Annotated in this window: 51 protein-coding genes and 1 pseudogene (1 of these 52 cut by a window edge); 30 read left to right on the top strand and 22 right to left on the bottom strand. The window is 64.8% G+C overall.

Annotated features, from left to right (window positions below; genetic code table 11):
* A protein-coding gene (locus tag ACFFWD_RS19740) for a rhomboid family intramembrane serine protease (protein WP_376968159.1) crosses the window boundary here: on the bottom strand, positions 1-295 show its start. Its footprint begins 800 nt before the window's first position; only the first 295 of its 1095 coding nucleotides appear in the window; it begins with the start codon at positions 293-295; its stop codon lies off the left edge, out of view.
* 131 nt (positions 296-426) lie between these two features.
* Between ACFFWD_RS19740 and ACFFWD_RS19735 the strand changes: the two genes are divergently transcribed.
* Positions 427-891 (top strand): oxidoreductase, encoded by a 465-nt coding sequence (locus tag ACFFWD_RS19735; protein WP_376968158.1) that lies wholly within the window; start codon positions 427-429, stop codon positions 889-891.
* Positions 892-907: 16 nt separating this feature from the next.
* A complete protein-coding gene (locus ACFFWD_RS19730) occupies positions 908-2263 on the top strand; it encodes a S41 family peptidase (protein WP_376968157.1) in 1356 nt (451 codons plus the stop codon).
* 146 nt (positions 2264-2409) lie between these two features.
* Here ACFFWD_RS19730 and ACFFWD_RS19725 read toward each other — a convergent pair whose 3' ends face one another.
* The gene (locus tag ACFFWD_RS19725) at positions 2410-3204 is read right to left on the bottom strand and encodes a DUF8737 domain-containing protein (protein WP_376968156.1); all 795 of its coding nucleotides are present in this window, start codon (positions 3202-3204) and stop codon (positions 2410-2412) included.
* Between the two features lie 88 nt (positions 3205-3292).
* The gene (locus ACFFWD_RS19720; protein WP_376968155.1) at positions 3293-3745 is read right to left on the bottom strand and encodes a hypothetical protein; all 453 of its coding nucleotides are present in this window, start codon (positions 3743-3745) and stop codon (positions 3293-3295) included.
* Between the two features lie 104 nt (positions 3746-3849).
* Here ACFFWD_RS19720 and ACFFWD_RS19715 point away from each other — a divergent pair, with 104 nt between their 5' ends.
* Complete coding sequence (locus ACFFWD_RS19715; RefSeq protein ID WP_376968154.1) at positions 3850-4791, top strand: LysR family transcriptional regulator; 942 nt, start codon at positions 3850-3852, stop codon at positions 4789-4791.
* 132 nt (positions 4792-4923) lie between these two features.
* On the opposite strand, the gene ACFFWD_RS19710 is transcribed toward ACFFWD_RS19715, so the two are convergent.
* Positions 4924-6507 (bottom strand): winged helix-turn-helix domain-containing tetratricopeptide repeat protein, encoded by a 1584-nt coding sequence (locus tag ACFFWD_RS19710; protein WP_376968153.1) that lies wholly within the window; start codon positions 6505-6507, stop codon positions 4924-4926.
* A gap of 126 nt (positions 6508-6633) precedes the next feature.
* Between ACFFWD_RS19710 and ACFFWD_RS19705 the strand changes: the two genes are divergently transcribed.
* Positions 6634-7845 (top strand): acyl-CoA dehydrogenase family protein, encoded by a 1212-nt coding sequence (locus ACFFWD_RS19705; RefSeq protein WP_376968152.1) that lies wholly within the window; start codon positions 6634-6636, stop codon positions 7843-7845.
* Positions 7846-7874: 29 nt separating this feature from the next.
* Positions 7875-9266, top strand: coding sequence for an FAD-binding oxidoreductase (locus ACFFWD_RS19700; RefSeq protein WP_376968151.1), 1392 nt, complete (start codon positions 7875-7877; stop codon positions 9264-9266).
* Between the two features lie 112 nt (positions 9267-9378).
* Here ACFFWD_RS19700 and ACFFWD_RS19695 read toward each other — a convergent pair.
* A pseudogene (locus tag ACFFWD_RS19695) lies at positions 9379-9500 on the bottom strand (IS5/IS1182 family transposase); the annotation flags it as partial.
* A 167-nt stretch (positions 9501-9667) separates the two neighbouring features.
* Between ACFFWD_RS19695 and ACFFWD_RS19690 the strand changes: the two are divergent.
* On the top strand, positions 9668-10999 hold the full coding sequence (locus ACFFWD_RS19690) for an adenylate/guanylate cyclase domain-containing protein (RefSeq protein WP_376968150.1): 1332 nt from the start codon (positions 9668-9670) through the stop codon (positions 10997-10999).
* Positions 11000-11212: 213 nt separating this feature from the next.
* A complete protein-coding gene (locus tag ACFFWD_RS19685; RefSeq protein WP_376968149.1) occupies positions 11213-11833 on the top strand; it encodes a maleate cis-trans isomerase family protein in 621 nt (206 codons plus the stop codon).
* Positions 11834-11908: 75 nt separating this feature from the next.
* On the opposite strand, the gene ACFFWD_RS19680 is transcribed toward ACFFWD_RS19685, so the two are convergent.
* The 5 genes from ACFFWD_RS19680 to ACFFWD_RS19660 form a co-directional block, all read right to left on the bottom strand.
* A complete protein-coding gene (locus tag ACFFWD_RS19680; protein ID WP_376968148.1) occupies positions 11909-14644 on the bottom strand; it encodes a bifunctional diguanylate cyclase/phosphodiesterase in 2736 nt (911 codons plus the stop codon).
* A gap of 159 nt (positions 14645-14803) precedes the next feature.
* Positions 14804-15322, bottom strand: a complete 519-nt coding sequence (gene moaC, locus ACFFWD_RS19675; RefSeq protein ID WP_376968147.1) for a cyclic pyranopterin monophosphate synthase MoaC — start codon at positions 15320-15322, stop codon at positions 14804-14806.
* A gap of 4 nt (positions 15323-15326) precedes the next feature.
* Entirely contained in the window at positions 15327-16148 is an 822-nt protein-coding gene (gene trpC, locus ACFFWD_RS19670; RefSeq protein ID WP_376968146.1) for an indole-3-glycerol phosphate synthase TrpC, read from the bottom strand.
* Positions 16149-16212: 64 nt separating this feature from the next.
* Complete coding sequence (trpD, locus tag ACFFWD_RS19665) at positions 16213-17226, bottom strand: anthranilate phosphoribosyltransferase (protein ID WP_376968145.1); 1014 nt, start codon at positions 17224-17226, stop codon at positions 16213-16215.
* Positions 17227-17296: 70 nt separating this feature from the next.
* Complete coding sequence (locus ACFFWD_RS19660; RefSeq protein ID WP_376968144.1) at positions 17297-19201, bottom strand: peptidylprolyl isomerase; 1905 nt, start codon at positions 19199-19201, stop codon at positions 17297-17299.
* A gap of 252 nt (positions 19202-19453) precedes the next feature.
* Between ACFFWD_RS19660 and tpiA the strand changes: the two genes are divergently transcribed.
* Positions 19454-20206 (top strand): triose-phosphate isomerase, encoded by a 753-nt coding sequence (gene tpiA, locus ACFFWD_RS19655; protein ID WP_376968143.1) that lies wholly within the window; start codon positions 19454-19456, stop codon positions 20204-20206.
* A 330-nt stretch (positions 20207-20536) separates the two neighbouring features.
* On the opposite strand, the gene ACFFWD_RS19650 is transcribed toward tpiA, so the two are convergent.
* Both ACFFWD_RS19650 and ACFFWD_RS19645 read right to left on the bottom strand, forming a co-directional pair.
* The gene (locus tag ACFFWD_RS19650) at positions 20537-21076 is read right to left on the bottom strand and encodes a GNAT family N-acetyltransferase (RefSeq protein ID WP_376968142.1); all 540 of its coding nucleotides are present in this window, start codon (positions 21074-21076) and stop codon (positions 20537-20539) included.
* 2 nt (positions 21077-21078) lie between these two features.
* Positions 21079-21645 (bottom strand): helix-turn-helix domain-containing protein, encoded by a 567-nt coding sequence (locus ACFFWD_RS19645; protein WP_376968140.1) that lies wholly within the window; start codon positions 21643-21645, stop codon positions 21079-21081.
* 215 nt (positions 21646-21860) lie between these two features.
* Here ACFFWD_RS19645 and secG point away from each other — a divergent pair, with 215 nt between their 5' ends.
* Positions 21861-22244 (top strand): preprotein translocase subunit SecG, encoded by a 384-nt coding sequence (secG, locus tag ACFFWD_RS19640; RefSeq protein WP_376968138.1) that lies wholly within the window; start codon positions 21861-21863, stop codon positions 22242-22244.
* A gap of 167 nt (positions 22245-22411) precedes the next feature.
* Positions 22412-24043: a CTP synthase gene (pyrG, locus tag ACFFWD_RS19635; RefSeq protein ID WP_376968136.1), complete on the top strand. Its 1632-nt coding sequence runs from the start codon at positions 22412-22414 to the stop codon at positions 24041-24043.
* Here the strand turns inward: pyrG and ACFFWD_RS19630 are convergent.
* The 3 genes from ACFFWD_RS19630 to ACFFWD_RS19620 form a co-directional block, all read right to left on the bottom strand.
* Positions 24010-24678 (bottom strand): class I SAM-dependent methyltransferase, encoded by a 669-nt coding sequence (locus ACFFWD_RS19630; RefSeq protein ID WP_376968134.1) that lies wholly within the window; start codon positions 24676-24678, stop codon positions 24010-24012. The two genes, pyrG and ACFFWD_RS19630, sit on opposite strands and share 34 nt — an antisense overlap.
* A 105-nt stretch (positions 24679-24783) precedes the next feature.
* Positions 24784-26163, bottom strand: coding sequence for a sensor histidine kinase (locus ACFFWD_RS19625; protein WP_376968132.1), 1380 nt, complete (start codon positions 26161-26163; stop codon positions 24784-24786).
* Positions 26160-26834 (bottom strand): response regulator, encoded by a 675-nt coding sequence (locus ACFFWD_RS19620; protein ID WP_376968130.1) that lies wholly within the window; start codon positions 26832-26834, stop codon positions 26160-26162. The genes ACFFWD_RS19625 and ACFFWD_RS19620 overlap by 4 nt, the downstream gene beginning before the upstream one ends.
* 170 nt (positions 26835-27004) lie before the next feature.
* Between ACFFWD_RS19620 and ACFFWD_RS19615 the strand changes: the two genes are divergently transcribed.
* Genes ACFFWD_RS19615 through ACFFWD_RS19600 form a run of 4 tightly spaced genes read left to right on the top strand, consistent with a single transcriptional unit; the run spans position 27005 to position 30335 of the window.
* On the top strand, positions 27005-27331 hold the full coding sequence (locus ACFFWD_RS19615; protein WP_376968128.1) for an NIPSNAP family protein: 327 nt from the start codon (positions 27005-27007) through the stop codon (positions 27329-27331).
* A 9-nt stretch (positions 27332-27340) separates the two neighbouring features.
* Complete coding sequence (locus tag ACFFWD_RS19610) at positions 27341-28216, top strand: VOC family protein (RefSeq protein WP_376968126.1); 876 nt, start codon at positions 27341-27343, stop codon at positions 28214-28216.
* 51 nt (positions 28217-28267) lie between these two features.
* On the top strand, positions 28268-29110 hold the full coding sequence (gene kdsA, locus ACFFWD_RS19605) for a 3-deoxy-8-phosphooctulonate synthase (RefSeq protein ID WP_376968124.1): 843 nt from the start codon (positions 28268-28270) through the stop codon (positions 29108-29110).
* 34 nt (positions 29111-29144) lie between these two features.
* Positions 29145-30335 (top strand): MFS transporter, encoded by a 1191-nt coding sequence (locus ACFFWD_RS19600; RefSeq protein ID WP_376968169.1) that lies wholly within the window; start codon positions 29145-29147, stop codon positions 30333-30335.
* A gap of 18 nt (positions 30336-30353) precedes the next feature.
* Here ACFFWD_RS19600 and queF read toward each other — a convergent pair whose 3' ends face one another.
* The 3 genes from queF to ACFFWD_RS19585 all read right to left on the bottom strand — a co-directional run bounded on the left by queF (position 30354) and on the right by ACFFWD_RS19585 (position 34235).
* Entirely contained in the window at positions 30354-30815 is a 462-nt protein-coding gene (gene queF, locus ACFFWD_RS19595) for a preQ(1) synthase (RefSeq protein ID WP_376968122.1), read from the bottom strand.
* 63 nt (positions 30816-30878) lie between these two features.
* Positions 30879-31871, bottom strand: a complete 993-nt coding sequence (locus ACFFWD_RS19590; protein WP_376968120.1) for a Vgb family protein — start codon at positions 31869-31871, stop codon at positions 30879-30881.
* 183 nt (positions 31872-32054) lie between these two features.
* Positions 32055-34235, bottom strand: coding sequence for a multicopper oxidase domain-containing protein (locus ACFFWD_RS19585; RefSeq protein WP_376968118.1), 2181 nt, complete (start codon positions 34233-34235; stop codon positions 32055-32057).
* A 230-nt stretch (positions 34236-34465) separates the two neighbouring features.
* On the opposite strand from ACFFWD_RS19585, the gene ACFFWD_RS19580 reads away from it, so the two are divergent.
* Positions 34466-34762 (top strand): hypothetical protein, encoded by a 297-nt coding sequence (locus ACFFWD_RS19580; RefSeq protein ID WP_376968116.1) that lies wholly within the window; start codon positions 34466-34468, stop codon positions 34760-34762.
* A gap of 198 nt (positions 34763-34960) precedes the next feature.
* Positions 34961-36244 carry a phosphopyruvate hydratase gene (eno, locus tag ACFFWD_RS19575; protein WP_376968114.1) on the top strand — a complete coding sequence of 428 codons (1284 nt, stop codon included), beginning with the start codon at positions 34961-34963 and terminating at the stop codon, positions 36242-36244.
* Positions 36245-36248: 4 nt separating this feature from the next.
* Here eno and ACFFWD_RS19570 read toward each other — a convergent pair whose 3' ends face one another.
* The gene (locus ACFFWD_RS19570) at positions 36249-37793 is read right to left on the bottom strand and encodes a glycosyltransferase family 39 protein (protein ID WP_376968112.1); all 1545 of its coding nucleotides are present in this window, start codon (positions 37791-37793) and stop codon (positions 36249-36251) included.
* Positions 37794-37975: 182 nt separating this feature from the next.
* Between ACFFWD_RS19570 and ACFFWD_RS19565 the strand changes: the two genes are divergently transcribed.
* From ACFFWD_RS19565 to ACFFWD_RS19515, 11 genes are all read left to right on the top strand, one after another.
* A complete protein-coding gene (locus tag ACFFWD_RS19565; protein WP_376968110.1) occupies positions 37976-39115 on the top strand; it encodes a zinc-binding dehydrogenase in 1140 nt (379 codons plus the stop codon).
* Positions 39116-39288: 173 nt separating this feature from the next.
* A complete protein-coding gene (locus ACFFWD_RS19560) occupies positions 39289-39840 on the top strand; it encodes an NADPH-dependent FMN reductase (protein ID WP_376968108.1) in 552 nt (183 codons plus the stop codon).
* 56 nt (positions 39841-39896) lie between these two features.
* A complete protein-coding gene (locus ACFFWD_RS19555) occupies positions 39897-40214 on the top strand; it encodes an FtsB family cell division protein (RefSeq protein WP_376968106.1) in 318 nt (105 codons plus the stop codon).
* 207 nt (positions 40215-40421) lie between these two features.
* Positions 40422-41441, top strand: coding sequence for a pyruvate dehydrogenase (acetyl-transferring) E1 component subunit alpha (pdhA, locus tag ACFFWD_RS19550; protein ID WP_376968104.1), 1020 nt, complete (start codon positions 40422-40424; stop codon positions 41439-41441).
* 48 nt (positions 41442-41489) lie between these two features.
* Positions 41490-42875: a pyruvate dehydrogenase complex E1 component subunit beta gene (locus ACFFWD_RS19545; protein ID WP_376968102.1), complete on the top strand. Its 1386-nt coding sequence runs from the start codon at positions 41490-41492 to the stop codon at positions 42873-42875.
* A gap of 4 nt (positions 42876-42879) precedes the next feature.
* Positions 42880-43185 carry a DUF5076 domain-containing protein gene (locus ACFFWD_RS19540; protein WP_376968100.1) on the top strand — a complete coding sequence of 102 codons (306 nt, stop codon included), beginning with the start codon at positions 42880-42882 and terminating at the stop codon, positions 43183-43185.
* 2 nt (positions 43186-43187) lie between these two features.
* Complete coding sequence (locus ACFFWD_RS19535) at positions 43188-44537, top strand: pyruvate dehydrogenase complex dihydrolipoamide acetyltransferase (protein ID WP_376968098.1); 1350 nt, start codon at positions 43188-43190, stop codon at positions 44535-44537.
* 27 nt (positions 44538-44564) lie between these two features.
* On the top strand, positions 44565-44795 hold the full coding sequence (locus ACFFWD_RS19530; RefSeq protein WP_376968096.1) for a hypothetical protein: 231 nt from the start codon (positions 44565-44567) through the stop codon (positions 44793-44795).
* A gap of 17 nt (positions 44796-44812) precedes the next feature.
* Complete coding sequence (gene lpdA / locus ACFFWD_RS19525) at positions 44813-46234, top strand: dihydrolipoyl dehydrogenase (RefSeq protein WP_376968094.1); 1422 nt, start codon at positions 44813-44815, stop codon at positions 46232-46234.
* Between the two features lie 125 nt (positions 46235-46359).
* Positions 46360-47601 (top strand): threonine synthase, encoded by a 1242-nt coding sequence (locus ACFFWD_RS19520; protein ID WP_376968092.1) that lies wholly within the window; start codon positions 46360-46362, stop codon positions 47599-47601.
* 152 nt (positions 47602-47753) lie between these two features.
* Positions 47754-48725 (top strand): tripartite tricarboxylate transporter substrate binding protein BugD, encoded by a 972-nt coding sequence (locus tag ACFFWD_RS19515; RefSeq protein WP_376968090.1) that lies wholly within the window; start codon positions 47754-47756, stop codon positions 48723-48725.
* Positions 48726-49022: 297 nt separating this feature from the next.
* Here the strand turns inward: ACFFWD_RS19515 and ACFFWD_RS19510 are convergent, their stop codons facing one another.
* Positions 49023-51248: a lytic transglycosylase domain-containing protein gene (locus tag ACFFWD_RS19510; protein ID WP_376968087.1), complete on the bottom strand. Its 2226-nt coding sequence runs from the start codon at positions 51246-51248 to the stop codon at positions 49023-49025.
* A gap of 229 nt (positions 51249-51477) precedes the next feature.
* Between ACFFWD_RS19510 and ACFFWD_RS19505 the strand changes: the two genes are divergently transcribed.
* Positions 51478-52386 (top strand): SDR family oxidoreductase, encoded by a 909-nt coding sequence (locus ACFFWD_RS19505; RefSeq protein WP_376968084.1) that lies wholly within the window; start codon positions 51478-51480, stop codon positions 52384-52386.
* Here the strand turns inward: ACFFWD_RS19505 and ACFFWD_RS19500 are convergent.
* On the bottom strand, positions 52383-53690 hold the full coding sequence (locus tag ACFFWD_RS19500) for a cation:dicarboxylate symporter family transporter (RefSeq protein ID WP_376968081.1): 1308 nt from the start codon (positions 53688-53690) through the stop codon (positions 52383-52385). The two genes, ACFFWD_RS19505 and ACFFWD_RS19500, sit on opposite strands and share 4 nt — an antisense overlap.
* Before the next feature lie 83 nt (positions 53691-53773).
* The gene (gene pcaB / locus ACFFWD_RS19495) at positions 53774-55138 is read right to left on the bottom strand and encodes a 3-carboxy-cis,cis-muconate cycloisomerase (protein ID WP_376968078.1); all 1365 of its coding nucleotides are present in this window, start codon (positions 55136-55138) and stop codon (positions 53774-53776) included.
* A 124-nt stretch (positions 55139-55262) separates the two neighbouring features.
* Between pcaB and ACFFWD_RS19490 the strand changes: the two genes are divergently transcribed.
* Positions 55263-56006 carry a GntR family transcriptional regulator gene (locus ACFFWD_RS19490; RefSeq protein WP_376968075.1) on the top strand — a complete coding sequence of 248 codons (744 nt, stop codon included), beginning with the start codon at positions 55263-55265 and terminating at the stop codon, positions 56004-56006.
* Between the two features lie 22 nt (positions 56007-56028).
* Positions 56029-56880 carry an SMP-30/gluconolactonase/LRE family protein gene (locus ACFFWD_RS19485; protein WP_376968072.1) on the top strand — a complete coding sequence of 284 codons (852 nt, stop codon included), beginning with the start codon at positions 56029-56031 and terminating at the stop codon, positions 56878-56880.
* Positions 56881-57058 lie beyond the last annotated feature (178 nt).

Below are 57058 nucleotides of genomic sequence, written 5' to 3'. Positions count from 1 at the left end.
CCGGCCCGACCCGGTTCTCGAGATGTCCGCCCCAGAGCACGAGACACAGCATGTTGGTCGCCAAATGCAGGAAGCTGACATGCAGGAAGCCATAGGCGAACAGCCGCCAATATTCGTGCCGGGCCAGCGCGGTCGAATACATCCCGCCGTAGCGAAACAGCAGCTCCGACGGCGCCTGCGAACCGCCGGCCTGGATGAAGCAAAGCCCCGAGACAAGGACGGTTGCCGTCATCACGGCGTAGACCGCGGCGTGCGGGACCTCGAAGAAGCCGGGGCTGGCGCGGTACGTGGCCATGATCGGTCGCACAAGGATTGGGGGCGGGAGTTTTAGCGTAGCGGAGCCGCCAGAGGATTGCCACTTCCAGTGCGGCCACATCGGCCCGATCACAACCCGTTGTTCGTTGCTCCTCCGGCGGCATCACCGAGATGGCGCCGATCCCGGGCAAGGAAATCAAATCCAGCGACCAGGTGCCGCCCTCGGAATATGTCCGGCGGCACGCCGATATCATAACCATGGCGGTCGGCCTGATCATCCATGGGGATCAGGCCGACCAGATCCTGCGTAATAAACAGGCAGATTTGATCGCCGTCGGCCGGGAAATCCTCAACAATCCCAACTGGCCGATGGACGCGCGCTCAAACTCGGCGTGGAGGGCCGGTTTCGTGATGTTCCACCGCAGGTCGGCTAGCGGCTCGGCACCCCTGCCAAGCGCGGCTTCGGGACCAGGCCGCCGACCTGGCAGAACGGGCTTCACGAATCCGACAAGTCATGATGACCGGACCGTAATGGACCGGTGGGCGGGCGGCCTTGATCCGACCAAAAAGCCGTTGTGTGGTGCCCCGGTCGGGATGAGGCGGCCGATTGTTGCGAAACATTACCGGCGGCCATAGCGAAAAGGGATCGCGGATGCGCAAGAACATGGGCTTTTTCCTCGGCACGGTTGCGGGCGCCTGTCTCACCCTTCTCGTGACCTCGCCGCAGGGCGGAGCGCATCTCGTCGCGATGGCCAAGGCCGCGACCCGCGCCGACAACACCTATTCCCAGCTCAATCTGTTCGGCGAGGTGTTCGAGCGGATCAGGACCGACTATGTCGAGAAGCCCGACGATTCCAAGCTCGTCGAGGGCGCGATCAACGGCATGATCTCCTCGCTCGATCCGCATTCCCGTTACATGAACGAGAAGGGCTGGGCCGACATGCAGGAGACCACGCATGGCGAGTTCGGCGGGCTCGGCATCGAGGTCACGATGGAGGACGGCCTCATCAAGGTGGTGGCGCCGATCGACGATACGCCGGCCGCGCGGGCAGGGATCATGTCCGGCGACGTCATCACCGCGATCGATGACGAGCAGATCCAGGGGCTGACGCTCGACCAGGCCGTCAACAAGATGAAGGGCGCGCCGAACAGCGCGATCCGGCTGAAGATCATCCGCAAGGACGCCGACAAGCCGCTCGAGCTTGCGATCACCCGCGAGATCATCCGAGTCCGCCCGGTGCGCTATCACACCGAAGGCGGCGACATCGGCTATATCAGGATCACCTCGTTCAACGAGCAGACCACCGAGGGCCTGCGCAAGGCGATATCAGAGATCTCCAGGCAGATCCCGCAGGACAAGCTCGCGGGCTATGTCATCGACCTCCGTAACAATCCGGGCGGCCTGCTCGACCAGGCGGTCTCGGTCACCTCGGCGCTGATGCAGCGCGGCGAGGTGGTTTCGACCCGCGGCCGCACGCCCGACGAAACCCAGCGATTCACCGCGCGCGGCGGCGACATGACCAAGGGCAAGCCGCTCGTGGTGCTGATCAACGGCGGGTCGGCCTCGGCCTCCGAGATCGTGGCCGGCGCGCTGCATGACCACAAGCGCGCAACCTTGATCGGCACCCGCTCGTTCGGCAAGGGCTCGGTGCAGACCATCATTCCGCTCGGCGGCCACAATGGAGCGCTGGCGCTGACCACGGCGCGCTATTTCACCCCGTCAGGCCATTCGATCCAGGCGCTCGGCGTCAGCCCCGACATCGAGGTGCTGCAGGACGTGCCGGACGAGCTCAAGACCCGCGCTGAGATCATCAGCGAGGCCAAGATGCGCGGACATCTGGCGGCCGAAGGCGCCGAGCAGACCGGCTCGCAGTCCTATGTCCCGCCGGACGAGAAGAACGACAAGGCGCTGATCGCGGCGTTCAACCAGCTCCGCGGTGTCAGCGTCAATGCCGACGCCAAGAACGCCGATGCCAAGACGGGCGCGAAGCGGCCGGTGCCGAACTAGACGTTTCACAGCATTGCTCTGTCATCGGGCGTTCATGGCGAGGAGCGCCACCGGTCGCGCGAATGCGAGCCGGATGACAGGCTCCGCGCGTCTCTGGACGATGCTTCGCATCGCCAGGCGAGCCATGAGGCCTGTCCGTGAGCCAATCAAGCAAGGATCTTCAGGCCGCGCCGGCGGCGCAGCTGGCGCAGCGACAGAATGTGCAGCAGGATTGAGCCTGGCACGACGAGAGCAGGGGTGAGCACACCCGGATAATCGCCAGCGCCGATGCTCTGCACGTCCGGAACGATCAGCTGAAAGGGGCCGGGCGAAGTGATCATGCCCATGGTGATCGCGACAGCGAAGTCGGCAAGGCCGAAGATGTTCCAGAGAGTTGCCGCGCTCCGGCCTTCGGCTGTGCCGGTCGCCACTGCGATTGCTACCGGCAACGCGAACAGTCCGGTCAGCACGTCGCCGATGCCAGCCGGCAATGCGAACACGCCGGGCAGCGCCCCGCGCATCCAGGCCGCCAGAGCCCAGCTGCCGAATATGCGGTAAAGCTGAAGCGCGACGAGCCAGCTCTCTGGCGTCGCATCGAGCACCTGCCCGATCCGCTTCGAAAACAGCAATAGCGGCGCGCCGACGATCACCGGCAGGACGATCGCTGATGGCAACACCGGCAGAGGCGTGGTGCCCAGGCGGAAGACGCCGTTGATCGCGGCACTCCAGGCGACGGCGAACCACAGCGTGTCCGGGATCATAATCGCCAACCAGGTCGCGCGGCGTTGACCTGGCGTCAGGTCTGCCTGCTCGAGGCCGAGCCACAGTCCCAGCGCGATGAGCCCGTGGGCTGCGAGCTGGTGGGTCGTGGTCGGAACGCCGCTGGCCTGGATCGCCGGCCAACTGTAGATCAACAGCATCCACAGCGCCGTGAGCGGAACCAACCAGAACAGGTTGCGCAAGGCGTCACGCGACGGAACGATAGCAGGGGACAAAGCTTCGGTCGTCATCGGTGGTCCTCCATGTGAGCCTTGTGCATTGCGCTTGCGCTCAGGGATTGGCCATGAGCAGGCGGAGCGGCAAAAGAGGACCGAGTGCGATGTACTCGTGGTCCATGAGATTTTGTCGGGCCAACGGTAGGCCCTCCATGATGGCCTGCGCCTCGGCGACATCCTTGCTATCCAGCAAGAGGACAACTCCGCGCCCATCGCCGCGCGAATACCATTCGCGAATCCGCCCATTGAGATAGAGCTGAACGGTCTGCCGGATTTCAGTCGGCATGACGGCCATGACTTGTTCGCGTGTGACGCCTGCTTTCACGGTAAGGATGACCATCACCCCAGTGGTTGTGGGCGAGGTGGCTTGTGCTTGAGCAACGGATGGATGCGTCATTGAAGTAGCGCCTATCAGAGTGAGGGTGAGTGCCAAGGCAACGTTACGGATCGCTCCGATCGCTGTCGTTTTTCCAATCACGGGGTCACCTTTGTTCGTTGAGATGGCCACGATGTCGCGAATGTTGGGGCTCGAAATCCGCGGTGTTCCTCATTGGCCAGTCACGTATAAGGTCCCTTACCGCGAGCGACTATTCGCGATAATATTGACGGGCTATGAAGCAGAACTTCACAGTCAGGCAGGGTGCGCTCGACGGCGTGGAAGCGTTTCTAAGCGTCGCCCGGCACCATAATTTTCGCCGAGCGGCTGCCGAGCTCGGGGTGACGCCATCGGCGATCAGTCAGGCGATACGCGCACTCGAGTCGCGTATCGGCGCGGTACTTTTCCTCCGTACGACGCGCAGCGTCGGCCTCACCGAAGCCGGCGAACGATTTCTTTCGCGCGCGAGGCCCGCCTTCGAGGAGCTCATCGCAGCAAGCGGAGCCGCGCGAGAGATCGGGCAGCGTCCGGCTGGGCTGTTGCGCCTCACGGTGCCGCGCGCAGTGGTGCCGATCCTGCTGGAGCCGCTTGTCGCGTCCTTTTGTCGGGCGTATCCCGAGGTCGAGGTGGAGATTGCCGCAAGCGAGGATCTGGTCGACCTCGCGGTCGGAGGCTTCGACGCCGGAATACGGATGGGCCAGTTCATTGCCGCCGACATGGTCACTGTGCGGCTGACGAAGCCGCTTCCGCTCGTCATGGTCGGTAGTCCGGCGTACCTCTCCCGCAACGGCCGGCCTGAGCGTCCGGATGATTTGCGCCGCCACGCATGCATCCGATTGCGACGATCCAACGGCGCACTCGCTCCGTGGTCGATCAGCGACAACGGCCGCGCGATCGAGATCGCGGTATCAGGCCCTTTCATCGCCAACGACTTTCCCACGATGCTTGGCGCCGCCGTCGAAGGCGTGGGGCTCGCACAAGTGCCTGCCCCGCTCGCCACCGGTGCCGTGACGGCGGGAAGACTCGTCCGCGTGCTGGAGCAATTCGCGCCGATGACGCCAGGTGTGTTCCTCTACTATCCCGGCCATCGACAGATCATGCCGAAGCTGCGAGCCTTCATCGATCACGTGAAAGGCCATTCGGGCGTGGGCCGACCAAAGCCGAATTTGCGTCGATGACGGGCGAACCAGACCGCGCAATGGAGGCGGATCAGTCTCTCTTGAACGGAGCAGCGATGCACCTCGCGCCCACATAGCCGAAATCGCAGTTAACGCAGGTCAATTGAGCTGATCAGCGTCTCGCTGGCGTCGCTATGCAAGATTGGTGAGCCCATCACTCAGGCCGGCTTTGCGAAGTCCATCGAGGAAATGATCGCGGTCGGTGGGGTCTCTGTATCTACTGGCGCGCGTCCGAGCGAGCTCGAGCGTGTTTAATGGTAGGACTTCACGATTCTCATTCAATTCCAAGGCTCGCTCTCGAATGAATGCGCGTGCCTCGATACTTGCTTCTCTCGGTCGATCGGTTTGCGCGTAGCACGCCGCAAGGAGCGCGTACGACCAGCGGTCGCTAGATCGGGCTTCCCTGAGAACTTTGATCGCCTGTTCGTATTCGCGAGCCGAATAAAGAGCCAACGCGTGGTACCAATGGTATATATTGGGTGGAAACGGGTTTAGCCGTTTGGCCGATTTGATCCAGGTAAGCGCGTCCTGCCAGTGCCCCCAGTAGATCAGAATATTTGCAAAAGCGGCGGCGACATCAGCGTCGTTCGGATTGAGCGCCAGAGCGCGTTTGAAATGAGTTTCGGCCTCTTGATCACGATTTTGCAGGAAGAGAAGCTGTGCGAAGACGCTGTGCGACCAGGCGTCGTACTCATCTAGATCGAGGGCGATCTCGATCTCGCGACGAGCATCCTCCAGTGGAGGGGCGGCGGGAGACTCCAGAAACGCAGCGCAGACTATCGTCCAAGCGATATTGGCGTGAGCGCGAGCATAGGCTTGATCGAGCCCCATGGCCTTCTCGAAGTAGCCTCGCGCCTCGTCCATGCTCCTGACGGTCAATTGACGCCATTTCTCGTTTCCCAGAAGCACGAGATCGTAGGCCGTGATGTTCGAGGTCTGCTTGCCTCTTGCGATCTCACGGCCTGCGTCCTCAAGTCGGCCGGGCAGCGCCGAAACAACCTTGCCGACGATTTCGTCCTGGATGGCGAATATGTCTTCGAGCTCGCGGTCGTAGCGCTCCGTCCAAAGGGTGAAGCCGTTCGCGGCATCCAGAAGCTTGACGGTCACCCGCACCCGCGTCCCAATCCTGCGCGCGCTCCCTTCGGCTACATATCGTACGCCGAGTTGGTGGCCGATCTCTCTAATGTCGGACGACCTGGTCCGGTAAACGAAGCTGGAATGGCGGGCCACGACGAAGAGCGACCGGAAACGCGATAATTCTGTAATGATGTCTTCTGTGATCCCGTCGGAAAAATAGTCCTGCGCGGGATCGCCGCTCAAATTTAGGAATGGCAGCACGGCGATCGATGGTTTGTCGGAGGTCGCGGGCGGGAGCCATGTTTGCCGGCTGCCATCGGACAAGGTGGCGGCCGGCGGGCCGACGTAGCGGTAACCGCGACGCGGCAGCGTCTCGATCCAGCTACTGCCACCTTCGACGGCTGCAAACGCCCGGCGCAGAGCCGCGATCTGCACGGTCAGATTGCTTTCCTCGATCGCGAGCCCCGGCCAGGCCGCCTCCATCAAAGCGTCCTTGGCAACCGGCTTACCCGCCTTTTCCAGAAGCAGCCGAAGGAGCGCGACTGCTCGCCCGCCGAGAGCAACCGGCTCGGCTCCGCGAAGCAGCATGTCGGCGTCTGCATCGAGACGAAATGGACCGAACTCGTAGATCGTCGCCATCGCCTAGAGACACCAGTTTTAGGGAAATTTGCAACTTTTTCCGATCGGATTCAGGACCAAGAGGGTTAGAGCGGCGCAGTTTGCGTGGCTGGTGTCCGGCCTATGAGGGATGGATCACCACTGCAAATGGACGAGCCGACGATCGGCGAGCGCGACGGGATCCGCCTCATGAATCCTCTTGTCAATCCACGGTCTATCGACGGGTCGAACCGACCGCACAGAATTCTTGAGGCGGTTCAGGCCATGGCTCCACTGATCGCGGAGCGACGAGGAGAATTCGATGCCGACCGTCGCCTTCCAGACGCGGTGTTCGCGGCAATGGCCGACGCCGGCCTTTTCCGCTTGTGGTTGCCTCAATCGCTTGGCGGTCCGGAACTCTCCCCACTCCAATTCCTGGACGTCGTCGAGGCCGCTTCGACGCTCGACGGTTCGGTTGGCTGGCTCGTTGGCAATGGCGGAGGGATGAGCCGCATTGGCGGTTACATCCCCGAGCCCGTCGCAAGGGAATGGTTTGCAGATCGACACACATTCGTGGCCAGCTCGACCGGCGCGATCGGCTCCGCAATCGCCGTCGAAGGAGGGTACCGCGTCGCAGGGCGCTGGCCGTTTGGCAGCGGTGCCCATCATGCAAGCCACTTCATGGTGCTGGCCAGTAATCCTGAAGTGCCTGAGTCGCCGGTTATATGCTGCTATCTGGATCGCAAAGACGTGACGGTTCTCGATAATTGGTACGTCTCCGGACTGCGCGGCACCGGCAGCTGTGACCTCGAGGCCCACGACATCTTTGTCCCGGCCGCGCGCGCTCACCTCTTCATCGGATTGCGGCCGACCCAAGAGGGGCTCCTCTACCGCATGCCGCCGGTGTCGGTGTTCTCCTGGAGCATCTGCGGCGTTCCCCTCGGCATTGCCGCAGGTGCGATGCGGTCATTCGTTGATGTTGCCTCCCGAAAGGGGCGCTTGGGCGTTTCCGGCCTGCTGCGCGACCGCGAGACGACCCATGCCATCGTCGGACGAATGAAAGCGACGCTTCGTGCCGCCCGCGCCGGTCTGTGCGAAGCCATGAAGGACTTGATGGATGCGACGCAGAGCGGCGACGGATTGACGGATGCGCGCGCGAACCTCCGAACCGCCACCGCCCATGCGGCAGAGGTTTCGGTATGCGTTACCGACATGCTGGCGACTACGGCAGGCGCTGTGGCCATCTTCGAGACCTGCCCGCTGGAGCGTGCAGTCCGCGACGTGCACGCTGCCGTCAAACATATCGCGATGAGTCCTAACTACTATGCCGTTGCCGGCCGATTGGCGCTTGGGCTCGATCCCGGCACGGCGAGATTCTAGATCCGTGATCGTGGCGAGGAGCAAATCGGATGGAGCAGCGGCAGCCATATGACGACCTGATGGGCAAATCACACTCCGAACCTCGGCCCACTCCACAGCTACGGCTCAAGGGCAATGTGGTCCTCGAGGGGAACGCCGGCTACGACGAGGCGCGCAAGGTTTGGAATGGCGCCATCGATAGAAAGCCGGCCATGATCGCCTACTGCGCGGATACCCAGGATGTGGTTGAGGCCGTGACGTTCGCGAGATCCCGCGCGTTCCCGGTGGCCGTTCGCAGCGGAGGCCATAATGTCGCTGGGCTGTCGGTCTGCGACGGCGGCATGGTCATCGACCTGTCGCGAATGAAGCGGATCGAGGTCGATCCGGTCCGCCGGATCGCGCGCGCGGAGGCCGGCCTAAACCTGGGCGAGTTCGACAGGGCGACACAGGAGCACGGCCTGGCGACCACCATGGGCATCAACAGCGATACCGGTATCGCCGGGCTCACGCTTGGCGGCGGCTTTGGCAAGCTCGGGCGCAAATACGGATTGACTTGCGATAACCTGATTGCCGCCGAGGTTGTGACATCCGAGGGAGAGATATTAAGGGCCAGTGCAACCGAACACTGCGACCTGTTCTGGGGCCTGCGGGGTGGGGGCGGCAATTTTGGCATCGTGACCGAGTTCGAATACCGGCTCCATTCCATCGGCACCTCATTGCTCGTCGCGTCAGCACTTCATCGATATGATCAGGCGCGCGACGCCATGCGCTTCTACGATGAATTCGCCCGCGGGGCCCCTGACGAAGCGGACGTCGATGCAGCCCTCGTGACCCTGCCGTCGGGCGATCGGTTCTTCAGCATCTCGGGCTGCTATGTAGGACCGCACGAGCAGGGCGAGCGGGCCCTTTCACCGATCATCAAGTTCGGCTCGCCCGTTGAGACGCGCCTCGCGACTGTTCCTTATCTCGACATTCAGTCGGGTGGCGATGCTTTGTTTCCGCGAGGACGTCGCTACTACTGGAAGGCGCAGTTCCTGCGCGAGATCAGTGCGGGCGCGATCGACGCGCTGCTCGACGGCTATGCAAGAGCCCCCAGCACCTCGTCTTTGCTGGTTTTCCAGCACGTCGGCGGCGCAATTGCGCGGGTTCCAGCGCCCGATTCGCCTTACGCAAACCGCGATGCAGCGTTCGACTGCTTTCCGGTCGCGATCTGGGACGATCCGGCCGACGACGACGCGAACATGCGTTGGGCGCGCGAGCTGTGGAGCGCCGTCAGGCCCTATTCGACCGGCGGCGTCTACGCGAACAATCTCGGGGATGAGGGCGAGGATCGTGTCCGCGATGCCTATGGTGAGAACTATGCGCGGTTGGCCGCGCTCAAAGCCAAATACGATCCGACCAATTTCTTCCGCCTGAACCAGAATATCAAGCCGACGGCATAGTTCACCACATCGCGGAAAATCCAAATGCGTGCCGAACTAGTACGCGGACACATTAGCTCGAAGCCATAGCCGTATCGACGCGAGCAGGGCAACGGCAAAGCAATTCGCGACGAGCATGAACCTTGCCTGTCAATTCGCCCCATAATCGTCCGATCGACTGTCTTCTGTTCTGAGGATGCATGCGCCGTGCTGGTGCACACGGACGATCGAGGTGTCGATCATCTGGACAGCGGCGAAACACAAGCACTCCGGCGCGCGTTGCTCTTGGGGCGAACCGGACATCAACCTGCCGGCCGAGATCGGCGGGCCGGGTCGCAAATTGGACCCTAACCAGAAGTCGCCTAGCCGCGTCCGGTCTGCTATATTGTGACAAGACATTCATAAGCTTCGGAGGTCGTGCCGTGATCCCTGAAGTTCGCTACGCCAAGAGCGGCGAGGTGCACATCGCCTATCAAGTCTTTGGTGATGGCCCGGTCGATCTGGTGATAATCCCCGGTTTTATTTCGAATATTGAACACTATTGGGATTGGCCGGAAGCTGCACGTTGGCTGAAGCGTTTGGGAAGCCGGGCGCGTGTTATCCTGTTTGATAAGCGCGGCACCGGGCTTTCCGATCGGTTGGGCCAGTTGCCGAATCTCGATCTGCGAATGGATGACGCGCGAGCCGTGATGGATGCCGCCGGCGTCGAGCGGGCCGCCGTCATGGGTATTTCCGAGGGTGGGTCGCTTGCGGTGCTCTTTGCCGCGATCCATCCCGAGCGGTGCTCGGCCCTGGTCCTTTATGGTTCGTTCGCGCGATTCTCGGACTGGTTTCCGACGAAGCAGAAGCTCGACGCCTTTCTGGACTACGTCGAGAACGCCTGGGGCAGCGGCAAGAGCTGCGTGGCGTTTGCCCCTTCGAAAAAGGGCGATGTCGAATTCCAGCGATGGTGGGGCCGGTGGGAACGACTGGGCGGGAGCCCATCGGCGGTACAGATCTTGATGCGAATGAATAGCGAAATAAACATTGACGGTATCCTTCCGTCAGTTCGTGTTCCCAGTCTTATCCTGCATCGAACGGAGGATCCCACGGTCAGCATCCAGGCCGGGCGATTCCTTGCGTCACACATTCCGCACGCGACGCTGATCGAACTGGAAGGGCCCGATCACGTGTGTTGGCTAGGTGACAATGCAATAGAAATTGCGGATACGATTCTGGATTTCGTCGTCGAACCGGGAGCCAAGGCGCAGGAAATCACGACATCACAGCGCGTGCTGGCGACCATCCTGTTTACCGATATCGTTGCCTCGACCGAACGAGCCCGGGAGCTAGGCGACGGACGATGGCGTGAGCTCCTGCGGGCCCATGATGCGACTGTTCGGCGCGAAATCATGAGATTTCGCGGCAACGAGGTAAAGTCGACAGGAGATGGATTTCTGGCCGATTTTGATGGCCCGGCAAGGGCAATTCGGTGCGCCATGGCGATCACAGAGGCGATGGCACCGCTCGGGGTACAAGTCCGCGCGGGGCTCCACACTGGCGAGGTGGAACGCACCAAAACGGATGTTGTCGGAATTGCTGTTCATCTCGCCGCGCGCATCATGGATACGGCGAGCGCGGGCGGAGTTGTCGTATCAAGGACGGTAAAGGATCTTGTCGCCGGCTCAGGAATTGAATTCGACGATGCGGGCGAACACCCCTTGAAGGGGCTCGAAGAGAAGTGGCAGCTGTTCAAGGTGAGAGCGGCGGCTTAACGCACCGTCTGTTGAAATGAAGGTTCATCGTCGCGGCGTCAAACGGAGGTGACCGTGTGGCAACCGGATGGATGGGGTTGGCGAGCGCGGATAGGATTACTGACTCCCCACGCAGATATTGGACCGGAGTCCGAATTCCGAGCCATGGCACCGGACGGAATCTCGATCCACGCTGCGCGTGTCCCTCTGGGGGTCTATGCCCCGGGCGGGACGATGGATCCGACGATCGCCGATGACCACGTTCGCGCCTTCGCCGACCCGCCTCTCATTGACAACGCAGCGGAGTTGTTAGCGGCAGCCCCGCTGCACGCGATCGTATATGGCTTCACCAGCAGCAGTTACGTGCGCGGCGCAGCCGACGATGCGGCGTTGAAGAGCCGATTGGAGGCACGCACGCGAGGCATCCCGGTGGTGATCCCCTGTGCGGCAGCAGCCCTGGCCTTGACCGCGCTTGGGGTCAAAAGACTCGCGGTGATCGATCCGCCCTGGTTCTCCGGACAGTTGAGCCGTCGGGGAGCAAACTACTTCCAGGCTCACCAGTTCGACGTCGTCCACAACGGCCCTGCCGGGTTGCCATCTGACCAGCGCGCGGTTCATCCCGGTCAACTCTATGAGTGGGTCCGCACCCATACCCCTGCGAACGCCGAAGCAGTCTTTATTGGCGGCAACGGCTTCCGCGCGATCGGCGTAATTCAAGCCCTGGAGGAGGATCTCCAGCGGCCGGTGCTGACAGCGAACCAAGTTGCGTTCTGGCAGGCTCTGCGCGTTTCGGGTGCGCGCACTTCGATCGCCGGCTACGGCCAGATTTTCGATCGCGAACTCCCAACGTCATAGACGTTGGGCTATGGACGATTGGCGCGCTGAGTATTGGCCCCGCATCAATTCGACGCCGCAGCCGCAAGCTGATGCTCACGCCGCGCCGGCGACGGGCTTGCGCCGGCGGGGGCGGGTGGCGCCGGCGGCGGGTCGGCCCTGCCGGTGCGCGGCCAGCAACGCGCGGACCTCGGCGGCCGGCTTCGGCGCGCTGAACAGATAGCCCTGCATCTCCGAACAGCCGAGCTCGCGCAGCAATTGCTGCTGATCTGTGGTCTCGACGCCTTCCGCGGTCGTGGTCATGCTGCGCTCGGCGGCGATGTTGACGACGGCCTGCACGATGCCGGCCGAGCCCTGCGGCTCGGCGATGTCGGTGATGAAGCAGCGGTCGATCTTGATCTTGTCGAACGGGAAGCGCTTCAGGTAGCTCAGCGACGAATAGCCGGTGCCGAAATCATCGAGCGCGATCCGCACGCCGATGGTCCGGAGCTGGTGCAGCACGGACAGCGCCGTCTCGTCGTCGCGGATCAGCACGGCCTCGGTGATCTCGAGCTCGAGCCGGCTGGCGGGGAGGCCGGACGCCGCCAGCGCCGCGATCACCTTGAGCGCCAGCGTGCCGCTCTTGAACTGCACCGGCGAGACGTTGACCGCGAGGCGGATATTGTCGGGCCAGGTCACGGCCTCCTTGCAGGCGGTGGCCAGCACCCATTCGCCGAGCTGGTTGATCAGCCCGGTTTCCTCGGCGATCGGAACGAAATCGGCCGGCGAGATCATGCCGCGCACCGGATGACGCCAGCGCACCAGCGCCTCGCAGCCGTTGATCTCGTTGGTCTTGAGGCCGAGGCAGGGCTGATAATAGACCTCCAGCCCGCTGCGCTCGGCGATCGCCTGCCGCAATTCCATCTCGAGCTCGCGCCGCGCGCGCGCCTCGGCATCCATCGCCGGCTCGAAGAAGCGCGAGGTGCGGCGGCCGGCGGACTTCGCCGCATACATCGCGAGGTCCGCGTTCTTGAGGATCTGGTCGAGATCGGTGCCGTCCCTCGGGGCGAGCGCGATGCCGATCGAGGCGTCGGTCGTGACCTGGTGGCCAAGGCACTGATAGGGCCTGCGGATCGCCTCATAGATGTGGGCCACGAGGTCGGTCACCTCGTCGACGCTTCTGACCCCGGTCTGCACGATCGCGAACTCGTCGCCGCCAAGGCGGGCGACGAAATCGCCGTCCTGCACGCACTCGCTGAGGCTTCGGGCAACCGACTTGAGCAGCTCATCGCCGACCATGTGGCCGAGCGAGTCGTTGACGCCCTTGAACTCGTCGATGTCGATATAGAGCACGGCGAGCTGGCTGTCGGGCGCGACATGCGGCAGCTCGCGCTTGATCTGCTCGTGGAACAGCGCACGGTTCGGCAGGTCGGTCAGCGCGTCGTAATGGGCGAGGTGGGTGATGCGCTCCTCGGCGCGGCGGCGCTCGGTGATGTCCTCGTGGGTCGCGACCCAGCCGCCGTCGGCCAGCGGCTCGTTGACGACCTGGATCGAGCGCCCGTCGGGGGTTGCGATCACCATGATGTTGCGCACGTGGACGTCGCGCAGCACGAGGCTGACGTAGCGCTCGACGTCGCCGTTGAACGAGCCGGTCCGCTTGCGGTGCTCGATGACGTCGCGGAAGCTGCAGCCGGGCTTGATGACGTCGGCCGACAGCCCGTACATCTCGATATAGCGCTTGTTGCAGATCACCAGATGCTGCGAGGAATCGAATAGCAGCAGGCCCTGGGTCATGTTGTTGACGGCGGTGTCGAGGCGCAGCTTTTCCAGCGTCACTCGCTCCTGTTGCGCCCGGTGCTGCTGCACGAGCTTCCGCACCACGAGCGCGAGCAGCAGCGCGATCGCCAGCACCGACGCGCCGGCCACCGCGACAAGGATGTTGATCTGCTCGCGCCAGTCGGCCAGGGCCGCCTCCGTCGTTGTCGTCGCGACGATGACGATCGGGAATTTTTGCAGCGCCCGCGAAGACACCACGCGGTCCTTGCCGTCGATCGGGCTGGTCAGCCGCGACGTGCTCTTCGGCTCCTCGAACACCTGCTGCTGGCTGGGCGGGCCGATGCGGAAATTCTTCCCGATCATGTCCTCGACATGAGGGAAGCGGGCGAGCAGGGTGCCGTCGCGATGATGCATCGCGATCGCGGCGCCTTCGCCGAGCGCGACGGTCGCAAAGAATTTCTCGAAATTGGCGGGCTCGATGCCGCGGACGACCACGCCGAGGAATTCGCCGTTCGGGTCGGCGACTTTGCGGGCGATCGCGGTGGTCCACATGCCGGTGACGCGGCTGCGCACGAGCTCGACGAGCATGTCGTGCGAATACGGGCTCGCCTTGAACAGCCGGAAGTAGTTGCGGTCGGCGATCGAGACCTGCGGCAGCGGCCAGACGGTCGAGCTGTTGATCAGCGCGCCGTCGGCGTCGAACACGTTCATGCCGCCGACATAGGACAGCGCGTCCATCTTGGACTTGAGCACGGCGTGGATGTCCGCACCCGACATCCGCCGCCGGAAGTCCTCGGGCGTCGTGATGCCGCTGTCGCGCATGAAGGCGATCAGGTCTTTCTGGATGACCTCGAAATCCTCGAGCTGCTGGTCGAAGTGCCGCGCCAGCAGCAGCACGGTGTTCTCCAGCTCGCGCTCGCTGTTGTGCAAGGCGCGCTCGCGGAAATTCCCAGCCATCAGTGTCGCGCCGATCGCGATCGCCGCCATCAGGAGCGCGCCGCCCAGGATCAGCCAACGGATCGGACCGCTGCGGAAGACCGACGTGATGTTGAACGAGGCGGTGCCGTTTGAACTCATAGAACTCGATCGCTTCCAGGCGTTTCCCCCGGAAGCAGGTTGCATGCACCTCCGGCCCGGCAAATTCGTAACCGAAACGAGATGGAATTGCCGTTAGCAAGGCTGGTTAATGCGCGGTTAGCAGCAACTTGAAATCCACCGCAAACTATCGCGAGCCGGTCACTTGCCTGCGCGGTAGTGGCCCGACTTGCCGCCGACCTTCTCGACGAGGTGGATGCCCTCGATGCGCACGCCGCGCTCGACGGCCTTGATCATGTCATAGATGGTGAGGCACGCGACCGACACCGCGGTCAGTGCCTCCATCTCGACGCCGGTCGGTCCGGTCACCTTCACCGCGGCGCGGACGACGCAGCCCGGCAGTTTCGCGTCGGGGTCGATATCGACCGTGACCTTCGAGAGCGCCAGCGGATGGCACAGCGGGATCAGTTCAGACGTCCGCTTCGCGGCCATGATCCCGGCGATGCGGGCGGTCGCCAGCACGTCGCCCTTCTTGGCCTGGCCCGAGGTGATCAGCGCGAGCGTCGCCTTGCTCATCACGACCCGGCCTTCGGCCACGGCGGTCCGCTCGGTCGCGGGTTTTTCCGAGACGTCCACCATCCGCGCCTCGCCCCTGGCGTCGATATGGGTGAGGGCGGTGCCGGCCTTTGATGATGTCGGCTTTGGGGACTTCCGCGCCATCGCGTCAGCGCGTGCCGGTGGCGCGCGACGTGTCCTGCCGCGTCAGCAGCGCGCGGGTCGCCGCGGTGACGTCCTGCTGCCGCATCAGGCTTTCGCCGACCAGGAAGGTCGACATGCCGACGCGCTCGAGCCGGGCGAGATCGTCAGGCGTGAAGATGCCGCTCTCGCCGACCATCAACCGATCGCGTGGGATCAGCGGCGCCAAGGCCTCGCTGGTCGCAAGCGTGGTCTCGAAGGTGCGCAGATTGCGGTTGTTGACGCCGATCATCGGCGAGCGAAGTTTCAGCGCGCGGTCGAGCTCGGCGCGATCGTGGATCTCGATCAGCACGTCCATGCCGTGCGCGATCGCCGCGTCCTCGAGATCTGTTGCGGCGGCATCGTCGAGCGCAGCCATGATGATCAGGATGCAGTCGGCCCCAAAGGCGCGGGCTTCCGCCACCTGATAGGTGTCGAACATGAAGTCCTTGCGCAGCACGGGCAGCGCGGTTGCCGCGCGTGCGGACACCATGAAATCGAGATGGCCCTGGAACGAGGGCGCATCGGTCAGCACCGACAGGCACGCCGCGCCGCCGGACTCATAGGCCTTGGCGAGCACGGGCGGATCGAAATCGGCGCGGATCAGGCCCTTCGAGGGCGAGGCCTTCTTGACCTCAGCGATCAACGCAAACTCGCCGCTTGCGTGCTTTGCCCTGATAGCACGGACGAAGCCGCGCGGTGGCGACGCCGACCTGGCCTGCGCCTCGACCTCGGCGGGCGGGCGGGCGCGCTTGGCGGCGGCGATCTCCTCGCGCTTGTAAGCCTCGATCTTGGTCAGGATATCGGACATCACTGCGGCTCCATTAGAGCATGATCTGTTCGAAAAACCGGTTCCAACTTTTTCGGATCATGCCTCAACTGTTGGAAACCGCGACCAGATGATCGAGCCGCGCGGCCGCCGCACCGCTGTCGAGCGACTTCGCGCCGATCGCGACGCCTTCCTTCAGGTCCTTGGCGCGACCGGCCACGATCAGCGCCGCGGCGGCATTGAGCAGCGCGACGTCGCGATAGGCGCCAGGCTTGCCATCGAGCACGCCTTGCAGCGCCACCGCATTGGCGTCGGCGTCGCCGCCTTTCAGCGCCGCGCCGTCGACCCGGCCGAGACCGGCGTCTTCGGGCGTCACCTCGAATGTCCTGATCTCGCCGTTCTCCAGCGCTGCCGCGAAGCTCGGGCCGGTCAGCGTGATCTCATCGAGGCCATCAGAACCATGCACCACCCAGACCGATTCCGCGCCCAGATTCTGCAGCACTTGCGCGAGCGGCTGCACCCAATGCCGCGAAAACACCCCGACCATCTGCCGCTTGACGCCGGCCGGATTGGACAGGGGCCCGAGCAGGTTGAAGATGGTACGGGTGGCGAGCTCGACGCGGGTCGGGTTGACGTTCTTCATCGCCGGATGATGGGCCGGCGCGAACATGAAGCCGATGCCGGCTTCCTTGACGCAGCGTCCGACCTGATCGGGCGTCAGGTCGATCTTGACGCCGAGCGAGGCCAGCACGTCGGCGGCGCCCGAGCGCGAAGACAGCGCGCGGTTGCCGTGCTTGGCGACCGGCAGACCGGTGCCTGCCACGATGAAGGCGGCGCAGGTCGAGACGTTGACCGAGCCGGAGCCGTCGCCGCCGGTGCCGACGATATCGACGGCCTCGGGCGGCGCCTTCACCCGTAGCATCTTGCCGCGCATCGCCGACACCGCGCCGGTGATCTCGTCGACGGTCTCGCCGCGCACCCTCAGCGCCATCAACAGGCCGCCCATCTGCGAGGGGGTGGCCTCGCCGGACATCATGCTGTTGAAGGCGGAGGCCGCCTCGTCGCGCGTCAGCGTGGCGCCGGTGGCGACTTTTCCAATGATCGATTTCAGGTCGTCCATTCGCTGGCTCAGGTCTGTTGCTGGGGCATGATCTTACCGGAGGGCCGGTATCCACTTTCCCCGATCATGCTCAATTACTATTCGCGCCTGTCACCTGTGCGAAGGCGGCCTGGTTGACGGTCACTCCGATGTCGGACTCGATCTTGGTGACGTACTGCGCGACCTGCTCGTCGCTGAGCGCGCGTTGCACCGTCTCCTTGAGCTGCTTCATCTCGTTGGAGGCCGGGTCACCCGGCGGCACCGTCACATCGGTCACGCGGAATACGACCCACTCGCTGCCCCCTGCCGCAGGCGTCTGTCCGACGCCGTCCTTGGGCGTCCGGAAAGCTGCGGTGACGGCGGCGGCCGGCACCCCGGCCAGCGACGCGTCGCGGCGGAAGTTCGCGGCGGTTTCGACCTTCGCGCCGACGGAAGTGGCCTCCTCGGCGAGCTTGGCGCCGCTCTCGAGCTTCTTGACCATGTCGGTCGCCTTGGCGCGCAGCTTGGTCGAGATCTGGTCTTCGCGCCATTTCGCCTCGACCTGGTCGCGGACCTCGTCGAGGTTGCGCTCGCGCGAGGGCGTGATGCCCAGCACGTCGTACCAGACATAGCCGCCGTTGAACTGGATCGGCTCGTTGTCGACGCCGACATCGCTGGTGAAGGCCTGCGACACCACATCGAGCCCGCGCGGGATGTTGGGCGCAGGCTGGCCGCTCTGCAGGCGCCCGGAGCGATCGAGCGCGTCGATCGTGACCGGGGTGAGCCCAAGCTTCTGTGCGGCCTCGATCACGCTGGCGCCGCCGCCGCGCTCGTCTTCCATCTTGTCGCGCAGTTCGGCGACCTTGGCGCGGGCGCGTTCGGTGGCGATCTGCTTCTTGATCTCCGGGGCGAGGCTCTCATAGGTCGGCATGCTGCCGGCCTCGATCTTGCCGACCTTGACCAGCGCCACGCCAAAGCGGCCCTGCACCGGCTGGCTGACCTCACCGGACGGAAGCGAGAACGCCGCATCGGCGATCGCCGGATCGAGGATCGCCGACTTGGTGATCAGGCCAAGATCGACGTCGGCGAGGTTGAGGTTGCGCTCCTTGGCGACGTCGTCGAACGAGGTGCCCGAGGTGATGCGGCTGCGCGCGGCCTGGGCTTCGTCGGCGTTCGGAAACACGATCTGCGAGACCTCGCGCTTTTCCGGCGTCCCGAGCTGGCCGCGGCGCTGGTCATACAGCTTCTTTGCGTCCTCGTCGGAGACGGTGTCCCACTTGCCGATCTCATCCGGCGTGATCGCGACGAACGAGATCTTGCGGAATTCAGGCGCGCGGAACTGGACCTTGTGGTCCTCGAAATAGGCGGCCAGCGCCTCGGGCGAGGGCGGATCGATGGTGCCGGCCTGCGCCGCGTCGAGCTTGACGTACTCCATCGCGCGCTGCTCGTTCTGGAAACGCGTCAGCGCGTCGACCATCGACTTCGGCGGCTCGAGGCCGGCCGAGATCGTGCCCGCGATCTGCCGCCGGAGGCCGACGCGGCGCTGCTCGGCGATATAGCGCGCTTCGCTGTAGCCAAAGTTGCGGATCATCGACAGGAAGCGCTGCTGGTCGAACTGGCCGTTGAGGCCCTTGAAGTTCGGATCGTTGTAGATCGCGCGCAGCACCTCGGCGTCTGACGTGCCGAGGCCCATGCGGCGGGCTTCCTCATCGAGCGCCGCTTCCGCGAGGGTCTGCTGCAGCACCTGCCGGTCAAGCCCGAAGGCGCGTGCCTGCTCCGAGCTCAAAGGACGGCCGAACTGGCGGCCAAGCTGCTGCAGGCGGTCGGTATAGATCTGGCGGAACTGCTCGGCCGAAATCTCGGTGCGGCCGATCTTGGCCAGCGTCGACTGTCCGAAGCCCCTGAAGATGTCGGCAATGCCCCAAATTCCGAAACTGACGATCAAAACGCCCATCACCACGGCCATAATCGTCTTGCCGAGCCAGTTTGATGAGGCTTTCCGCATTCCTCGAAGCATGGGTCCAACTTGTTTTGCAGGTGGGGAACCGGGTCGTACCCAAGTGGGAGCTCGAGGCCAAGCTCAAGTCCCGCGACAGGGCGTCACCGAATTGAAAAGCCATCATAAAGTGGCCGCCGTCCCCCCGCAACCTTAGCCGCGCGGGCGGATTGAAGGCGGTATCGGCGACGCGGGATAGGCGAAGCCGCTCTCTGGAAGTCGCGCCTTGCCTCTGCTAGCGCATGGGTACGTGAGATCGATGGGAATTTTGACATGAGCGACGCCATTCGGCCCCTGATTGCCGGCAACTGGAAAATGAACGGCCTGAAATCCGCGATGGCCGAGTTCGAGGCGATGCTGGCCGGCGCCGGCGCGCTGGCCGCCAAGGCCGACCTCCTGGTATGTCCACCGGCGACGCTGGTCGCGGCCTTTGCCGACAAGGCGAGGGGCGGCAAGGTCGCGGTCGGTGCCCAGGATTGCCATCCCAAGCCGTCGGGCGCCCATACCGGCGATCTCTCCGCGGAAATGTTTGCCGATTTGGGGGCGACGGCGATCATCGTCGGCCATTCCGAGCGCCGCGCGGACCATGGCGAGAGCGACGCGCTGGTCCGGCAGAAGGCCGAAGCCGTCTGGCGCGCGGGCCTGACCGCGATCGTCTGCATCGGCGAGACCCGCGAGCAGCGCGACGCCGGCAAGACCCTCGATATCTGCGGAACCCAGCTCAAGGGCTCGCTGCCGGATGGTTCGACCTCAGCCAACCTGGTGGTGGCCTATGAGCCGGTCTGGGCGATCGGCACCGGCCTCACCCCGACGGCGAAGGATGTCGAGGACGTCCACAGGTTTATCCGCCGTGTTCTCACCGATCGCTTCAACGGGGAGGGGGCGAAGATCCGCATCCTCTATGGCGGCTCGGTCAAGCCGTCGAACGCCGCGGAGCTGATGGCGGTCGCCAACGTCAACGGCGCACTGGTCGGCGGGGCCAGCCTGAAGGCGGCCGATTTCCTGGCGATTGCGGCCGGGTGCTAATTTGGTAGCGTCTCAGTTTGAATATTAAGCGACGTCCATATTTTTAATCAGCCACAGAGATATGCGGATCAGCAACAAGCTGCTGACCAAAAGCATAGCCAATTCTGCGATCCCAAAGAGGCTCGGATTCGCGAAGCTGTACATCCATTCGGGTCTTCCCGCGGCCCAACCGCAGACCAGCCCCCCAACAGTTCCCCGCAGACACATAGTTGCTGCTTCCTTAGGACTCATCGGGCGATCTCCTCACTGCTCTAGACTTGCTCGCGGCTCCCGCGCCTCGATCAGCGCCACAACGGTCGTCAGAATTCAAACTGAGACACTACCGCTAATTTAGATCGGGGAAGGCGGGGTATCTGACAATCGCTTCCAATAGATCAGCGTGCCGGTGAACCCGCCATCCGGTTTCAGCGCATAGTCCGGTATCACGCCGGTGAGGTTGAAGCCCAGTCTTTCGTAGAGTCCGCCAGCGCCCTCGTCCTCGGCGGTATCGAGCACCAACAGGCTGCGTCCGCGCGCGATCGCCATGCGCTCGGCCGCGCGCAGCAGTACGGTGGCGACGCCGCGGTGACGATGACTGACACGTGTCATCATCTTCGCGATCTCTGCGCGGTGCGGCTGGTTCGGCGGGAGATTGAGCAGCAGCGTGACGGTGCCGATCAGCGTGTCGCCGTCGAAGGCGCCGAGCACGATCCGTTCGTTGCGCGCGGCTGAGGCGAGCGAGTCGCGCCAGAACGCGTCGGCCACCGCCAACGATAGCGGATGCATGAAGCTGACCGATCCGCCATGCGCGACCGTTTCCACCAGAATCTCGCTCAGCGCCGTGCAGATCGCCGGTGAGAAGGTCAGCGTTTCGATTCGGATCGGCGGCATTCTTAACTCCGGGCAAGTGCAACGACGTAGACGCAAGGGACTGTCGCTTCGTTGGCGAAGGTCACCTCGGCCGGCGGACCGAACCCGAGGCAGTCGCCGGCGCCGAGTTCGTGGCGTTCGCCGGCCTCGATGATGACGAGCGCACCGGACAGCACCCACAGGGTTTGCCGAATGAGCGCGTAGGACGAGGCCGGCAGCGTGACGCGCTGTTTCGCCGGCATTTCGACCTTGACGATCTCGACGGGATGATCGGGCCGGCTGAAGACCTGGCGCCGCAGATAGCCGGTTTCCGGATCGCGCCAGACCGGCTGGTCGATCGCGCGCGATATCCGCGCGCCCTGGCCCTCAGCGCGCAGCATCAGCCCGGCCAGGGTCAGGTCGAACGCCGCCGCGAGCCGTACCAGCACGACAGCGGTCGGGCTCACCTCGGCGCGCTCGATCTTGCTGATCGTGGCCTTGGACACCCCCGAACGTTCGGCGAGGTCGGCCAGCGACCAGCCCCGGCTGTCGCGCTCGAGGCGGAGGCGCTGCGCCAGCCGGCCGGTGGCATCGTCTACAATAGTATCCATTCGTCTATTATATGAGAAATCGCGGGCGCCTCAAGCCCCAACGAGGTGATGATGCAGAGGCGGTTGCGATTGCACCTGTGGCAATTATCTCCGCCGCACGGGTTGGGGGTGACAATGCCCCGCCTGATCGTGTAACACCGCGCAACTTCAGGAAAACCCGCAAGTTCGATGCGCTGCCGGAACCGGCGCCGTTGGCTTGTGACGGAAGGTTCGAGATGCAGACTGTCGTCATCGTCATTCACCTCATGATCGTCGCCGTTCTGATCGGCGCCGTGCTGCTGCAGAAGTCCGAAGGCGGCGGCCTTGGCATGGGGGGCGGCGCCGGCTTCATGTCGAGCCGCGGCACCGCGAACCTGCTGACGCGGACCACCGCGGTCCTGGCAGTCGGCTTCTTCATCACCAGCCTGTTCCTGTCCTGGTACGCCGGCTACGACCGCAAGCCGAGCTCGATCATCGGCACCGGCGCACCGGCGCAGTCGGGCGGACCGGCCCCGATCGCGCCGCCGACCTCGGGCGGCGTGCTCGATTCGCTGAAAAAGATCGACGAACAGCAGGGCCAGCAAGCTCCAAGCGGCCCGCAGGCGCCGCGGTCGCAATAAAGCAGGGTGGCCATGCAGGGTGAGGCTCTGGCATCCTGCATCAGAAACCCCCATCAATGCTCTGAAATCGCTCTCAGTTTAACGCCACCCACAGCCCGGCAGATTGTTTGTCGGGACCAGGCGATTCGTTTTGCGAATCGCAGAAGTCGGATTAAAGGTTAAGTCCCATGGCGCGGTACATATTCATCACCGGCGGCGTGGTTTCTTCGCTCGGAAAGGGTCTGGCTTCAGCGGCGCTCGGCGCGCTGCTGCAGGCTCGCGGGTACAAGGTCCGCCTCCGCAAGCTCGATCCCTATCTCAACCTCGATCCCGGAACGATGTCGCCATATCAGCACGGCGAAGTGTTCGTGACCGACGACGGCGCCGAGACCGATCTCGATCTCGGCCACTATGAACGCTTCACCGGGCGTCCGGCCACCAAGGCCGACAACATCACGACCGGGCGCATCTACCAGGACATCATCACCAAGGAGCGCCGCGGCGATTATCTCGGCGCCACCATCCAGGTGGTCCCGCACGTCACCAACGCGATCAAGGAATTCGTGCTCGACGGCAATGACGAGTACGACTTTGTCCTCGTCGAGATCGGCGGCACGGTGGGCGACATCGAGGGCCTGCCGTTCTTCGAGGCGATTCGCCAGCTCAAGAACGAGCTGCCGCGCGATCACGCCGTCTACATTCACCTGACGCTGCTGCCCTACATTCCAAGCGCCGGCGAGCTCAAGACGAAGCCGACCCAGCACTCGGTGAAGGAGCTGCGCTCGATCGGCATCCAGCCGGACATCCTGCTCTGCCGCACCGACCGCGAGATCCCGAAGGAGGAGCGGCGCAAGCTCGGCCTGTTCTGCAACGTGCGCGAAAGCGCCGTGATCGAGGCGCGCGACGTCGACAACATCTATGCAGTGCCGGAGGCCTATCATGCCGCCGGCCTCGACGACGAGGTGCTGGCCGCGTTCGGCATCCAGCCGAAGATCCCGCCGGCGCTGCAGAGCTGGAACGTCATCAACGAGCGGGTCCGCAACCCGGAAGGCGCGGTGACAATTGCCATCGTCGGCAAGTACACCGGCATGAAGGACGCCTACAAATCCCTGATCGAGGCGCTGTCGCATGGCGGCATCGCCAACAAGGTGAAGGTCAATCTCGACTGGATCGAGAGCGAGGTGTTCGAGAACGAGGACCCGGCGCCGTTCCTCGAGCACGTCAACGGCATCCTGGTGCCCGGCGGTTTCGGCCAGCGCGGCGCCGAAGGCAAGATCCGCGCGGCGCAGTTCGCGCGCGAGCGCGACGTGCCGTATTTCGGCATCTGCTTCGGCATGCAGATGGCGGTCATCGAGGCCGCGCGCAATCTCGTCGGCATCGAGGACGCCAATTCCACCGAGTTCGGCCCGACCAAGGAGCCGCTCGTCGGATTGATGACCGAATGGCTGCGCGGCAACGAGCTCGAGCGACGGACGCAGAGCGGCGATCTCGGCGGCACGATGCGGCTCGGCGCGTACCCTGCAGCATTGAAGCGCGGCAGCCGCGTCTCGCAGGTCTATGGCGGCGCGACCGAAATCTCCGAGCGCCACCGCCATCGCTACGAGGTCAACACCGCCTACAAGGACCGGCTCGAGCAGCACGGCCTGCGTTTCTCGGGGCTCTCGCCGGATGGCGTGTTGCCCGAGATCGTCGAGTACGAGGACCATCCCTGGTTCATCGGCGTCCAGTTCCATCCCGAGCTGAAGTCGCGACCCTTTGAGCCGCATCCGCTGTTTGCGTCCTTCATTCAGGCCGCGGTGGTGCAGTCGCGGCTGGTCTGACGTTCGCCGTCATCGCGTGAAATCCCCGGAGTGATCGCCGGCGCGGCGTCGCGCGCCAGCAGCTTGTGTTGCGGGCGGCGCGTCAGCCGATAGACCGCGGCCGGCGGCACGTTGAGCATGGCGCGATCGATCAGCGTGGCGCGCAGGCCGAGCCGGTCGAGGATCGGCCGCGGGATCGGGCAGCGCATCCCGTAGGTGAATTGGTAGAACGCTCCGCCCGGACGGATGTAGCTGAACGCGCCGCCGACGATCGAGATCACCTTGCGCGGCGACATGTTGAGCAGCGGCAATCCGCTGACGACGGCGCCGACCGGCGCGCCCTCGAACAGCCGCTCCGATGCGAGCCGCGACGCATCCATCCACAGCACGCGGGCGCCCGGAAAGCGGACCTGCAGCATCTTCATGAAGTCGGAGCCGTACTCCACCAGCGTGAGGTCCTGCGGGCGCACGCCGCGCTTCAGGAGTTGGTAGGTGAAGGCTCCGGTTCCCGGGCCGAGCTCGAGCACCGGTCCGGTCTGGTCAGTGATTTCCCTGGTGATTAATTCGGCGAGCGCTGCGCCCGACGGCGCGATCGCCCCGACGCGACCAGGTGCGGCCATCCAGGCCATGAAGAAGGAGAGGAAGTCGTGTGACATTGGCATTCCCGGCAAGAATTTCGTCATGCCCCGACTCGAATTGCGAGGCTTGATTGCTTCTTGCAGGGGCTGCATTGCGACAGCATTGCGTGATCGCGAATGCCGTCACTCGGCGAGCGGAGCAGGGGGCAGTGTCAGCCGAAAGCGTGCGCCGCCGCGCGGTCCGTCGAGCGCCGACACGTGGCCGCCGTGCAGCCGCGCGATCTCGCGCACCATGTTGAGCCCTAGCCCGGCGCCGCGGTCGAGCGGCGCCAGCCGATAGAACGGATCGAAGATCAGCGTGCGCTGGTCGGGCGGAATGCCGTCGCCCTCATCGGTGACTTCGATGGTCGAGGCCCGGCCGACATGGATGGTGATGGTGCCGCGCCGGCCGCCGTGCTGGATCGCGTTTTGCACCAAATTGGTCAGCGCGCGCTCCAGCGCCGCGCGGTCGCCGAGCACCTCGATCGGCCCGGTCGCGGAATCGAGCGACAGTTCGTAGCCGGCCGCGATCGCCAGCGGCGCGAGGTCCGCCGCGACGCCTTGTGCGAGCGCGACGAGATCGACGCGCAGCAGCGGATTACGCGACTGGTCGAAGCGCTGGATGTCGAGCAATTGCTCGGCGAGCGTCGCAAGCCGCGCGACATCTTCGAGCAGGCGGGTCTTTTCCGGTGCGTCGGGCAGCGACTCCAGCCGCGTGTTGAGGATCGCGATCGGCGTGCGCAGTTCGTGCGCGGCGTCGGCAACGAAGCGCTGGTGGCGCGAATAGCCGTCGTCCAGCCGCTTCAAGGCGTCGTTGACGGCGGTCACCAGCGGCACCACCTCGAGCGGGAGGCGGTCCGCCGACAGCCGGCTGCCGCGCTCGCGGAAATCGATCCGGCGCGCCTCGTCCGCGGTGGTGTCGAGGCCGGCGAAGGCGCGCCTGACCACCATCGGCGTCGCGATCGCGGTCGCGATCGCCATCACCACGAGGCCGGGAAGGACGATGCCGATGAACGCCAGCGCCGTGCCGAACGCGGCCTTGCTGCCGGTCATCTTGCCCTGCGTGGCGGTGAGAATCTGCACGTTGCCGGCATCGGTGTTGACGCGCTTGAGCCGCGCCGCGGGCTTGCGCGGATCGTCCTCAAGCAGCTGCCAGCCGAGCCGTGCCTGGCTGATATGGTCGAGCGCCCCGCCGATGCGCGCGAACTCGGCCGGCACATTGCCTTCCGACAGCGTATGTCCCTGGCGATCCCGCACGATGAACCAGAGATCGGGGACCTCGGCGCGAAGCCTGGTCAGGTCTTCGGTCGGGCGCAGGATCAATTCGCCCTGCGCGTCGCGCGCGACAGCCCATTGCACGACGTCGATCACGCGATCCTCGTCGCGGTCGACCAGCAGGAGCCCCGAGCCCCACAGCGTGCCGATGACGAGCAGCACCAGCGTCGACAGCAGCACGGCCTGCAGCGAGATCAGCCGCCAGCTCAGCCGCGACCGCAGCGAGTACGGTTCGGCAGGCGCGCTCATTGGACCTGCTTCAGCAGATAGCCGACGCCGCGGATGCTGTGGATCTCGACGCCGGCGTTGGCCTCGCTGAGCTTTCGCCGAAGCCGCGAGACGTGCGTATCGAGCGCGTTCGACTGCACCGCGTCGTCGAAACTGTAGACGGCCTCTTCCAGCGCCGAGCGCAGCACGGTGCGGCCGAGGCGCCGCACCAGGGCTTCCAGCACCAGGAGCTCGCGACGCGGCAGGTCGAACGGCTGGCCGTCGATGCTCGCCTCGCGATGGCTGCAATCGAAGGCAACGCGCCCGGCCTTGATGATGTCGAGTTGCAGGCCGGCGGGCCGGCGCAGCACCGCGCGCAACCGCGCCAGCAATTCCTCGACCGCGAAGGGCTTTGCCAGATAGTCGTCGGCGCCGCTGTCGAGGCCGGTGATGCGGTCGGCGAGGTCGCCGCGCGCCGTCAGTACGATGATCGGGACGCCTTCGGCGCGGGCGCGCAGTTTCGGGATCAGCGACAGCCCGTCGCCGTCGGGGAGCTGACGGTCGAGCAGCACCGCGCCGTGCACGTCAGAGGAAATCGCCTCCTCGGCCTCGGCGAGCGTCGGCACATGGTCCACGATCATGTCGTAGCCCTTCAGCGCCGCCGCAAGCGCTGCAGCCATTTCCGCCTCGTCCTCAACCAGCAAAATACGCATATCACCAAACCCAGTCCTGAGCGGCCAGACTAGGGCCTGTAACATTGCGGCAGCATTGCGGGAAATAGTGCCCGGGCAAGCGCGAGCAGGGGTGCCATGTTGTCGCCCCCCAAGACAGTGTCCGACACGGTCGCTATAACCGCCCGCGCAATGTTCAGGGAGGACCGCCAATGATCTACGAGACCCGCGTCTATCGCTGCCTGCCGGGCCGGCTGCCGGCGCTGCTCAAGCGTTTCGAGACCATCACGCTGAAGCTCTGGGAGAAGCACGGCATCCGGCAGGCCGGTTTCTTCACGACGTTGGTCGGCGAATCCAACCAGGAATTGACCTATCTGCTCGCCTGGGAATCGCTTGCCGAGCGGGAGAAGAAATGGACCGCATTCCAGACCGATCCGGAGTGGATCGCCGCTCGTGCCAAGACCGAGGAGGACGGCCAGATCGTCGGCAATATCGTCAACCAGCTGCTGGTGCCGACATCGTTCTCGTCGGTCAAGTAGGTGCCACTGATGCCGCGCGGCCTCGATCACATTGTACACACGGCTCGCGACGTCGACGCGCTGGGCGAATTCTATCGGCGCGCCGGCTTTACGGTCGGCGCCCATAACCGGCATCCTTGGGGCACGCACAACCGCATCGTGCAGATGCCCGGGTTCTTCATCGAACTGCTCGATGTCGCCGAACCGCAATTGATCGAGCCGCACCGGCCGGGCCAGTTTTCGTTCGGCGCGTGCGCGCGCGATTTCCTCGCGCGCGAGGAGGGCCTTGCGATGCTGGTGCTGGAGGGGCGGGGCGCAGCCAATGACGCTGACGCGTTTCGCCGCGCCGGCATCGGTGATTTCAAGGTGTTCGACTTCGAGCGCGAGGCCAGGCGGCCCGACGGCTCGGCGGTCAAGGTTGCGTTTTCGCTGGCGTTTGCAACCGATGCCTCGGCGCCCGACAATGGCTACTTCACCTGCCAGCAACACTATCCCCAGAACTTCTGGAACCCCGCATTCCAGGCGCATGGCAACGGGGTCACTGGCGTCAACGGCGTCGTCATCGTCTCGCCAAATCCGCAGGATCAAGCCCACTTCATCCAGGCCTTTTCCGGCGAGGACGAGGTGGCGTCCGGCCCGGACGGGCTTACGGCGGTGACACCGCGCGGCGAGATCGAGGTGATCCATCCCGATGCGTATCGCGCCCGCACCGGAGCCGAACCGCCGAAGCTTGGTCGCGGCGCACGCCTTGCGGCAATCCGGCTTGCGGTTCGGCAGATGGCGGAGACGATGTCTGTGTTGCGAAATGCCGGAATTCCGGCGCTGGATCAGGGCGGCAAGGCGGTCATTCCGGCGCCCGCGGCCCACGGCGCAACCCTGATATTCGAGCCGGCCAAACAGGGTTGATCCTGGCGGCGCGGACCGGCATGGTCCGCGCGAAGCAAGAAGGAAGACCCCTTGAACGCGAAGATCCCTGCGGCGCCGATCGTGGCGGCTGGACCAGTCAGATTCGGCAACAATCTGCCGATCTCGATCATTGCCGGCCCGTGCCAGCTCGAGAGCCGCGAACATGCGCTCGAGGTGGCGTCCGCACTGAAGGAGATCGCCGCGCGGCTCAAAATCGGGCTCGTCTACAAGACCTCGTTCGACAAGGCCAACCGCACCAGCGGTTCCGCCGCGCGCGGCATCGGCCTTGCGCAGGCGCTGCCGATCTTCGCCGAGATCCGTTCCTCGCTTGGGCTCCCGGTGCTCACCGACGTGCACGAGCCCGCCCAGTGCGCCGAGGTGGCGCAGGCGGTCGACGTGCTGCAGATCCCGGCCTTCCTGTGCCGGCAGACCGATCTCCTGGTCGCGGCGGCCGCGACCGGCAAGGTCGTCAACGTCAAGAAGGGCCAGTTCCTCGCGCCGTGGGACATGGCCAATGTGGTTGCCAAGATCACCGGCGCTGACAACGCCAATGTGCTGGTCACCGAGCGCGGCGCATCGTTCGGCTACAACACGCTGGTCTCGGACATGCGCGCACTGCCGATCCTGGCGCGCACCACCGGCGCGCCTGTGATCTTCGACGCCACCCATTCGGTGCAGCAGCCGGGCGGGAAGGGCGCCTCATCCGGCGGCGAGCGCGAATTCGTCTCCGTGCTGGCGCGCGCCGCGGTCGCGGTCGGCGTCGCCGGGGTCTTCATCGAGACCCATCCCGATCCGGATCACGCGCCGTCCGACGGCCCCAACATGGTGCCGCTCCGCGACTTCGAGGCCCTCGTCAAGCGGCTGATGGCGTTCGACGCGCTCGCCAAGACCTGACGGCGCGGACCAAGACGTGACCGCAACGAGCGGCATGCCGCCGGTCCTCAATATCATCACTCTGGCGACGTTCGCCGCGAGCCTGTCGGTGCGCGCGCTCGATCCGGTGCTGCCGCATGTCGCCGAGGATTTCGGCGTCAGCATCGCCACCGCCGCGAGCTTTGCCGCGGTGTTCGCCTTCACCTTCGCCATCGTCCAGCCAGCGATCGGCGCCGCGGCCGACCTGTTCGGCAAGGCACGGCTGATGACCATCTGTCTTGCGCTGCTCGGCCTCGCCAACATCCTTGGCGCGCTCTCGACCTCGTTCCCGATTCTGTTCGCAGCGCGCATCCTCGCCGGCATCGGCTCGGGCGGCGTGTTTCCGGTGGCGCTGTCGCTGACCAGCGATCTGGTCGGCCCCGACAAGCGGCAACTGGCGATCGGACGGACGTTGGCGGGATCGATGACGGGGAACCTGCTCGGCGCAACCGCCTCCGGCCTGATCGGCGATTTGCTCGGCTGGCGCGGCGTGCTCGCCGTGCTCGGCGGTCTCGTGATCATCGTCGCGCTTGCTGTGGCGGCAGGCTTCCGCGGCGCCGCGCTGTCGCGTCCGCCGCGAGCAAGCCTCACTACGCTCCGGCACGGCTATCGCACCATCTTCACCAACCCGAACGCGCGCATCTGCTACTCGGCCGTCTTCGTCGAAGGCTGCTGCGTGCTCGGGCTGTTTCCGTACGTTGCGTCATTCCTGTTCGAGCTCGGCGAAACCTCGCTTTCGATCGCCGGCATCGTGATCGCGGGCTTTGCGATCGGCGGCCTGCTCTACACGCTGACGGTATCGCGCCTGCTGCCGTGGCTCGGCGTCCGGGGTATGATGATATCAGGCGCAACCCTCGTCGGCATGCAGCTCGGCGCGGTCGCGTTCGGCCTTGGCTGGAAGGCGCAGATGCTCAGCCTGCTGGTGATGGGCTTGGGCTTCTACATGATCCACGGCTGCCTGCAGGTGTTTGCCAGCGAACTCTCCGTGGACGCGCGCGCCACCGCGCTGTCGCTGCACTCGTTCTTCTTCTTCATGGGCCAGACCGTCGGCCCGATCGCCTACGGCTTCGGTCTCCAGCATGCCGGCAAGACGCCGACGCTGGTCGCGGCGGCCGCTGTCATCATCGTGCTCGGTTTTGTCTGCGCGAGGTTCCTGAAGCAGCGCGTTCCGGCGGACGCGGCGGTCCGGCCGGATGTGAAGGCTTGAGCGGTTGAGGACGCTTCGCTAGCCCCGCCCGCGATAGGGCGCGACGCCCTGGTCGGGCACCCAGAGGCCCTTCGGCAGGCGGCCGGTCTGGAAGAACACGTCGATCGGGATGCCGCCGCGCGGGTACCAGTAGCCGCCGATACGCAGCCATTTCGGCTTGATCTCGGCCGCGATGCGCTGGCCGATCATGACTGTGCAGTCCTCATGGAAGGCGCCGTGATTGCGGAAGCTCGCGGCATAGAGCTTGAGCGATTTGGATTCGAGAAGCCAGCGGCCGGGCGCGTAGTCGATCACGAGATGCGCGAAATCCGGCTGGCCCGTGATCGGGCAGACCGAGGTGAATTCCGGAATGGCGAAGCGCACCAGATAGTCGGTCCCGGCTTGCGGATTGGGGACGCGGTCGAGCACCGCTTTGTCCGGACTGTCCGGCCATGCGACGGTACGGCCGAGCTGAAGGGTCTTTTTCGCCATGGGCCTCATCCTTGTGGGAGGCCGAAATGGACGCAAGCGGGGCGGTTCGTCAACCGTCCGCGCGCTTTCTCGCTACGCCGGCGCGGCGGTCTGGATCAGGACCAGGCGGTCCTGGCCGGACTCGCAGCCCCAGACCTCGCCGGGCCGGCCATCGAGCTGCCGGACATTGGCGCCGGCGCGGTCGCTCGGAAACGCGTTGAAGGTTGCGCTCACGGGATCGAAGCGCAGGATCGCGTTGGCCGAGAAATCGGTGAGCCAGACTTTGTCCTTGTCATCGACATAGACGGCGTAGGTGCGCGGGCTCTTGCCCGGCAGCTTCCAGGCCTTCCAGGAGCCGTCGGCGGGATCGTGCACGGACACGTTGCCGCTGTTCCATTCGCTGACCCAGATCCGCCCCTGGGAGTCCGACCACACCCGCCGCGCGCCCTGGTTCGGCGTCGGCGGCTGGACCAGGCTGGCGTTGCCGGTCGCAAGGTCAATCCGCGCGATGTGGCTGCCGGCGAGCGAGGCGTACCAGATGTCGCCCTTTGGGGTCACGGTGATGCCGTAGGGCCCGACACCGCGCGGCGCCTCGAACACCTTCATGTCACCGGATTTCGGATCGAGCCGGCCGTAGAAGCCGGACTGGCCGGTGAACCAGTAGACGCCGCGCTTGTCGAACACGCCGGTGTTGAGATTGGCATAGGCGGCTTTCTCGGGCAGGGGGAACAGCGTCACCTTGTGATCGGCGGGGTCGACGCGCGCAATCGCGTTCTGGCCGCCCTCGGTCACCCATGGCGCGCCGTCGGGCCCGATCGTGACGCCATGTGGGGCGGCGCCCTTGCCGAGGCTGACCAGCTTGAAGGTGCCATCGCGCGGATCGAGCCGCCCCAATGTTCCGTTGCGTTGGCCGGTGAACCACACGCCGCCGTCCGGGGCAGGCGTGACGTCGTGCGGGCCCACACCCGCGCCGAGCGGAAAATATCTGACACGGAACGACCCTTCCTGCGCGCCAGCGCCTCGCAACAGGGCAGGCACGGCGGCAAGTCCGGCGGCAATCGACGTGAGAAACTGGCGGCGATTCATTGCGTTCCCTCGGTCTGGTGAGACGTTGGTTTGGGACGCGAAGATCAAACCTTAAGCCAGCATAGACCCGCCACGTTGCCGTGGCAGGCCGGCGCCGCAAGCCAGCCATTCACTTTTGCTTGCGCGCTGTGGCTAACCGACGGTTCACGATTCCGCCGAGCACACGGGCGTGGTGCGCCGAGCTCAGTGCAGCGCCGGCACCACGCGAATGCGCGCCATCATGCCACCGTCCTCGTGTTCGAGGATATGGCAGTGGTAGACGAACTCGCCGAGCTCCGCGAACGGAATGTCGAACACTTTGGCCGGCGACGCACAATGGCCGCTGCGCCATTGCGAGATCGTGCACACGCCGTTTTGGTTGCTCGAGACCAGGTTCGCGATGGTGGCGTCAGGCGCGGCCACGCCAAGCGGGAAGTTGTCCTGCAAGACCCCGCCGTTGCCGCCGGTCATCGTGAAGCGGGTCTGATGGATGTGGAAATTGTGGTTCTCGGTCGACAGCTGCACCAATTCCCAGGTTTCCTTAACCGGTGTCTGGCCGGGACCAAGCGGCAGGCAGACCGTCGTGTGCGCCGGGTCAAATCTTTCCAGCTGATTGGGACCGGGCTTCTGCGTTCCGGGAACGACCCTTCCGCGCTCGTCGACCTCTTCGTATCCGAGCGCGAAGGTGTTGTTGACGGAGACATCCGAGAAGCCAAAGAAGATCCGGCGGCGATGGCCGCGCGGCAGCGGCGCGCAACTCGCCGCGGATGCCGCCGACTCTGCCGCCGTCGTGACCGCCGCCAGTGCGCCGGCTCCCGGAACCTCCGAGGTGAAGATGCCGCCCTGAGCGTGGAGGCCGAAGGCATCCGTGTTGCCGCCGACCACGACGCGGTTGCTGGTGAAGAGACGCGGACCGGACTGGTTGAAGAGCACCTTTGCGAGGTCGACGGCCGGCCACGCATCGCCCGTGCCCATGGTGAGCCCAACCATTTTCAGCGTGGCGGACGCGCCGTGGGGCGGCGGGGTGATCTTGCCGGCAGCGTTGCGGTAAGTCACCCAGAACTCGGTCCGCGAACTCGGCATCATGACGATCTCGTTGACGCAAACCGGGACCGTTGCACCGATCTGGGTGACGTCGGGGCAGGGTACCACCCTGAACCGGCCGCCCGCCATCTGCACCATCGCGCCCGGCGTCGTATCCTGAGGCAGATGAACGGCGACGCCGTCGATCGCGATCAACTGCACCGTCATCGGATTGTTGGTAGCGTCGTTGACCAGTTGCAGGTCCCAGCTCAGGCTGCCGGCGCCGGTGGCGACGCGCCAAATCTCGCCGTCCGGCGCCGTGATCGGCACGGTTGGAAATTGCTGCCCGTTGACGGTCATGTACCAGTTGCCGCCGGTGTAGTTGTTGCCGCCGCTTGCGGTGTTGTCCTGGCCTGGACACGAACCCTGGCGCACTTCGCCGCTCGCCGGCAATTGCGTGCAGAAGGTTGTGTCCTCCTGGTTCAGGACCTCGCCGTTGACGACCGGTTGAGGACCGCTGTCGAAATTGATCGTACGGCCGGCGAGGACCTGGATTTCCTTGAGCATCAGATGCCGAACGTGGGTGTCTGGCCACGGCGTGCCGACCGCATCGCCTCGCACATGGTTGCCGACGCCGCCGATGGTGATGATCCCCGACAGACCCTGCGCCAACTGGTTGAGCGCGATGCCGTGCACGTGGGGGTGGAACCAGTACAGCCCCGAAGGATGGTTCGCAGGAATGGTGATCTTATAGTCGACGCTGTCCATCACGATCGGTCTGTGCTGGTGGGTCGATTGCGGAGCGGGAATTCCGTTGGCCTGGTTGAAGATCGTCACGAAGACGAAATCACCGAAGGTCGGATCGCTGCGCGTGGCGGACCGCGCCGGCGTGATGAGGCCGTGCGTATGCAGATTGGTCGGGTTCAGGAAGAGGTTGGCCTCGCCGGGATCGGTCTGGTGCCGCAGCTTCAGCGGATCGAGCTTGGGCAGCCTGTTGACGTAACGGACCTTCAGCATGTCTCCCGGCTGCATGGCGAGCCGCACGCCGCCATAGGGCGACACGGTGCGGCTGTCCGGCGGGCAGCTCAGTCCGGACGGCGGCCGCGGGCAGACCTGATAGACCCAACCGGTCGGGTGGATGGTCGTCGAGCTGTTTGGCGGTCGAAACGCGATGCCCGCGATCGGTTGCGGCATGGCGACCATCATGATGTCGAGGACGCCGTCGCGGCTTGCGAACACCGGAGGTTCAAGGAGCGCGTCGGCGGCAGCCGATCCAACGCCGGTCAACGCGACCGCGATCAATGCTGTTGCGGCGAACCATCGAGATATCGATCGTTCGCGCGCGATATGTTTGCTGGACACGGCGCCCCCAAAAAAATCGTTGATGCGCCTAGCCCCGCGCACCAACGGCCCCAAGAACATCAACCACGGAAATCAAGCGTTGCTTGACCGCAATAAACTCATGATACACCGTCGGATTGTGACAAGGCCATTTCGGCAACCCAAGAATCATTCTAACGGGCCGATGAAGGGCGCAGCACGACAACGGGTCGTTGCGTCGTTGGTGGCAGGCGTGGCGACAGGGAGCGACCATGTGGCAGGTCGTCGGGTGGGTGTGTGGACTGGCCGCGATGTCCTGCGGCTCAGTCCCCGATATCTCGGTGATTCAGTCCGCTTACGAACGTGAAGCGTCGGCTGGCAGCAAGCTGCACGACGCGGGGCTCGAGGTTCTGCAAGCCAAATGCCACGAGGCCGGCGGCGATCGTTTCCTTTGCGAGACCACCTTCATGTCGAAAGGCGATCCGAACGAGCGCCTGTACTTCGATATCGTCGCCGTGGCCCGGAAAGGTGACGGCTGGGAGCTCAAAAGCGGGCTATGCAAGCGCTGACATCGACGGGAATTCCGTTGTTCCGGCGCCCGAGGTCCGGCACGACGCCCTGATCGGGGGGCCGACAGGCGAAGCTGCCGCGATTTTAGCCAATTATGGCGGTGATATCGCGCGATCGACCCGGCCTTTTCCCGCCCAAAACCTTGCGGTAGAAGCAGCGCCAATCGATCCCGGTAGCTCCCACCAGAAGAGGTATTCATGACCGCCATCGTCGACATCATCGGCCGCGAAATTCTTGACAGCCGTGGCAATCCCACCGTCGAGGTTGATGTGGTGCTGGAAGACGGCTCGGTCGGCCGTGCGGCGGTGCCGTCAGGCGCGTCGACCGGCGCGCATGAGGCGGTCGAGCTGCGCGACGGCGACAAGGCGCGCTATCTCGGCAAGGGCGTGCAGAAGGCGGTTGCCGCCGTCAACGGCGAGATCTTCGAGGCGCTGAGCGACCAGGCGGTCGAGGACCAGGTCGCGATCGACCAGATCATGATCGACCTCGACGGCACGCCGAACAAGGCCAGGCTCGGCGCCAACGCCATCCTCGGCGTCTCGCTCGCCTGCGCCAAGGCCGCCGCCGAATCCCACGACATGCCGCTCTACCGCTACGTCGGCGGCACTTCGGCGCGGACGCTGCCGGTGCCGATGATGAACATCATCAATGGCGGCGTGCATGCCGACAATCCGATCGACTTCCAGGAGTTCATGATCCTGCCGGTCGGCGCCAACAGCTTCGCCGAGGCGCTGCGCTGCGGCTCGGAAATCTTCCACACGCTGCGCGGCGAATTGAAGAAGGCCGGCCACAACACCAATGTCGGCGACGAGGGCGGTTTCGCGCCGAACCTGCCGACCGCCGATGCCGCGCTCGACTTCATCATGAATGCGATCGGCAAGGCCGGCTACAAGGCGGGCAGCGACGTCATGCTCGGCCTCGACTGCGCCTCCACCGAGTTCTTCAAGGAGGGGTCTTACGTCTATGGCGGCGAGAACAAGATCCGCTCGCGCTCGGAGCAGGCCAAGTACCTTGCCGATCTCGTCGCGCGCTACCCGATCGTCACGATCGAGGACGGTATGTCCGAGGACGATATGGATGGCTGGAAGGAACTGACCGACCTGATCGGCAAGAAGTGCCAGCTCGTCGGCGACGATCTGTTCGTCACCAACGTCACCCGCCTGGCCGACGGCATCAAGAACGGACGCGGCAACTCGATCCTGATCAAGGTCAACCAGATCGGCACGCTGACCGAGACGCTCGCCGCCGTCGAGCTCGCCCACAAATACGGCTACACCTCGGTCATGTCGCACCGCTCCGGCGAGACGGAGGACTCGACTATCGCCGACCTCGCGGTCGCCACCAATTGCGGGCAGATCAAGACCGGCTCGCTGGCGCGCTCCGACCGCACCGCCAAGTACAACCAGCTGTTGCGCATCGAGCAGCAACTCGGCACGCAAGCGAAGTATGCCGGCGAGTCGGCGCTGAAGGCGCTGGCGTAATGCGTCAGTTGGGGCTGGCGACGTAGAAGGCGTCGCCAGGGGCGGGCGACAGCTCCGGCTTCCAGCCGGTGAGCTTTTGCAGCGCGTAGCCACCGTAGCGAGTGCCGCGCCACATCAGGTCGGCTTCGCCTACGGTCTCCAGCACAGCGCCGGTGTTGTCGAACAGCGCGCGTTGGCGGCTGTACGTCGGCGCGACGTACAGCCCGACCGGGCCATCAAGGGCCGGTTCGCGGAATCCGATGTAGCGGGCCCGTTCGTTGATCTGCGCGACCGGTACTTCGTCCTTCAGGTGCCATCGCAACATCGAATACATCCGGTAGTCGGTCGTGACGAACCATGCCGCGCCGATATCCTTGCGCTTGGCCTCTGCGTCGGCGACCACGCTCGCAAAGCCGGCCTCCTTGCCGATCGGATCGTCCTTTCCCAGGTAATTGGCGGTCCCGGCGATATAGTAGAGTTCGGTCGCGACGACGAAGGCCACGCCGGTGGCGATCGCGAAGATCATCACGGCCGGCGCGACCCGCGCCAGATGCGAGCGCGATTCCGCGTTCCATTGCTTCAGGTTCAGAACGGCGCAAACAAATCCGAGCGGCCACGCAAACAGCAGCCAGCTGTCGCCGACGCGGGTGTCGATGCCGTGCTCGACGAAGAATGCGAACGGAAAGATCACGGCCGTCGAGAGCAGGATCGGCACCGGAGCCAGCCCGCGATAGCCGCGGAGCGCCATCATCATTGTCCCGAGCATCGCGATCGGCAGCAGCAACACACCGACCATCACGAATTGCTGGCCGAGGAAGTCGCCCAGGAAGCGTCCCGACCAGCCGTCCACCTGCGGCGGACGATCGAGCTGGAATCGGAACGAAGCCCAATCGTGGGTTGCGTTCCAGTACAGCATCGGGGAGATCACTAGCAGGACGGCGAGCGCCGAGCACCAGAACCACGGGCTTGCGAGGTGTTTCCTGCGCCAGCTCGGGACCAGCGCAAATGCCAATACCGCCGGCAGCAGCAGGATGCCGGTGTATTTCGACATCAGCGCGAGGCCGCCGAACAGCCCGGCAGGCAGCCACCAGCGCAGGTCGTCCGATTGCCACAGCCGCACCAGCGACCAGATCATCGCCATTTCGAAAGGGATCAGCGCGATATCGGGCGTGACCTTGGCCATGCCGAGCCCATAGTCCAGCGAGGCCTCCGGTAGCAGGACCGCGAGCACCACGTGGCGGCCATCGCCGAGCAGGCGGCGTACGATGTCGGCCTGCACCAGTTGCATGGCCAGCATGGCGGCGAGCCCCGTGAAGCGCACGCCGAAATTGGTGTCGCCAAACACGAATGTGGTAGCGCGAATGCACCAAGCGATCAGCGGTGGATGGTCAAGATAGGAGATCACGCTCTCCTTCGACCACGTCCAGTAGTAGGCTTCGTCGACCCGCAGATCGATGGTCGCGGCGAAGATGCCGCGCAGGATCGCCAGGCCGCCGACGATGGCGACGAAGGACACGAGGCGAGCGGCGCGCGAGTCCTGGCGCGGAAGTCCTAAGACGAGTGATGGCATGGATTGCGGCGTTGGGTAAAAATGCCTATGCGAAAGCGGTGTTCTTGAAACAGTCTTTTTGAAATCGCCGGATGGCTGGACATCATTACCGACCCGGCCCATATCGGCAAGGCCCACGGTGATCGGGCGATCCCGGGGCGCATGCCCAGGGCGGCAAAAGGGAAGTCCAGGGAGGATGTGCGATGAGTGACGGCAAGAACGGACTGCAGCTGCGATCGCTACTCAAGAAGAATGGCGAACTCGAACTATCGCTGGTCAATGTCCCGACGCCGGAGCCCGGCCCCGACGAGGTCGTGGTTCGGGTCGAGGCGACACCGATCAACCCCTCCGACCTGGGGCTTTTGATTGGCCCCGCCGACATGTCGACCGCAAAGGTGTCAGGCACGAAGGAATTGCCTGTCGTCACGGCGCGGGTGCCGGAGGCGGCGATCGGTGGGCTTGCCGCGCGGCTCGATGAATCGATGCCGGTCGGCAATGAGGGCGCCGGCGTCGTGATCAGGACCGGCTCCTCCGACGCCGCGAAGGCGCTGATGGGCAAGACGGTCGCGATGATCGGCGGCGCGATGTATGCGCAATATCGCACGCTGCGCGTCAACGAATGCCTGCCGCTGCCCGAAGGCACCACGCCGGCCGAAGGCGCATCCTGCTTCGTCAATCCGCTGACCGCGCTCGGCATGACCGAGACGATGCGGCGCGAAGGTCACAAGGCGCTGGTGCATACCGCCGCCGCCTCCAATCTCGGCCAGATGCTCAACAAGATCTGCCTCAAGGACGGCATCGGCCTCGTCAACATCGTGCGCAACAAGGAGCAGGCCGACATTTTGCACAAGATCGGCGCCAAGCATGTCGTGGATTCCACCGCGCCGAGTTTCATGGACGATCTCACCAACGCGCTGGTGGAGACGGGGGCCACGATCGGCTTCGACGCGATCGGCGGCGGCAAGCTCGCCGGCCAGATCCTGGTTGCGATGGAGACCGCGATCAACAAGACCGCCAAGGCGTATAGCCGCTACGGCTCGAACGTGCACAAGCAGGTCTATATCTACGGCAGCCTCGACACCCGCGAGATCCAACTGCCGCGCGGCTTCGGCATGGCCTGGGGCGTCGGTGGCTGGCTGCTGTTCCCGTTCCTGATGAAGATCGGCCCCGAGGCGGGCGCCAAGCTGCGCCAGCGCGTGGTCGCGGAATTGAAGACCACCTTCGCGAGCCACTACACCAAGGTGGTGTCGCTGCAGGAGGCCTTGCAGCTCGACAACATCGCGGTCTACGGCAAGCGCTCGACCGGCGAGAAATTCCTGATCGATCCGAACAAGGGATCATGATCCGCGAACGACGGCCGTCCTGAAAGGGACGGCCGTTCTGCTTCGGTTGGGATCACGTCCGCGAACGCAGCGTTTCCGAAATTGCGCGATCCATGCACTTGCATCTTTCTCGTCGCGCCGGTAGGTGATTGCGGCAGGTCCCGCTTCACGAAGCAACACCCAAGGAAATTGCTATGGCCTATAACATCGTCACTATCGTCGGCAGCCTCCGCAAGGAGGGGCACACCATCAAGATCGCCAATGCGCTGGCCAAGCTCGCGCCGGCCTCGCTGAAGCTCGACGTCACCACGCTGCAGGGAATTTCCTTCTTCAACCAGGATCTCGAGGGCGCCCCGCCGGCGGACTGGCTGGCCTTCCGCGAGAAGCTGCAGAAGTCGAACGGAATCTTGTTCGTCACCCCCGAATACAACCGCTCGATCCCGGGCGTGCTGAAAAATGCGATCGACGTCGGCTCACGGCCCTATGGCAAGAGCTCGTTCAACGGCAAGCCGACCGGCATCATCTCGAACTCGCCGGGTCCGCTCGGCGGCGTCAGCGCCGCGAAGCACCTGCAGAACATCCTGCCGGGCATCTCGGGGCCGATCCTGCAACAGCCGGAAATCTATCTGAACGGCGTCGGCGACGCCTTCGACGAGAAGGGCGAGCTTACCAAGGAGTCGCTGAAGACCGTGTTGCAGCAGTACCTCGCTGCGTTCGCGGCGCACGTCGAGACGCACAACAAATAGGCGGTCGCCGTCGCGCTTAGGAGTCCATTAACCTGGCCGCCCCCAATGTGGCGGCCATGGTTTCCCGCACGCGACTCAAATCGATCCTCACCGGGCTCGCCCTCTATACGATGGCGGCGCTGATGGTCGGCTATTTCGGGGTCAATGCCTACACCGGCAAATACGGCCTGAATGCGCGGCAGGAACTCGACCAGGAGATCATCGCGCTGACATCAGAGCTGGCGCGGCTGAAGAGGGAGCGGGCCGAGGGCGAGCAGCGCGTGTCGCTGTTGCGCTCGGACCGCGTCGATCCCGACATGCTGGAGGAGCGCGCGCGCTTCCAGCTCGACTACGCCAATCCGCGCGACCTCGTTCGGATCAACAAGCAGAACTGAGCTCGGCAGTGATTTTCGGACAGGCACTTGTCCGGAAATAACTCGTCTCTGCTTTTCAAATTTCAAATTTGCTCGATCTGCATCACAAAAATGTCGCGCCGCGTTGCAGTGCGGCATAGCTATCCCACATGGTGGCAACCAACTCCTTTCGCGGCGATTTGACTTGGGTTAGAGAGGGCTCATCGACTTCTCTCATCCGGAATTGCCATGGCCGCACCCAAGAAAAGCGTCGCGAAGGACTCAGGGCTGGAGAAGGCAAGCTCGCCTCCCGAATTCACCAAAGAACAGGAACTCTGGGCGCTGCGCGAGATGCTGCTGATCCGGCGTTTCGAGGAGAAGGCCGGCCAGCTTTACGGCATGGGTGCGATCGGCGGCTTCTGCCATCTCTATATCGGCCAGGAGGCGGTCGTCGTCGGCATGCAGATGGCGCTGAAGCCGGGCGATGAGGTCATAACCGGGTACCGAGATCACGGCCACATGCTGGCCTGCGGCATGGACGCCAAGGGCGTGATGGCCGAACTCACCGGCCGCCGCGGCGGCTATTCCAAGGGCAAGGGCGGCTCCATGCACATGTTCAGCATGGAGAAGAACTTCTTTGGCGGTCACGGCATCGTCGGCGCGCAAGTGTCGCTCGGCACCGGCCTTGCGTTCGCCAACCGCTACCGCGGCAACGACTTCGTCAGCGTCACCTATTTCGGCGACGGTGCGGCCAACCAGGGCCAGGTCTATGAGAGCTTCAACATGGCGGAGCTCTGGAAGCTGCCGGCGATCTACGTGATCGAGAACAACCGTTACGCCATGGGCACCGCGGTGTCGCGCGCCTCCGCGCAGCAGGACTTCTCCAAGCGCGGCGCCTCCTTCAACATCCCCGGCAAGCAGGTCGACGGCATGGACGTCCGCGCGGTGAAGGCCGCCGGCGAGGAGGCTGCGGCGTGGTGCCGCGCCGGCAACGGGCCCTTCATCCTGGAAATGCAGACCTACCGCTATCGCGGCCATTCGATGTCCGACCCGGCGAAGTATCGCACCCGCGAGGAGGTCGAGAAGGTCCGCCACGACCAGGATCCGATCGAGCAGGTTCGCAATCGCCTGCTGGCCCAGAAGGTCGGCGAGCAGGAGCTGAAGGCGATCGACGCCGAGGTGCGCGAGATCGTCAACGCGTCCGCCGACTTCGCCCAGCACGATCCCGAGCCCGATCCGTCCGAGCTCTACACCGACATCTACCGCTGACCCCACCCTGCGCAGAAGAAACTCTAAGCGTGATTTTCGGGAGCTGATATGCCCATTCAAGTGCTGATGCCTGCGCTGTCGCCCACCATGGAGAAGGGCAACCTCGCCAAATGGCTGAAAAAGGAAGGCGAGACGATCAAGTCCGGTGACGTCATCGCCGAGATCGAGACCGACAAGGCGACGATGGAGGTCGAGGCGACCGACGAGGGCACGCTCGGCAAGATCCTGATTCCGGAAGGCACCGCCGACGTCGCGGTGAATACGCCGATCGCCACTATCCTCGCCGATGGTGAAAGTGCCGCCGATCTCGCCAAGGCACCCGCCGCGCCGGCGAAGGCGGAAGCCGCGCCTGCCGAGGCCAAGGCGGAAGCGCCCGCGCCCAAGGCGGAAGCCGCGCCGGCCGCGCCCGCGGCTGTTGCTGCTGTCGAGCCCGAGGTGCCGGCGGGCACCGAGATGGTGACGCAGACGATCCGCGAAGCCTTGCGCGACGCGATGGCGGAAGAGATGCGGCGTGACCCCGACGTCTTCATCATGGGCGAGGAGGTCGCCGAATATCAGGGCGCCTACAAGATTACGCAGGGCCTGTTGCAGGAGTTCGGCGCGCGGCGCGTGATCGATACCCCGATCACCGAGCACGGCTTTGCCGGCATCGGCGTCGGCGCCGCGATGGCCGGGCTGAAGCCGATCGTCGAGTTCATGACCTGGAACTTCGCCATGCAAGCGATCGACCAGATCATCAACTCGGCCGCCAAGACGCTGTACATGTCGGGCGGCCAGATGGGTTGCTCGATCGTGTTCCGCGGCCCGAACGGAGCTGCGGCGCGCGTTGCCGCGCAGCACAGCCAGGACTACGCGGCCTGGTACTCGCAGATTCCGGGCCTGAAGGTGATCGCGCCGTATTCGGCCGCCGACTACAAGGGCCTGCTCAAGGCCGCGATCCGTGATCCCAATCCGGTGATCTTCCTTGAGAACGAGGTGCTCTACGGCCACACCGGCGAGGTGCCCAAGCTCGACGATTTCATCGTACCGATCGGCAAGGCGCGCATCGCGCGACCGGGCAAGGACGTCACCATCGTCTCCTGGTCGATGGGCATGTCCTATGCGCTGAAGGCCGCCGACGAACTCGCGAAGGAAGGCATCGAGGCCGAGGTGATTGATCTCCGCACCATCCGCCCGATGGATACCGAGACCATCATCGCGTCGGTGAAGAAGACCGGTCGCGCGGTGACGGTGGAGGAGGGCTGGCAGCAGAGCGGTGTCGGCGCCGAGGTCGCCGCCCGCATCATGGAGAACGCCTTCGACTATCTCGATGCGCCGGTCGCGCGCGTGTCGGGCAAGGACGTGCCGATGCCGTACGCCGCCAATCTGGAAAAGCTCGCTCTGCCCTCCGTCGCCGAGGTGGTCGCCGCCGCCAAGGCCGTGTCCTATCGGTAAGCCCATGGCCGGTCCCAAGGAGCAGCCGCTGCCGCCTGACGTGATGGGCCGCGACGATGCCGTCGAGGTGCTGCGCGCCTTTGTTGTCGACGGCGGCCTGTCGATCGCGTTCCAGCGCGCCTTCGAGGAGCCGGACATGTGGGGGCTGATGCTCGTCGACATCGCCCGCCACGCTGCGCGCGCCTATGCGCGTGAGAGCGAATACACCGAGGACGAGGCGCTCGCGCGCATCGTCGAGATGTTCGAAGCCGAAATCGCCCGGCCGACCGACATGGGCCAAACCAAACCGCGGTCGCAACAAGGTCACTGACAATGCCGATCAATATTCTCATGCCCGCGCTGTCGCCCACGATGGAGAAGGGCAACCTTGCCAAGTGGCTCAAGAAGGAAGGCGACAAGGTCAAGTCCGGCGACGTGATCGCGGAGATCGAGACCGACAAGGCAACCATGGAAGTCGAGGCGGTCGACGAAGGTATCATCGCCAAGATCCTGGTGCCCGAGGGCACGCAGGATGTGCCGGTCAACGACGTGATCGCGGTGCTAGCCGGCGACGGCGAAGACGTGAAGACGGCCGCCAGCGGCGGCGGCGCCGCGCCCGCGCCGAAGCCCGCCGAGGCACCGAAGCCTGCCGCAGCGGCGGCCGCACCGGCGCCCGCAGCCGCACCGGCATCGGCGGCTGCTCCCGCGCCGGCGCCTCAGGTCGCTGCGGCACCTGCTGCTCAGGTCAATGGCCACGCCCGCATCTTCTCCTCGCCGCTGGCGCGCCGGTTGGCAAAAGAGGCCGGTATCGATCTGGCGCGGATCACCGGTACGGGTCCGCACGGCCGCGTCGTCGCGCGCGACGTCGAGGACGCCAAGTCCGGTAAGGGCCTCAAGGCGCCGGCAGCCGCGCCCGCGGCAGCCCCGAGCATCGCGCCGTCAATGTCGGACAAGCAGATCCTCGCGCTGTTCGAGCCGGGCTCCTACGAAGTCGTGCCGCATGACGGCATGCGCCGCACCATCGCGCAGCGTCTCACCGCGTCGGTGCAGAACGTTCCGCACTTCTACCTCACCATCGACTGCGACATTGGCAAGCTCCTGGTCGCGCGCGAGGAGATCAACGCATCGGCGCCGAAGGACAAGGAGAAGAAGCCGCTCTACAAGATCTCGGTCAACGACTTCGTCATCAAGGCGATGGCGGTCGCGTTGCAGAAGATCCCGAACTGCAATGTGAGCTGGACCGAAGGCGGCATGCTCAAGCACAAGCATTCCGACGTCGGCGTCGCGGTGGCGATGCCGGGCGGCCTGATCACGCCGATCATCCGCAAGGCGGAGACCAAGACGCTGTCGGCGATCTCCAACGAGATGAAGGATTTTGCGGCGCGCGCCCGTGCCCGCAAGCTGAAGCCGGAAGAGTACCAGGGCGGCACCACCGCGGTGTCCAACCTCGGCATGTACGGCATCAATCACTTCACCGCCGTGATCAACCCGCCGCACGCCTCGATCCTGGCGGTCGGTACCTCCGAGGAGCGGCCGGTGGTGCGTAACGGCAAGATCGAGATCGCGCACATGATGAGCGTGACCTTGTCCTGCGATCACCGCGCGATCGACGGCGCGCTCGGCGCCGAGCTGATCGGCGCGTTCAAACAGCTGATCGAGAACCCGGTCATGATGATGGTGTGACGCGCGGGATTGAGGGGGCGAGGTTGAATGCGAACGCGCTGGCCCTGGATCTCGATGGTGCTGTCGATCATCATCCTCGTCAGCCCGATCGGCCGGGAGGTGCTGCACGACGCGTTCTTCAGCGGCGAGCAGCTGTCGCGAAACATTGCCCAGCCGATCGCCTTCATCGGACTTTCGATCCTTGGCCTGATCTGCATCGTCGAATGGCTGGTCAGGCTGTTGATTTCAAAACGCCGCGCTCGCGGCGCCACGACTTGAGTTGAACGGGAGCCGACATGGCCGACACATCCTTCGACGTCATCATCATCGGCTCCGGTCCCGGCGGCTATGTCACGGCGATCCGCGCGGCCCAGCTCGGCTTCAAGACCGCGATCGTCGAGAAATCCTATCTCGGCGGCATCTGCCTGAACTGGGGCTGCATCCCGACCAAGGCGCTGCTGCGCTCGGCGGAAATCTACCACTACATGCAGCACGCCAAGGATTACGGGCTGTCGGCGGAGAAGGTCTCCTACGATCCGAAGGCCGTGGTGCAGCGTTCGCGCGGGGTGTCGAAACGCCTCAACGACGGCGTCGGCTTTCTGATGAAGAAGAACAAGATCACGGTGATCTGGGGCGACGCCACGATCGACGCGCCCGGCAAGATCACGGTGAAGAAGTCCGCAGTCGAGGCGCCGAAGGGCGTGAGCGGCGAGGGCACCTATCAGGCCAAGCACGTCATCATCGCGACCGGCGCGCGGCCACGCGTGCTGCCGGGACTGGAGCCCGACAACAAGCTGGTCTGGACCTATTTCGAGGCGATGGTGCCGGACCGGATGCCGAAATCGCTGCTGGTCGTCGGCTCCGGCGCAATCGGCATCGAGTTCGCCTCCTTCTTCCACACCATGGGCTCCGACGTCACCGTGGTCGAGGTGCTGCCGCAGATCCTGCCCGTCGAGGACGCCGAGATCGCAGGCCTTGCCCGCAAGCGCTTCGAGAAGATCGGCATCAAGATCCTGACCTCGACCAAGGTGACCAAGCTCGAGAAGAAGGCCGACAGCGTGGTCGCGACCATCGATGACGGCAAGGAGAAGCCGCAGGCGGTCGAGTTCGAGCGTGTGATCTCCGCGGTCGGCGTGGTCGGCAATATCGAGAATCTCGGGCTGGAGAAGCTCGGCGTCAAAACCGATCGCGGCTGCATCGTGATCGACGGCTACGGCAAGACCAATGTCCCCGGCATCTATGCGATCGGTGACGTCGCCGGTCCGCCGATGCTCGCGCACAAGGCCGAGCATGAGGGCGTGGTCTGCATCGAGGCGATCAAGGGCCTGCATCCGCACGCGATGGACAAGGACCTGATCCCGGGCTGCACCTATTGCCACCCGCAGGTCGCTTCCGTCGGCCTCACCGAGGCGAGAGCGAAGGAGAACGGCCGCGAGATCCGCGTCGGCCGCTTCCCCTTCGTCGGCAACGGCAAGGCGATTGCGCTCGGCGAGGACCAGGGCCTGATCAAGGTCGTGTTCGACAAGAAGACCGGGCAACTGCTCGGCGCGCACATGATCGGCGCCGAGGTTACCGAGCTGATCCAGGGCTACGTCGTCGCGATGAATCTGGAGACCACGGAAGAGGAGCTGATGCACACCGTCTTCCCACATCCGACACTGTCGGAGATGATGAAGGAAGCGGTGCTCGACGCTTATGGACGCGTGTTGAATATTTGATACTTGCGTCATTGCGAGCGAAGCAATCCATCTATCCGTTCGTAGCGCTGTGGATTGCTTCGTCGCTAACGCTCCTCGCAATGACGGAGGAAACGCCGTTGGCGCAAAAAAGAAAGAAGCAAACCATGAAAGACAACGACAACCTCACCATCGAACGCCCAACCTTCGTCACCCATCTCGAATGCGCGATGGAGGGCGACCACTATCCGGCCGACCAGGTCCACAACCTCTCCAAGGCCGGCAAGCCGCTGCTCGTGCGCTACGACCTCGCGGGCGTGAAGAAGGCGCTGAGCAAGAGCGCGCTGGCCGAGCGCCCCGCCGACATGTGGCGCTATCGCGAGCTGTTGCCGGTGCGCAAATGCCAGGACATCGTCAGCCTCGGCGAGGTGACGACGCCTTTGATCCGCCTGCCGAAGCTCTCGCACAAGTTCGGCGGCGGCGAGATCATCGTGAAGGACGAGGGGCGGCTGCCGACCGGATCGTTCAAGGCGCGCGGCCTCGTGATGGCGGTGTCGATGGGCAAGGCGCTCGGCATCAAGCACATGGCGATGCCGACCAACGGCAATGCGGGCGCGGCGCTCGCCGCCTACGCCACCTCCTGCGGCATCAGGACCACGATCTTCTGCCCGGCCGACACGCCGGAGGTGAATGTCAGCGAGATCGAGCTGCAGGGCGCGACCGTCTATCGCGTCAATGGCTATATCGATGACTGCGGCAAGATCGTCGGCGAGGGCAAGGCCAAGGTCGGCTGGTTCGACACCTCGACGCTGAAGGAGCCGTACCGGATCGAGGGCAAGAAGACGATGGGGCTGGAGCTCGCCGAGCAGCTCGGCTGGGACGTGCCGGACGTGATCTTCTATCCGACCGGCGGGGGCACCGGCCTGATCGGCATGTGGAAGGCCTTTGACGAGCTCGAGAAGATCGGTTTCATCGGCTCGAAGCGCCCGCGCATGGTTGCGGTGCAGGCCGCGGGCTGCGCGCCGATGGTGCGCGCCTTTGAAGCAGGCACCGAGCACGCGCAGCGCTGGGAGGATGCCCACACCATCGCCTCCGGCATCCGCGTGCCGCAGGCGATCGGAGATTTCCTGATCCTGCGTGCGGTGCGCGAGAGCAAGGGATTTGCGATCGCGGTCGATGACGAGAAGATTTCCATCGCGCTCAGCGAGGTCGCGCGCGAGGAGGGCCTGTTGCTGTGTCCCGAGGGCGCCGCGACCTATGCCGCCTACAAGCAGAGCCTCGCCGACGGCCGCGTCAGCAAGAACGACCGCGTGATGCTGTTCAATTGCGCGACCGGCCTTAAATATCCGCTGCCGCCGGTCACGCGCACGCTCGATCGCCACAAGCCGATCGATTTTTCGCAGTTCTAGACGGTGGTTGTTGGGTCGTCATTGCGAGCGCAGCGAAGCAATCCATCCTGCCGCATCGGAAGCATGGATTGCTTCGTCGCTTCAGCGCAAAATTGCTTTGCAATTTTGTCGCGAGCTCATCGCAATGACGATGTCATTTGAAGGAGTGGTCGATGCGTAGGGCAATTTGGTCCGCGCTGGCAGCGTTGTTGATGTTAGGCGGCCAGGTCTCCGCCGAGACCTACCCCTCGCGGCCCATCACCATCGTGGTGCCGTTCTCGGCCGGCGGCCCATCGGACGCGATGGCGCGCATCCTCGGCGAGCGCATGAAGCAGTCGCTCGGCGAGGTGCTGCTGATCGAGAACGTCACGGGTGCCGGCGGCTCGATCGGGGTCGGCCGCGCGGCACGTTCGGCGCCGGACGGCTACACCATCTCGTTCGGCCATCTCGGCACGCATGTGGCCAATGGCGCGATCTACAAGCTCGGCTACGACCTCGTTGCCGATCTCGAGCCTGTCGTGCTGTTGCCGAGCAACCCGATGATCATCGTCTCGAAGAACGCGGTGCCGGCGAAATCGCTGAAGGAGCTATTGGACTGGCTGAAGTCGCGCCCGGCGCCGCCGACCGCAGGCACCGCAGGCGCCGGGAGCGGCAGCCACATCGCCGGGCTCTACTTCGAGAACGTCTCCGGCATCAAGCTGCAATACGTGCCATATCGCGGCACGGGCCCGGCGCTGAACGACCTCGTCGCCGGACAGATCGACATCATCGTCGACCAGACCTCGAACTCGATCAACCAGGTCCGCGCCGGCAATATTCGCGCCTATGCGGTGACGGATTCCAAACGGGTCGAGAACGCGCCTGACGTTCCGACGGTGGACGAGGCCGGCCTGCCGGGCTTCCACATGACGCTGTGGTCGGGCCTCTGGGTGCCGAAGGGCACGCCGAAGCAGATCGTAGCAAAGCTCAACGCCGCCGCCGTCGAGGCGCTGAACGATCCCGCCGTGACAAAGCAGCTCGAGAATCTCGGCCTGCAGATGCCGCCGAAGGACCAGCTCACGCCGGCGGCGCTCGGCGCCTGGCAGAAGGCGGAAATCGCAAAGTGGTGGCCGCTGATCAAGGCCGCCAATGTGAAGGTGGAGTGAGCCGCGCTCTTTTCCTCGCGTCGTCCCGGCGAAGGACCCATAACCACCAAGGGTCGTTGTAAGCAAATCGTCTTGCCGCGTGCCCTTTTCGAGGGCCGCGGAGTATGGGTCCCGGCTTTCCAGGCGGTGTAAAAACTCAAGAACGCGGAGACTCGATAGAACAGAATGCTATGCGCCCTACCTGCAAGCTCTTCGCCGGCTACTTGGTTCTTTCTCCTGGCGCGCGATAGAATCAGATTCTACGTCGAAACGAGCGCGCTGAGTTTTTTTACGGCCTGTTTCGCCGGGACGACTCTGTTACTGCACCGGTACCGCGGCCCCCGTAGCCACCGGGACCGCGTTCGTCTCCTGCGTCACGACCGCCTGATCGGCCTTCGCCGCCACGACCGCAGTCGCACCCTCGAACCGCGCGCGATAGACCTGCATGTTCTCCATCACGCGCTGGACGTAGTTGCGCGTCTCCGACAGCGGAATCCGCTCGACCCAGTCGACCGCATCGACCTTGGGATCGCGCGGATCGCCATAGGCCTTGACCCAGTCGCGCACGCGGCCGCGGCCTGCGTTGTAGCCGGCAAACGTCATGATGTGGCAGCCGCGATACTCCGACAGCAGCGCGCTGAGTTCGGCCGCGCCCATCTGGGTGTTGTAGACGGGATCGGCGACCATGCGGTCCCAGTCATAGCTCACCTTGAAGCGCTTGGCGGTGTCGCGCCCGGCTTCCGGCGTCACTTGCATCAATCCCACCGCGTTGGCCGGCGAGCGGTCGCGCTGGTCGAACGCGCTTTCGGTGCGCGCGATCGAGTAGGTCATGCTGCGCCCGATGTCGGGGGCGATCGGGGTGTGCTTGGGGATGCCGATGGTCGGGAAGGCGTAATGGTCGAGCGCAAATCCGCGCCCGAGCGCGATCTTGCCGATCTGCAGCATGGCGCGGGCGTCGTTGCGGCGCGAGGTCAACTCGCCGAGCGCTTCGAGGACCGCGACGTCAGAGGTTTCCTCGGCGAGATCGGCGGCGAAGTAGAGCACGACGTCGGGCTCGCCGATCGCATAGAGCATGTCGGCGGCGCGCACACGCTCGTCGGCCGGTGCGCGGCCGGCGCTTGCGGCCGGGGACGGCGCGCGCAGGTCGACGACGCCATCGCGCCCGAGCCGGCCAAGTGCCAACTGACCGTAATAGGCGGTCGGGTGACGCGCGGCGGCCTCGAAATAGGCGCGCATCGCCGCAGTGTCGCCGAGCGCCTCGGCGGCGCGGCCGCGCCAATAGGCGGCGCGCGCCAGCACGATCGGGTTGGACTGGCCTTCATCGATCCGCGCGAAATGCATCGCCGCCGTCTTCGCATCGCCGAGATAGCGCAGCGCGATCCAGCCCGACATGAAGTGCACGTCGGCACGGTAATAGGGGTTGTCCGGCAATGCCGCCGGGCGAACCACGTCATAGGCGGTCTGGTACTTGCCCTGGTCGAGCAGCTTGCGCCCGAGCGAGCGGCGCTCGCGCCACCATTGATCGGTTTCTTGCTGCGCCATGGTCTCCGGCGCCGCCGCGATCGTCACGCGGGCGGCGTCGTCGATCTTGTTCTGCGCGAGCAGCCACTGGATGCGGCAGAGCGTGTAGCCGAGATCGCGGCGGGCGTCGGTTCCGACGTTGTCCAGCGCATCCTGCGCTTTGTTGGACTGGCCCCTGGCGGCGCCGCAGGCCTTCACGATCGCCAGCTCATCGCTGCCGAGCCGCTGCGCGGCGCGCCTCGCGCCGGCAAGGTCCTTGGCGCCGATACGTCGGTCCATCCGCGCGCGGTGATCGTCGCGGGTCAATAGCTCGCGGAACGTGTCGTAGGCGTCGCTCTCGGTGCGTTCGGACAAGTCCTCCGATCGCCAGGCCTCGCGTGCGAGCCGTGTCGCGCCGTCGCGATCGCCCTCGGCAAGCAGGACGCGGGCGAGCGCGAACTTGCCCTTGGCGCCGGTGGGCTGGTCGAGCGTGAAGCCGTGCACCTTGGCGGCGTCGCTGCGGTCCTGCCACAGCCGCGCTTCGGCGCGCCGGCGCAGCAGCGCCATGCTCGGCCAGTCCGGATTGGCGGCGATGAACGCTGCATAGCGGCTGAAATTCGCGTCCGTTTCGGAATGACGCAGGATGTACCATTCCACCAGCTTGCGCCCGGCGGGATCGGTGATCCTGTTCTGGATGTCGGTCGCGTCGCTGGTCTTGCCCTTGCGCGCGGCGACGATGGCGTCCCTGACCAGCGCAAGGTCCCCGGTGAGCTCCGGGACAGCCGCCTTTTCCGGCGCGGATGGCTTGGTGGATTTCGCGGATTTGCGCTCGTCCGCACTGCGCTTGGCATGGCGATGTTTGCCGGCCGCCTTGGCGCTGCGCTGATGGCGGCCCTCCTTCTTGGCGTCATGCGGCTTCTTGCCGGCGCCGTGGCTCTTCTTGGCGTGATGCTGGTGGCCGGATTTCGCCGCCGCATCCATCGGGGAGAGGGCGAGCGCAGCCAGCGCGGCGAGATACATCAGCGGACGCAAGCAACGGTTCATTCCATGGTCCCCCTGCGAAACCATCAGACACAAACCAAGGTCGCAAAACATGCGGCTTGAGCGACCGCAGGTTAACACACCATCGATTCGCAACTGTCACGCATCGGCAACAACACGGGGAAAACGCGGCGAAAAGTGGAACTTAGGGCGATGGAACCGCAGCGAAGAAAGTTCCATCGGTTCCGAATCCTTTCGCCCTCCGTGGTCGTCATGGCGCCAGAGAACATCCATGATGAGGGAGACTGACATGATCCTGGTGACCGGAGCGGCGGGCCTCAGCGGCTCAGCGGTGGTGCGTGAATTGTCCCGCAACGGCGTGCCCGCGCGGGCCCTGGTGCGCGATGCCGCGAAGGCGCTGGCGTTGGTGCGGTTGCCGTATGTCGAGGTAGTCGAAGGCGACATGGCGCGCGCCGGCACGCTCGATGCCGCGCTGCGCGGGGTCGATCGCGCGCTGATGATATCGAGTTCCAATCCGCAGATGGTGGAAACCCAGTGCAACTTCGTCGATGCCTGCAAGGCGGCCGGGGTGGGCCATGTGGTGAAATTCTCAGGCCGCGAGTCCGGGATCGGGTTCGATCCCACAAAATTCCGCTTCACCGGCATGCATGAGGCGATCGAACGTCACCTCGAGGCTTCCGGCCTGAGGTGGACGCATCTGCGTCCGAGCCAGTTCATGCAAGTTTACTTGCGCGAGGCCCCGACGATTGCGGCGAAGGGCGCGTTGCTGCTGCCGCTCGAGGACATCAGGCTGTCGCCGATCGATATCGCGGACATCGCCCAGATCGCGGTCGCGATCCTGGTCAGCGGCGCGCATCACGGCGCCGCTTTCGACATGACCGGGCCGGAGCAGTTGAGTATGGCCGAGATCGCCGGCCTGATCGGCGAGGCGATCGGCAAGCCGGTCAGTTATCAGAACGTCGCGCCCGAGGAGCGCCGCCGCGCGATGGTCGCAGCCGGCTTGCCGCCGTTCATGGTCGATGCGCTGGATGAGCAGGCCGCGGAGCGTCGCCGCTGCCCGCAATCCCATGTCGATCTCGCCGCACACGATTTGTTCGGCATCAGGCCGGCGACGTTTGCCGAATTCGCCCGCCGCAATGCTGCGGTGTTTCGCGGCGAGGCGGCTCTTGTCGGCAGCTAGACATTCGCGTTGAATTCGCCGGCCAGCTTGGCGACGACCACGGTCGCGACGGTGTTACCGATGACGTTGCAGGTGGCGATCGCGATCGAGAGGAAACGATAGACACCGAAGATCAGCGCCAGTCCCTCGACGGGCAGAATGCCAGTGGCCGTGACCGTAGCGGCGAACACGACGAATGAGCCGCCCGAGACGGTCGCCGCTCCCTTGGAGGTGAGCAGCATGACGGCGAGAATCCCGAGCTCCTGCTGAAAGCTGAGCGGCACGTTGTAGGCGTTGGCCAGGAAGATGACGCCCATCGACATGAACAGCGATGTGCCGTCGAGATTGAACGCGTAACCGGTCGGCAGCACCAGGCCGACCGTCTGCCGCGAAGCGCCATAGGCCGGCAGCTTCTCCAGGAGGCGCGGCAGAACGCTCTCCGAGGAGGCGGTGCCGAGCATGATGATGATCTCTTCGCGGATATAACGCAGCAGGTGGAACAGATTGATCCTGAACAACGCGCAGACGGCGCTCAGCACCACGACCACGAACAGGATCACCAAGAGATAGAAGGCCAGCACGAAGGTGGCCAGCGAGATCAGCACCGCCGTTCCGTTGGCGCCGACTGCGTAGGCGACGGCACCAAAGGTGCCGATCGGCGCGAGCCGCATGATGATGTGGATGAACTCGAAGAAGGCGGTCGAGATGGTGTTGAGGCCGCTCTCGATCGGCTTTCGCTTGTTCGGCGTAAGCATCATCAGTCCGAAACCGAAGATCAGCGCGATCACCAGCACCTGCAACAGCTCGCCTTTGGCGAACGCGCCCATGAAATTGTCGGGGAATACGCCAAGCAGGAACTGGTCGAAGGTGACGTGCGAAGTTTCGGCGGTCTTCACCGCGGCGGCCGCGCCCTTGGCGGCGTTGGCCGATGCCGTGACCGAGCCAAGATTCCTGCCAACGCCGGAGAGATTGCCGAACGCGAGCCCGACCGCGAGCGCGATCGTGGAGACGATCTCGAAATAGATCATCGCGAGCAGGCCGACTTTGCCGATGCGCTTGAAGTCGCCGGCGGCGACGATGCCGACTACGACGGTGAGGAACACCAGCGGCGCTACCGCCGTCTTGATCAGGCGCAGGAAGATATCGCCGAGGATTTTCAGCGATGCGCCGAACTCCGGCCAGACCAGCCCAACAATGATGCCAAGCACCATGCTCAGTGCGACCTGGAAGCCGAGATTGCTCCAGATCGATTTCTTCTTGCGCTCGTCCGTCGCCTCGGCGTGAGCCGGCGTGCTGCTGTCGACGCGTGTCACGGTAGCGGCCATCGTTTCCTCGTCATGGCAATAGCTTTGCGATGGCGCGTCTTGCGGCGCCTTGGCAGACGATCTGCAGAGCTGTGTTTGCGGCCTCAGCTGCGCTGTCGCGCCGGCGGCGGGCCCCCCAGCACCCTGTCGACCATCAGGCCGGAGAGGCCGAGATAGTTGGCGGGGTCGCAGTGTCGACGAATGGCCTCAGGGCCCCCGAGCGCATCCACGATTTCGGGCACATTGGACAGGATTTCCGCGAGATCGCCGCCGCCTTCGATCGCCTTGCGGCAGGCGTCGTAGACCACGTCATGCGCGTGTTGCCGACCGAGCTTTGGCGCTGCCGCCATCATCACGGCTTCGGCGACGATCAGGCCGTGCGTCAGGTTCAGGTTTTCGCGCATCCGATCCTGATGCACCACGAGACCCGCCAGCATGAATTTGGCATTAGCGAGCGAGGACGCGGTGAGCAGAAAGCTTTCCGGTAAGGACACCCATTCGAGATGCCACGGGCCGGTGGCGCGCTCGAAATCATGGATCATGCCGTCGAGCATCGTGGCGACGTGTTGGCGTACCGCCTTGGCGGCGGCGAGCATCAACTCGCTCGAGATCGGGTTGCGTTTCTGCGGCATGGTCGAGGAGGCGCCGCGCCCCGGCACGAACGGCTCGGAGAGTTCGCCGAACTCGGTCGCGCACATCAGCATCACATCGTTGGCGATCTTGCCGAGCGTGCTGGTGATCAGGCCGAGCAGGGTGACGGCCTCGGCGATGCCATCGCGCGCCACGTGCCAGGTGATCGCAGGCTGATGCAGGCCAAGTTCCTCGCAGAACAGCCGCTGCATCTCAAGGCCGCCGTCGCCGACCGAGGCCAGCGTGCCGGCCGCGCCGGAGAACTCGCCGACCAGGATGCGCGGCCGCGCCTGGTCGACGCGCTCGATATGGCGGTCGATCGAAGAGAGCCAGACCGCGGCCTTGTAACCGAAGGTCACGGGCAGCGCCTGCTGCAGATGCGTGCGTCCGGCCATCGGCGTGTCGCGATGTTTTTGGGCGAGGTCGGCCAGGATGCCGCGGAGGTCCTTCAGGTCGCGCGCGACGATGTCGAGCGCGGCTCGGATTTGCAGTACATTGGCGGTGTCCATGATGTCCTGGGTGGTGGCGCCCCAATGGACGTAGCGCCCGGCGTCGCCAGCGGCCTTGGAGAGCTGATGGACCAGGGGGAGGATCGGGTAGCCGACGATCTCGGTCTCGTGGCGCAGCTTCTCGAAATCGATGGTGATGCTGCGTGAGGCGGCATCGATCGCCGCGGCAGCCTCCTTGGGCACCACACCGGCGCGCGTCTGGGCCCGGGCCAGCGCGGCCTCAGCCTCCAGATAGCGGCCGACCAGGGCTTCGTCTGAAAACACGGCCCGCATCTCGGCGGTGCCAAACATGTCGCGGAACAGGGCCGAATCGAACACGGTACTGGCCATGGCGTTTCCTCTTAACTATGTTCGTACATAACTTATGTACGAACATATCGGAGGAGTCAATAGGCTTGCGAGCGGGGCGCCTTTCACGTCCTCATGCCCGCGAAGCGGTGATCGGGGTGATGCGTTGGAAACGAGATATGCCTTCGTTGCGAGGGAGTTGACCGAGGCGATCGCCAGGGGGCGCTATCCGGTCGGATCGCTGCTGCCGAACGAGATCGATCTCGCCGAGCAGTTTTCGGTCAGCCGCTCGACTGTCCGTGCCGCGATGCGCGAACTGCAGGCCATGGGGCTGGTTAGCCGCAAGAAGAGCGCAGGGACCCGGGTCGAGGCGACCAGCGCGCAGCGGGCCGGCGGTGCATTCGCGCAGTCGCTGTCCTCGATCGAGGCGATCCAGCAATTCGGCGTCGAGACCGAGCGCGACGTCCAGGAGATATCAGAGACGGTTGCCGATGCCGGGCTCGCGACAAAACTCGGCTGCAAGCCGGGCAGCCGCTGGCTGCGCGTCTCCAGCCTGCGGCGCGTGCCGGGCGACCGCGGCGCGCCGCCAGTGTGCTGGACCGACGTCTATATCGACGCCAGCTTGTCCCAGCAGATCGCGCCACAGCTCAAGCAGTATCGCGGCATCTTCGGCGACCTGATCGAAACCATCACCGGCCGGCGGATCGTCGAGATCCGCCAGGACATCGCGGCCTGCGGGTTGCCTGCGCATATCGCAGGGCCGCTCGCAACGAAGCCGGGCGACCATGCGCTGGAAATCCGCCGGCAATACATCCTGAGCCCTGGCTCGCTGGTGGAGGTGTCCGTCAGCTATCATCCCGCCGACCGCTTCCAGTACTCGACGCGGCTGACGCGTCAGGAGGCGGGATGACCGGCAAGCCGGAGAATGATCCATGATGGCGGCTCAACTGAAGACCGTCCTCGACGGCGGCCGCTATTTCGAAGGCCCGCGCTGGCACGACGGGCGGCTCTGGTTCGTCGACTGTATGGCGCGGACGCTGCTCAGCGTCAGCCCGTCGGGTGAACTTCAGGAGCATGCCGTGATCGCCGACGACACGCCGTGTGGTCTCGGCGTCTTGCCGAACGGCGACATCGTGGTGCTGACGATGTTCAGGAAGCGGCTGTTGCGCTTTGCCGACGGACAGCTGTCGATTTACGCCGACCTTTCGCAGATCGCGACCGGCACGATCGACGACATGATCGTCGACGGGCAGGGGCGCGCTTACGTCGGCGATCTCGGCTTCAACCTGCCGCCGCCGGAGGATCGCGGCGCGGTCGGCCGCATCATCCTGGTGACGCCCGACGGCGCGATGCGCGTCGTCGCAGAGGGATTGCGCTTCCCGAACGGCATCGCGATCTCGTCCGATCACCGCCGCCTCGTCGTCGCCGAGATGGATGGCGCCTGCCTTGCCGACTACGACATCGAAGCCGACGGCGGCCTGCGCCTCCGCCGTCGGCTCGGCCGCATGACCGATCCGGACGGCATCTGCCTCGATCGCGACGGCGCGGTGTGGGTTGCGTCCTTCACCGAGGACGCCTTCATCCGGATCGGCCGCGACGGCGAGGAGCGCGCGCGCATCGCCGTCCCCGGCCGCCGTGCACTCGCCTGCGCGCTTGGCGGCGCCGACCGGCGGACGCTGTTCTGCCTGAGCGCGGCGACGTCTTATGAGGAGCTGCGGAAGGGCAGGTCGGTCTCGCGGATCGACGTGGTCGAGGTCGAAACGCCGGGGGACGGGTGGCCGTGAACAACGCAGCGGCCCCAATCATCGTTACAGGACGATGTAGGGTGCTGAAATCCGATCGCAGCCGCTCGGCAGTTACGCTAGGTCTTTCGGGTGCGGCGAGCGCGAGCTATGCAAAAACTGCCCGTCGAGGCTGGGCAAGAACTCGGTCTTTTGCGGAGTTGATGTACGATTCGGTTCA

Origin of the sequence: Bradyrhizobium erythrophlei, assembly GCF_042430365.1 — a bacterium.
GTDB classification, from domain to species: domain Bacteria; phylum Pseudomonadota; class Alphaproteobacteria; order Rhizobiales; family Xanthobacteraceae; genus Bradyrhizobium; species Bradyrhizobium erythrophlei.
The sequence above is the reverse complement of the archived record's forward strand: the minus strand, read 5'-3'. Positions and strand labels throughout refer to the sequence as shown.

Coding starts and splice junctions, on each gene's coding strand:
- ACFFWD_RS19700 (WP_376968151.1), top strand. CDS start 7,875: ATGGAGCAGCGGCAGCCATATGACGACCTGATGGGCAAATCACACTCC.
- ACFFWD_RS19485 (WP_376968072.1), top strand. CDS start 56,029: ATGATGGCGGCTCAACTGAAGACCGTCCTCGACGGCGGCCGCTATTTC.
- ACFFWD_RS19645 (WP_376968140.1), bottom strand. CDS start 21,645: ATGGATACTATTGTAGACGATGCCACCGGCCGGCTGGCGCAGCGCCTC.
- ACFFWD_RS19730 (WP_376968157.1), top strand. CDS start 908: ATGCGCAAGAACATGGGCTTTTTCCTCGGCACGGTTGCGGGCGCCTGT.
- ACFFWD_RS19570 (WP_376968112.1), bottom strand. CDS start 37,793: ATGCCATCACTCGTCTTAGGACTTCCGCGCCAGGACTCGCGCGCCGCT.
- pyrG (WP_376968136.1), top strand. CDS start 22,412: ATGGCGCGGTACATATTCATCACCGGCGGCGTGGTTTCTTCGCTCGGA.
- tpiA (WP_376968143.1), top strand. CDS start 19,454: ATGAGCGACGCCATTCGGCCCCTGATTGCCGGCAACTGGAAAATGAAC.
- ACFFWD_RS19615 (WP_376968128.1), top strand. CDS start 27,005: ATGATCTACGAGACCCGCGTCTATCGCTGCCTGCCGGGCCGGCTGCCG.
- ACFFWD_RS19520 (WP_376968092.1), top strand. CDS start 46,360: ATGAAAGACAACGACAACCTCACCATCGAACGCCCAACCTTCGTCACC.
- ACFFWD_RS19590 (WP_376968120.1), bottom strand. CDS start 31,871: ATGAATCGCCGCCAGTTTCTCACGTCGATTGCCGCCGGACTTGCCGCC.
- ACFFWD_RS19505 (WP_376968084.1), top strand. CDS start 51,478: ATGATGAGGGAGACTGACATGATCCTGGTGACCGGAGCGGCGGGCCTC.
- ACFFWD_RS19735 (WP_376968158.1), top strand. CDS start 427: ATGGCGCCGATCCCGGGCAAGGAAATCAAATCCAGCGACCAGGTGCCG.
- ACFFWD_RS19650 (WP_376968142.1), bottom strand. CDS start 21,076: ATGCCGCCGATCCGAATCGAAACGCTGACCTTCTCACCGGCGATCTGC.
- ACFFWD_RS19545 (WP_376968102.1), top strand. CDS start 41,490: ATGCCCATTCAAGTGCTGATGCCTGCGCTGTCGCCCACCATGGAGAAG.
- ACFFWD_RS19560 (WP_376968108.1), top strand. CDS start 39,289: ATGGCCTATAACATCGTCACTATCGTCGGCAGCCTCCGCAAGGAGGGG.
- pcaB (WP_376968078.1), bottom strand. CDS start 55,138: ATGGCCAGTACCGTGTTCGATTCGGCCCTGTTCCGCGACATGTTTGGC.
- ACFFWD_RS19610 (WP_376968126.1), top strand. CDS start 27,341: ATGCCGCGCGGCCTCGATCACATTGTACACACGGCTCGCGACGTCGAC.
- trpC (WP_376968146.1), bottom strand. CDS start 16,148: ATGTCCGATATCCTGACCAAGATCGAGGCTTACAAGCGCGAGGAGATC.
- ACFFWD_RS19660 (WP_376968144.1), bottom strand. CDS start 19,201: ATGCTTCGAGGAATGCGGAAAGCCTCATCAAACTGGCTCGGCAAGACG.
- ACFFWD_RS19580 (WP_376968116.1), top strand. CDS start 34,466: ATGTGGCAGGTCGTCGGGTGGGTGTGTGGACTGGCCGCGATGTCCTGC.
- secG (WP_376968138.1), top strand. CDS start 21,861: ATGCAGACTGTCGTCATCGTCATTCACCTCATGATCGTCGCCGTTCTG.
- pdhA (WP_376968104.1), top strand. CDS start 40,422: ATGGCCGCACCCAAGAAAAGCGTCGCGAAGGACTCAGGGCTGGAGAAG.
- ACFFWD_RS19600 (WP_376968169.1), top strand. CDS start 29,145: ATGCCGCCGGTCCTCAATATCATCACTCTGGCGACGTTCGCCGCGAGC.
- ACFFWD_RS19715 (WP_376968154.1), top strand. CDS start 3,850: ATGAAGCAGAACTTCACAGTCAGGCAGGGTGCGCTCGACGGCGTGGAA.
- ACFFWD_RS19620 (WP_376968130.1), bottom strand. CDS start 26,834: ATGCGTATTTTGCTGGTTGAGGACGAGGCGGAAATGGCTGCAGCGCTT.
- ACFFWD_RS19535 (WP_376968098.1), top strand. CDS start 43,188: ATGCCGATCAATATTCTCATGCCCGCGCTGTCGCCCACGATGGAGAAG.
- ACFFWD_RS19565 (WP_376968110.1), top strand. CDS start 37,976: ATGAGTGACGGCAAGAACGGACTGCAGCTGCGATCGCTACTCAAGAAG.
- moaC (WP_376968147.1), bottom strand. CDS start 15,322: ATGGCGCGGAAGTCCCCAAAGCCGACATCATCAAAGGCCGGCACCGCC.
- ACFFWD_RS19710 (WP_376968153.1), bottom strand. CDS start 6,507: ATGGCGACGATCTACGAGTTCGGTCCATTTCGTCTCGATGCAGACGCC.
- ACFFWD_RS19500 (WP_376968081.1), bottom strand. CDS start 53,690: ATGGCCGCTACCGTGACACGCGTCGACAGCAGCACGCCGGCTCACGCC.
- eno (WP_376968114.1), top strand. CDS start 34,961: ATGACCGCCATCGTCGACATCATCGGCCGCGAAATTCTTGACAGCCGT.
- ACFFWD_RS19540 (WP_376968100.1), top strand. CDS start 42,880: ATGGCCGGTCCCAAGGAGCAGCCGCTGCCGCCTGACGTGATGGGCCGC.
- ACFFWD_RS19515 (WP_376968090.1), top strand. CDS start 47,754: ATGCGTAGGGCAATTTGGTCCGCGCTGGCAGCGTTGTTGATGTTAGGC.
- ACFFWD_RS19685 (WP_376968149.1), top strand. CDS start 11,213: ATGGATCCGACGATCGCCGATGACCACGTTCGCGCCTTCGCCGACCCG.
- ACFFWD_RS19530 (WP_376968096.1), top strand. CDS start 44,565: ATGCGAACGCGCTGGCCCTGGATCTCGATGGTGCTGTCGATCATCATC.
- trpD (WP_376968145.1), bottom strand. CDS start 17,226: ATGGACGACCTGAAATCGATCATTGGAAAAGTCGCCACCGGCGCCACG.
- lpdA (WP_376968094.1), top strand. CDS start 44,813: ATGGCCGACACATCCTTCGACGTCATCATCATCGGCTCCGGTCCCGGC.
- ACFFWD_RS19705 (WP_376968152.1), top strand. CDS start 6,634: ATGGACGAGCCGACGATCGGCGAGCGCGACGGGATCCGCCTCATGAAT.
- queF (WP_376968122.1), bottom strand. CDS start 30,815: ATGAGGCCCATGGCGAAAAAGACCCTTCAGCTCGGCCGTACCGTCGCA.
- ACFFWD_RS19625 (WP_376968132.1), bottom strand. CDS start 26,163: ATGAGCGCGCCTGCCGAACCGTACTCGCTGCGGTCGCGGCTGAGCTGG.
- ACFFWD_RS19510 (WP_376968087.1), bottom strand. CDS start 51,248: ATGAACCGTTGCTTGCGTCCGCTGATGTATCTCGCCGCGCTGGCTGCG.
- ACFFWD_RS19555 (WP_376968106.1), top strand. CDS start 39,897: ATGGTTTCCCGCACGCGACTCAAATCGATCCTCACCGGGCTCGCCCTC.
- ACFFWD_RS19680 (WP_376968148.1), bottom strand. CDS start 14,644: ATGAGTTCAAACGGCACCGCCTCGTTCAACATCACGTCGGTCTTCCGC.
- ACFFWD_RS19630 (WP_376968134.1), bottom strand. CDS start 24,678: ATGTCACACGACTTCCTCTCCTTCTTCATGGCCTGGATGGCCGCACCT.